Consider the following 55,509-nt stretch of genomic DNA (forward strand, 5'->3'; position numbering starts at 1 on the left):
CATTGAAGTGTCCTGCCCGTCGAAATATGGCCCGTAGACCGGCATCGGACTACCATGGCTAACCAACGGGTCGCGCCCGTCAATCCGCGCAACGACACGGGCTGTTGGAAACACCCCATCCTCTCCGGCCAGTTTGGTAAGGTCTGGTGGCTGAATGACCAGCACGCCCGCCATCGGGCCATGCCCGGTTGCATCAGTTCCGTGGCAGGTCGCGCAGTAATGTTGAAACAGCTCGGCCCCAGTTGCCACATCCTGCGCTGCGGCCGGTGAGGTCGCCGCGAGCAGCCCGATTGATATTGCCGTCATTAGCGGTCTGGTCATCGCATCCTCCTGTCACGATTGACATTTGCAGGCTTGCCCGGCGGGCGGCTTGGCGCAATGATCCAGATCAACGAAGCAGGAGGATACGGGCAATGACACAATACGCAGCCATCATGCTGGCCGCCGGGATTGGCGTTCCGATCCTTGCAGCATTGAATGCCGCCCTTGGAAAACTGATCGGGTCTCCGACCGCAGCCGCTGTCGTCCTGTTTGCCATCGCGTTCGGTGCATCCGCACTGGTGATGCTGGTTTTCCCCGGAATGGACGCGCTGGCCAAGGTCGCACAAGCCCCCAAGCACCTTTTGCTTGCGGGTGTTTTGATTGCCTTCTACGTGCTGTCGATTACCCATGTGGCGCCGCATTTCGGCGTCGGCAACGCAGTGTTCTTTGTGCTGCTGGGTCAGCTGATCAGCACCGCAGCCATTGACCATTTCGGCCTGTTCGGCGCGCAGGTCACACCCCTGACATGGGTACGCGCGGGTGGTATTGCGGTCATGGCGGCGGGTGTCGCCATCACTCAACTGGCTTGAGCACTCCGCCTTCAAGCCGCAGCTTGCGATCCATCCGCGCTGCCAGGTCCATGTTATGCGTGGCGATCAACGCCGAGAGCCCTTCTTCGCGCACCAAAGCCATCAAGGCGTCAAACACCTGATCCGAGGTCTCGGGGTCCAGATTGCCTGTAGGCTCATCCGCCAGCAGAATACGCGGCTTGTTGGCAAGCGCCCGGCAAAAAGCAACCCTCTGTTGTTCGCCCCCTGATAGTGCTGCTGGGCGGTGATCCGCGCGCGCGGCAACACCGACGCGTTCCAGCAAAGACATCGCCCGTGCCTGCGCCGTCTTCTCGGACACCCCGTTGGCCAGTTGCGGCAGGGTGATGTTTTCCAGCGCCGTGAACTCGGGCAGCAAGTGATGGAACTGATAGACAAACCCCACGTCCTGTCGTCGCAGGGTGGTGCGGGATCGATCGCCCTTGCCCTTGACAGCCTGGCCCGCGATTTCGACCGACCCGCCGTCAGGTGTGTCTAACAACCCCGCAATATGCAGAAGGGTCGATTTGCCCGCCCCTGAGGGCGCGACCAGTGCCACCGCTTCGCCCGCGCGCAGTTCAAGATCGGCACCGCGCAGCACCTGCACCTCGCCCGGCGTGCCTTTCAGATAGGTTTTGGTCAGACCGTTCAGCCGCATCGTCACATCATTCATAGCGCAGCGCCTCAACCGGGTTCAGCCGCGCCGCGCGGCGGGCGGGGAAATAGGTAACAAAGAAAGACAAACCCAATGACAACCCAATCGCCTTGAGCACATCCGACAAGTGCAACTCGGCAGGCAGCGCATAGATGCCTCGAATTGAGGGGTCCCAGACACCGCCGCCCATGATGTAATTCACGAACGAAAAGATCGGGTCGATATAGATTGCGAAGAGGCAGCCCAGAACGACGCCCATCGCCGTACCAATAATTCCCGTGAACGCACCGCAGATGAAGAAGACCCGCAGAACCGAACCTTCGCTCAGCCCGATTGTTCGCAGGATGCCGATATCGCGGCCCTTGTTCTTTACCAACATGATCAAGCCCGAAACGATGTTCATTGCGGCGATCAGAACGAGGATCGACAGGATGATGAACATCACGTTGTCTTCGACCTCAAGCGCACGCAGGAACCCGCCCGAGGCGTCCTGCCAAGTCCAGATCTGGCTGCGCTCGCCTGCCGCCTCAAGGATCGGGATCAGGATCGGGGTCAGCTCTTCGGGGCGTTCGACCATCACCTCGATCTCATCCGCCACACCCTCGCGGTTGAAAAAGCTCTGTGCCTGCTCGAACGGCATATAGACGCGGGTGCGGTCGATATCATAGCGTCCAGCTGAGAACACATAGACCACGCGATAGGCATTCACACGCGGCGAGGTACCAAACGCCGTTTTCACCCCGTTTGGCGAGGTCAATTTGACCGTATCCCCAACGGTCGCACCGATGCTGCGCGCTACGCCGGACCCGATGGCAATGACGTCTTCTCCATTCTGGAACTGAGACAGGTCTCCCACGGCCTGCTCGCTTTCGGCCACACCGGGCAGGTCCAACAGGTCATCGGGTTGGATACCGAATACCTCAACCCCGCTGCTACGCTCGCGGTTGGTGATCAGCACCTGCCCTTTGACCAGAGGCGCGGCCCGCTCAACCCCCGGCACCTGAGCAATACGGTCGGCGACACTGTCGTAGTCTTCAATGGTGCGATCCAGATTGCCTTGCGCATCGAAATTGCCCGCCGAATAAACCGTGACATGCGCGTTGGCCCCCAGAATGGTGCCCACGAATTCCGACCGGAAACCAGACCGCACGGCCAACGTTGCGATCAGGGCAAACACCGCCAGTGTTATCCCGATCAGCGATATCCAAGTCATCACGCTGACGCCGCCCTCAGCCCGGCGTGCGCGCAGGTATCGCCAAGCGATCTTCCATTCAAAAGGGGCAAAGGGCGGGGGCGTCTTGGCCATGTCTGCTCCGGGTATTTTAGTTTGGCGCGACCCTTTCGGCATTTCACCAAATGGTCAAGCTGGTTATGCCCGCCCCGCATCACGATAGGCAACTCTGCGACTATTCAGAGGTGCAGTTCCACGCGAATCACTTCCAAAGCCGGAAAGGTCACTCTGGCAAAAGGAGACAAAGGGGATGGTGGCTACCCCCTTGGTTGTGAATCATTTCACAGACATACCCCTAATGTTTCAGTTATGAAGTCAATTGGCACATTGCGTGAGCAACTGAACTGAATATGCCACATCAATTAAGCAGCTTTATTTCGCCTTTTGCTTATTTTGGGAAATTTTGTCACCATAGAGCTGAGGGGGACACCATTTTAAGAGCGGGAGTCGCTCATGTTTGTAAAGAGTAAGACGGAATTATTGGGCCCGATTTTAGTCCGAAATTCTTCAACAGAACTTGATTGTGAAACTGCGGCGCTTTTACGTGCAACCATTCGCCCCGTCTTTGACACAGCGGCAAGCTGGGCGAGCCTGACAGACATCCTAAAAGACAAAGGGTACCGCCTTGTGTTTCGTCAGGGGCGGTTGTGCATTACGGATCGCAAAACTGGTCAAAGGGTCTGCGGGATACGTTTTCTAGGGTTCGAACTAAGGGATCTGGTCAAACGTCTGGGGCGTCCGATCGTCGTGGCGCGCGGCAACAGTGCCGATGGCGATATCTTGGCTGAACGCCCGGAGCCCAAACGGCCCCAATAGATCCACCTGGACCGAACCTTGCAGCGCAGGGTTTTAGTCCGGCTAAAAAGCCGGACCCGGACGATGGTTGCTGCAACGAAGATTTGAGCAAATTGCCCCGGAGATCCGAGTTTCGCAATCAGTCGTGAGTGCCACAGCAGAATTGACTGCACCGATCCACATGTGTGACGGGCGATCCACGTAAAACTAAATACAGTTTAATGTGGCGAGGATGATATCGCCACACCGGGCTTAGCCTGTTCCCGTTTTACTGCGACCGCCGAGGAAAACAGCCGATGTCCCTGTTCAAACTGTTCGCTCGTAAATTTCAGCAACTTTCGTCACGGCGGCTTCGGGGCTCAGCTCCTCACTTTCGCCGGTGCGGCGGCAGGTCAGTTCGACCACACCGTTTTTCAGGCCGCGCGGCCCAACGGTAATGCGCCAGGGCAAGCCGATCAGGTCCATGGTAGCGAACTTGCCACCTGCCCGTTCATTACGGTCGTCATACAGCGGCTCAAGCCCCAAAGCCGTCAACGCGCTATAGATTTTGTCGCATGCGGCGTCGGCCTCATCATCACCTTGCTTGAGGTTGACTATGCCGCAATGGAACGGAGTCACTCCTTCGGGCCAGATGATGCCCTTGTCGTCGTGGCTGGCTTCGATGATCGCGCCGATCAGGCGGCTGACGCCGATACCATGGCTGCCCATATGGACTGGAACCGGTTTGCCATCAGGGCCTTGCACTGTCGCGCCCATCGCCTCGGAATACTTTGTGCCGAAATAGAAGATCTGGCCGACCTCAATCCCGCGTGCCACGCGGCGCCGTTCTTCGGGGATTTCGTTGAAGAGTGCCTCGTCGTGGGTCTCGTCTGTGCGGGCGTATTTCGAGGTGAACTCTTCAAGGATCGCCTGACACTGCTCGCGGTTGTCATAGTCGATCTGCCGGTCACCAAAGGTCAGGTCGGTGACGGCGCTGTCATAGAATACTTCTGACTCACCGGTTTCAGCCAGAACCAGGAATTCGTGCGTGTCATCGCCACCGATGGGGCCGGAATCGGCGCGCATCGGGATGGCTTGAAGGCCCATGCGTTCATAGGTGCGCAGATAGCTGACCAAGTGACGGTTGTAAGCGTGCAATGCGTCTTCTTTGTTCAGGTCAAAGTTATAGCCGTCCTTCATATAGAACTCGCGCCCGCGCATCACGCCGAAACGCGGACGGATCTCGTCGCGGAATTTCCACTGGATCTGGTACAGGGTCAGCGGCAGGTCCTTGTAGCTGCTGACATGGCCGCGGAAGATATCGGTCACCAATTCCTCGGCGGTCGGCGTATAAAGCATGTCGCGGCCGTGACGGTCCTGCATCCGCAGCATTTCCTGACCGTAGTCGTCGTAACGGCCGGACTCGCGCCACAGGTCAGCCGATTGCAGGATCGGCATCTGAATCGCGATGTGACCTGCGCGCGCCTGCTCCTCATGCACGATGTTTTCCAGCTTGCGCAGGACTTTGAAACCCAGCGGCAACCAGGAATAAATTCCGGCGGCAGCCTGCTTGATCATCCCGGCGCGCAGCATCAGCCGGTGGCTGACGATCTGAGCCTCGGACGGGTTTTCCTTGAGAACGGGCAGAAAGTAACGGCTGAGGCGCATTTTGAACCTTTAAAGGTGAATTTGGACTTCAAAGGTCATTATTCCAAAGCCCCGCCGGGGGCAATCGGCCATTGGTGATTTTGCGACCCGAAGCCGGTCGGTTTTCTGATTGACCCACCAGTTAGGGTTTTCGATGGTATCGACAGTGTAAAACCCATGAGGCACCAATGCAGACCATTCAGGAACCCGCCCGTCAGATCCCTGTTGTTCATAAAACTGACGTTCTGGTCGTAGGTTCAGGCCCCGCTGGATTGTCCGCAGCGCTGGCCGCAGCACGCGCAGGGGCCGAAGTGTCTCTGGTCGACCGGTTCGGCTGCATGGGCGGAAACATCACCGCTGTTGGCGTCGAGGGCTTCGCTTGGTACCGCCATGAGCAGACCGTCGAGGCCGGTGGTATTGGCCTGGAGTTCGAAACCCGCGCCAAAGAGATGGGTGCGGCGGTGCCGGAAAGCCAGTCGCTCAGCTATGAGCTGGACAGCGAAGGTTTTAAGCTGGTGGCCGACAAACTGGTCGAAGAGTCTGGCGTGCATCCGATGCTGCACCGGCAATTTGTTGCTCCGATAATGGAAGGCGACCGGATCACCGGCATCATCACCGAATCCAAGGCCGGGCGCGAAGCAATTCTGGCCCGCGTTGTGATTGACGCCACGGGTGACGCCGATGTCGCCCATCGCGCGGGCGCGCCAACCTACAAGACCGCGCCTGAGGAAATGATGGCGGCCTCGGTCATGTTCCATCTGGCCGGCGTCGACAAGCGCGCCTTCATGGAGGGCGTCAAGGCCGATCCGCAGACCTACAAGGATTGGGGTGGCGGCGGTGAGTGGAACATCGAAACATCTGGCAAAGAGGACGACATGTTCTCGCCCTTCGTCAAGAAACCGTTCCAGCAGGCCATCGAACAAGGTCTGATCCCGCCGCATCTGAACACCATCGCGGGCACATGGGGTGCGGTGCACGATACCGGTGAGCTGACTTACATGAACCTGATCCATATGGATGGGATAGACGGCACCGATCCTGACAGCCTGACCCGTGGCGAAATCGAAGGCCGCCGTCAGTCGATGCTGGCCATCGAGGCCCTGCGCCGTTTCATGCCCGGCTGCGAAAACGCGCGTTTGCGGAATTTTGGGATGACGATCGGCATCCGCGACACCCGCAAGATCGATGCGGTCTACAACATGACCGAGGACGACGCCCGCCATCAGGGCCGGTTCGAGGACACGATCGGCATCTACCCTGAATTCATCGACGGATACGGCATCCTGATTTTGCCCACGACGGGACGGTATATGCAGATCCCGTACCGCTCGATGCTGCCAAAAGGGATCAAGGGCCTATTGGTCGCGGGCCGGTCACACGGGGCGGACCGGGTTGCCCATGCCGCCACCCGCAATATGTCCTGCTGTGCAGTCATGGGCCAAGGTGCAGGTATTGCGGCTGCTCTGTCATTGAAAAGCAATCAGGATCTGCATGAATTGAACCTTGCACCGGTCCATGCCGAGCTAAACCGGCAAGGCGTAAGGATCCATTGATGGATCGTATCCCCACAATCGACATAACTCCGCTGCACGGCGGGACGCATCCGCAATACGATCAAGCCGTTCAGGAGGTCATGAAGGCTTGTACCGAGATCGGTTTCTTGTCGATCACTGGCACAGGTATTTCGCAAGAAACGGTCGCAGGCGTCCGGTCCAAGGTTCGTGCCATCTTTGCCATTGAAGAAAGCGCCAAATGGGATCAGGCGATAACCCGAGAGAACTATCGCGGGTTCATCCCCATGGGGTTCTTCACGCCGAACGACGGTTCAGGTAAGGCCGATAAATACGAAGGTTACAAGCTGCATTACGATGTGGCCGAAGATGCACCCATTCGCAAAGAATGTGCGCTGTACGGCCCAAATGTCTGGCCGCCGCAGGTGCCAGAGGCGCGCGGCACCATACTTGATTATTGGTCTCAACTGGATCACGTGGCCGACATGCTTTTGGGCGCACTCGAAACCGGGTTGGGGTTGGAGCAGCGCCAATTGCGTGATGCCTTCCGGCATCCGATGACCAACATGACACTGCTGCACTATCCGCCTCAGAAACCGGATGAGGGTGGCTATGGCATCCATCCCCACAAAGACACCGACGCCCTAACCATCATCGCCCCTGATCCCGTTGGCGGGCTTGAGGTACAGACCCGCGACGGAGGTTGGATCACGCCTGATTGCCCGCCGGGCGGGTTCATCGTCAACATCGGCGACATGCTGGAACTGTGGTCGGGCGGGAGATTGAAATCCACGCCTCATCGGGTAGTCAACCGCTCAGGCCAGGAACGCTATTCCTTCCCTTATTTTGCGGTGCCGCGCCACGATGTCGTGGTTGCCCCCCTCTTGCCGCCCCTACCCGGCTTTGACCGCCCGACCGTCCATTGCGGTCACTGGTCTGCGGAAATCTGGCGCACCAACTGGCCGGATGAAACCACGCATGACGACACGCCCGAACTGGGTACACTTCATGACTGACGCGCCGACCACGTAGCGCTTGCATCACAGGGCTGCATGCGCCAAGAACACCTGCAAGAGCCGACAACAAGAGGACAGCCATGGCTTTGCCGGTGAAGGATCAGCTCAAGTACTGGGGGATTGCTGCGGCGATATTTGTGCTGCTGCTGTGGGCACTTGGCGATGTTCTGCTGCCCTTTGTGATCGGCGGAGCCATAGCCTATTTCCTTGACCCCATTGCCGACCGGTTAGAGGCGGCAGGGCTGTCTCGGGTGGCGGCGACAGGCGTTATCACGATTGTCGGGATTCTGGGCTTTGTCCTCGTCATTCTGATGATCGTACCTGCCCTTATCACGCAGCTGATTGATCTGGTCGAAGTGCTGCCAAGCCTCTTCAAGGAGCTGCGCGGTTTTATTGAAAGACAGTTCCCATCTCTGCTGGACAGCGAATCCAGCACACATCAGGCGCTGGTTTCCTTGGGCGAAACTCTGCAATCGAAAACCGGCGACGTGCTGCAATCGGTCGTGGCGTCGCTTGGTTCGGCGATTAACGTCGTAGTTTTGCTGGTCATCGTTCCGGTGGTTGCCGTTTACCTGCTGCTGGACTGGGACCGCATGATCGCCCGGATAGGAGAGCTGCTGCCTCGCGATCACGCCCCTACGATCAAGCGTTTGGCGGGTGAGATTGACGACGTTCTGGCCTCGTTCGTGCGCGGCATGGGAACCGTGTGCCTTATCCTGGGTACCTACTATGCAGTTGCGCTGATGATCGTCGGCCTGCAATTCGGCCTGATCGTAGGCTTCATTGCCGGGCTGGTCACTTTCATCCCCTATCTTGGTGCCTTGATCGGTGGCACGCTTGCCATTGGTCTGGCGCTGTTTCAGTTTTGGGGTGACTGGGTTCATATTGGTCTGGTTGCTGGCATCTTTGCTTTGGGTCAGGTGACCGAAGGCAATTTCCTGACCCCAAAACTGGTTGGCCACTCAGTCGGGCTGCACCCGGTCTGGCTGTTGCTGGCCCTGTCTGTCTTTGGTGCCTTGTTCGGTTTTGTGGGCATGCTGGTCGCGGTACCCGTTGCTGCCGCGCTGGGTGTAGTGGCACGGTTCCTGACCTCGGTTTATCTGGAGAGCCGCCTCTTTACCGGTCTCGACGGACTGAATGGCGGCGTCGACATGCCGAAGCAGGAAGACGAATAAATGCCCCAACAACTCAGCTTTGATCTTCCGGCCAAAACCGCTCTGGGCCGCGAGGATTTCTTTGTCTCGCCAGCCAATGCGCTGGCCGTTGCGATGATCTCGGCCAACTCATGGCCAGGAAACAAGCTGGTGCTTAGCGGCCCTGCCGGGGCAGGTAAGACACATCTGGCTCATGTCTGGGCCGCTGAAACTGGCGGGCGGATCATTCAGGCCCGCGACGTACAATACGAGGATGTACCCGAATTCGCCCGAACCCCGATTGCGGTCGAAGATGTTCCAATGGTCGCGGATGACCTCGAACAGCAGAAAACATTGTTCCACCTGCACAATCTGGTGTTGGCGGAAGGCCATGCACTTTTGATGACCGGACGACTGGCGCCAAAGTTGTGGGAACTGCCTCTACCCGACCTGCAAAGCCGGATTGAGGGTGCTCATCACGTGGCGCTCGACCCGCCTGATGACGCTCTTTTGGGGGCGGTTCTGGCCAAACTGTTCGTTGACCGTCAGTTGAACCCTGGACCGGACGTGATCGCCTATCTGGTCAAGCATATGGACCGCCGTTTTGAAACTGCAGCCGATGTCGTGGCGCGGCTAGATCACCTGGCGCTGTCGGAAAAGCGGGAAATCACTCGCGCTCTGGCCATCAGAGTTTTGAACGCGGACATGACAGATGTCGCATCCGACAATTGACCCACACCCGGCGATTTCGCATTCTGGCGCTGGAATATCTGGAAAAGACATGGATCAGATCGCAGCAACCGACATCCCGGACTGGGGGCCTTTCGGAAAACCGTTGTTCGACAACCCTGAGGCACGCGCCTTATCGCGGGTGGGTGTGGTCGATGTCGGCTCAAACTCGGTCCGGATGGTGATCTTTGACGGGGCCGCGCGGTCTCCGGCCTATTTTTTCAATGAAAAAGTTATGTGCGAGTTGGGCGCGGGGCTTTCGGAAACCGGGCGATTGAATCCGCGCGGACGTGTACGCGCGTTGGCCGCACTCCGACGGTTCCGGCGGCTGGCCGATGATCTGGGGTTGCCGGGCCTGCATGTTGTTGCCACCGCAGCCGTGCGCGAAGCCAAGGACGGCCCGGATTTCTGTGCAGAGGTCAAATCGGAAACCGGTCTGACCGTTCAGATCATCGACGGAGGAGAAGAGGCGCGACTGTCCGCGCAAGGCGTATTGCTGGGCTGGCCGGGTGCCTATGGCCTGATCTGCGACATTGGCGGCTCGTCCATGGAACTGGCCGAAATCGGTGACGGCAATGTCGGACGCCGACTGACTTCGGCACTGGGTCCACTGAAACTGCGTGATATCAAAGGCGGGCGACGCGCCCGCAAGGCGCATATCAAAGCGACAATGGAAGAACTGCGCGATCAATTGGGACCGCAGCGGGATCGTCTGTTCCTTGTAGGCGGCAGTTGGCGCGCGTTCGCACGTCTTGACATGCTGCGTCAGGGATATCCATTGAACGTGCTACATGAATATCGCATGACCAGAAAGCAGGTACATCAGACCATCAAGTTCATCGAGAAATCCGACCCCGACGACCTGCGCGGCCCTGCGGGCGTCTCAAGTTCCCGTATGGCTCTGATCCCTTATGCGATGGACGTATTGGCGCGGCTGATCCGCACGTTCAAACCCAAAGACATCGCGATCTCAAGCTATGGAATCCGTGAAGGGTTGCTGTATGAACAAATGTCGCAAAATCTGCGCGACTGCGATCCGCTGATCGAGGCCAGCCGCTTTTCCGAAGCCAAGGATGCTCGCCTGCCCGGTTTTGGAAAACACCTGTACGACTTTGTCATGCCGCTGTTCAAATCGGCTCCTGAAACGCGCGTCCGCTTGATCAAAGCGGCCTGTTTGCTGCACGACGTCAGTTGGCGCGCGCATCCCGATTATCGCGCTGAGGTCTGTTTTGACTACGTTACCCGCGCCAATCTGAGCGGGCTGAAACATTCCGAACGGGTCTTTATCGGCCTCGCCCTGCAGCACCGGTATCGCAACAAGCGTGAGGGTAACCGGTTCGAACCTCTGTATAAATTGCTGGATGAGAAAGACCAGAAACAGGCCGAGATTCTGGGCAAAGCCATGCGCTTCGGTGCCATGCTTTGGATGCAGAGCGACGCCACCATGGGCACCCTGCGGTTCTACCCGAAAAAGCGCAAGCTCGAGCTGTTGCTGCCCAAGGCCGGTAGTCTCTTGTTCAACGAAGTGGCAGAATCGCGCCTCAACTCGCTGGCAAATGCCCTGAAATCCGAAACCCACGTGATCGTTCGGGACTGACAGTCAGATTTCTGTCGCACCATCCTCATCTTCGGGTTGCTCTGGCGTTTCCTGCTGATCCTGAGGCGGCTTTTTGCGGATGATGATGTCGCCATTAGGCAGCATCTCGGGCACCTCATAAGCGCTCCAATCCTCGATCTCACCAGCCATTTCAGCCAGAGCTGGTCCCATTTCTTCAAAAAACGACTGCATCGCCGGGCCGAATTGGCTGACCAGCCCTTGCAGATCCTCAAGCGCGGGCTCCATTTCCTGACGCAGACCTTCAAAAAACAGTTCGGCCCCCTGCTCCATCAGGGATTTGCCAGTGTCTTCTTCGGCATGGGCGGGCAGTGCCACTAAGATCGAGAGCGCACAAATCGGAAAAAGGTGTTTCATGGCCCGAATATAGGCAGTGTCATCTATTGATGAAAGGCTACAGATCGATATCCAGTGTCACCGGGAAATGATCCGAGGCCGTCAGCAGGGCTTGCTGCAGGTCCGGCGAAGACAGACATCCAGAATCTTTGAACGGATGCCAGATTCTCCAGGCCGGGCGCCGTGCACGCAAGGTTTCACTCACCATGATATAATCTAGCAAAGCCTCAAGATACTGCCCGTCCTCGCGGGCAAACCGAGCCGTTGATGGCGCTGCGTCTGTCCTTGTGGCGTTTGGATCAAACAAGCCGGTACGCAGCAGAATCTCAACTGATGAGCGCCCGAACAGGTTTTCAAACTCGTCCAGCCCCGGCCCATCGTTCAGATCGCCCAGCAGGATAACCTTATCATCGGCCTCGATATGCCCTTGCACACGCCGAGACAGCCATACCGCCTGAGCCAGTTGCTTGCGGCGGTTCGCAATAGAAATGCGGATCGCCTCGTCCCGAGATCCTGCACCGTGCGGCGCTTTGGATTTCAGATGTGCGCCGATCAAACGAAAATGCGCCCCATTTCGGGTCTCCACTGTCAATTCCATTGGCGGCTTGGAAAACTGTACGCGATCTTCGGTCGCGTCGATATCGAGGTCGATATGAAACACGTCGTCAAAACGTGGGGCCGCCGCGTCACCCGCGATCGGATCATGCCGCACTTTCAGCGCATCGGGATCGTACAGTAAAGCCAGTTCCTGATGGGTATCGTTGGCAAACCCCATAACCGCATGAGAGGTGCGAAGGGCAAATGCCTCGGCAAATTTCTGCAGCGCGCGTATGGTGTTTTGCGTTTTCCCGGTATTCGGCGCCTCGACGATCAGGATCGCGTCCGCGTCGAGCGCTGTCAGAACCTTGGCGATAGCCTCAACCTGTTGTGCCTTGGTGACATTGTGGCGACCGGACCAGCTATCGTCGACGACCAGATTATCTTTGCGGTCAAATAGGTTAGCGAACCATTCAATGTTATAGGTCGCCAGCCGCATGCAGATTAAGCCCGCGCGCCGTTGATCTCATCCCAGGCGCGATTGATGTCAATCATCTTCTTTTCGGCTAGACGGACGGCTTCCTCGGGCACACCGCGCGCCATCATAGCGTCGGGGTGCGTTTCGCGCACCAATTGACGCCAAACCTTGCGAATATCAGGCAGAGGCATGTCATGCGGCACACCCAGCACCGTATATGGATCTTTGGGAGCATCCGGTACGAAACGTTCGCGCAGGGCCATGAATTGCGCTTCGGTCTGGCCGAAAATGCGGCTGACCTCCTCCAGAAATTCATTCTCGTTCGGGTGATAGAACCCATCGGCCATGGCAATGTGGAACAACCCTTCCATCAAATCGCACAAGGTTGTGCTGTCATCGGCGAACATCCGGGCGATCTTGCGGGCATAGTCCTGGTATCCTGCAACATCGGTCCGAGCCATATCGAAGACGCGGGCCGCTCCGGCCTCATCGTCGCGCGCGATCTGGAAAACGTCGCGAAAGGCCGTGACCTCATCCCGCGTTACTTGTCCGTCGGCCTTGGCCATCTTTGCGCCCAACGCAATCACGGCAATTGCAAACGCGACCGAGCGTTCAGGCGGCGTACGCAGTTTCTCAAATACAGCCGTCAGGCTTTCACCTTGGGCCAGCGCGCTAAGCGCATCGGATATACGGGTCCAGATCGACATGAGGGCACCCTAGCGCCCCAAATCGCAACTGTCAGGTGCGACAGATCACTCCACAGAAAGAATTTTTTGCATCAGCACAAGATCCAGCCTTCTACCCCATTTGAACCCGACTTCGGGCATGTAGCCAACCTGCACAAACCCAAGCGCGGAATGAAAAGCTATTGCACCCGAATTGGCCGACGAAATCCCGGCCACCAAGACATGCACTCCGTCAGCACGCGCTGCCGTTTCGAGCGCTTCCATCAAAGCCCGTCCGGCCCCCTGCCCTCGAACTTGAGGGGCCAGTTGGATTGTGTGTTCGCGGCAATGGGCATAGCCCGGGCCCGTACGGAATCGCCCATAAGTGGCGAAGCCCATAACCTGCGCGGCATCTTCAACGACCACATACGCGGGTCCGCGCGCCTCAATATCAGCGGCTATGCTTTCTATACTGCGCTCATCTGTGGTGAAAGTAACCTGCGTGTCACGGATAATTGCATTGGTGATCGCTGCGATCGCCTCGGCGTCCGCGACCTGAGCCTGCCGGATGATCATTCCAGCACGCGCGGGCCATGGGGCGTTTCGAACTCAGCCCGCAGCGCGGCTGGCCCGGTGTCGAACACCACCTTTTCCAGATTGCCCAGTAACCGGGCCAGTTCCAACGCTTCGGGGTGATAAACAACCAAGCGTTGCAAGCTGCAACCACTATCCTGCAACATCTGCGCTGGGTGCAAATCACCATGCCATTGAATGAGCGCCGGAAACAGGTTGTCAAACGGCAACCTTCCATCCGGAGGGACCGCCATTTGCCACTTCAGCGCACCTCGGGTCAGTTCAATAGGCTGGCCCACATCATCACGGAAAGCGGACAGCGTAGCCTCGATATCGGAAACCCGGCAGATCCAGTTGGTCAGGCGGGCTGATCCAGCAAACTGGTCGAGGTCGAACCACCGGCTGCGTTCCACCTTTTGCGCCTTTGGATCTATTGCGATGGCCTCTAGATACAACCCATCCCGCAGCCCCAAAAGCCTGTTGTGTGTACCGAAAGCATCGTGTTTGCCGCCATCCTGCAGCGGCACTCCCAAGGCTTGTTCGATATGGGCGGAAGCTTCCTCCAATGTCTCGCCAGCAACGGCCAGATGATCCAGTAGCACGCGCGCCCTCCCCAAAAAATTTGACCAGACCCCGAAGGATCTGGTCGCATGTTTTCGCCAAAGGCACAAAATCACAAGATTTTTCGTTGCGAAACTTTGGCTGATATCAGCTTTTGGCTTCGCCAATCAGACGCAGAATGTCCTGCGCCGCCTCGGGGATATTGGTGCCCGGACCGAAGATTGCCTTCACGCCGTGGTCATAGAGGAACTGGTAATCCTGCTGAGGAATGACGCCACCACAGATCACGATGATGTCTTCGGCCCCGGCCTTCTTGAGTTCCTCAACCAGTTGCGGCGCCAGTGTCTTGTGCCCCGCGGCCTGGGACGAGATGCCAACCACGTGTACATCGTTGTCCACTGCATCCTGTGCAGCCTCAGCCGGTGTCTGGAACAGCGGCCCGACATCCACGTCAAAACCGATATCCGCAAATGCCGTGGCGATCACTTTCGCGCCCCGGTCGTGCCCGTCCTGCCCCATCTTGACGACCAGCAGACGCGGGCGGCGGCCCTCGGCTTCGGCGAAATCTTCGATGGACTTCTGAATCGCGGCAAAGCCTTCGTCACCTTCGTAGGCGGCACCATAAACACCAGCCAACGTTTTCACTTCGGCACGATGACGGCCAAATTCTTTCTCCATTGCCATGCTGATCTCTCCTACGGATGCGCGGGCACGGGCGGCTTCAACTGCAGCCGCCAGCAGGTTTCCGCCCTCTTTGGCGGTCTTGGTCAGGACATCAAGTGCAGCCTGACATGCTGCTTCGTCGCGCGTCGCGCGGATACGTTCCAGACGCGCGACCTGAGCTTCACGCACGGCGACGTTGTCGACGTCCAGAATGTCGATCGGGTCTTCCTGTTCCTTGCGGTACTTGTTGACGCCGACGATCACCTCATCACCCCGGTCGATCATGGCCTGACGACGAGCTGCGCTTTCTTCGATGCGCAGCTTAGGCATGCCCGAGGCGACGGCCTTGGTCATGCCGCCCATCTCTTCGACCTCTTCCATCAAGGCCCAGGCCTTTTCGACCAGCTCATTGGTCAGGCTTTCGACGTAGTAAGACCCGGCCAGCGGATCGACCACATCTGTCACGCCGGTCTCTTCCTGCAACACCAGCTGCGTGTTGCGCGCAATGCGGGCTGAGAAATCGGTAGGCAACGCAATCGCCTCGTCCAAGGCATTGGTGTGCAGCGACTGAGTACCGCCCAGAACCGCGCTCATCGCTTCATAGGCGGTGCGGATCACGTTGTTATAGGGGTCCTGTTCCTGAAGCGACACGCCCGAGGTCTGGCAGTGGGTCCGCAGCATCTTCGACCGCTCGGATTTCGCGCCGAAATCTGTCATCACACGGTGCCACAGCGTGCGCGCAGCGCGCAGCTTGGCAATCTCCATGAAGAAGTTCATGCCAATGGCAAAAAAGAAGGACAAACGGCCCGCGAATTTATCCACGTCCATCCCGGCCTCGGTCGCAGCGCGAACGTATTCGCGGCCGTCGGCCAGCGTATAGGCCAGTTCCTGAACAAGGTTCGCCCCGGCCTCTTGCATGTGATAGCCCGAGATCGAGATCGAGTTGAACTTGGGCATTTCGTTCGAGGTATAGTCTATGATATCCGAGATGATCTTCATCGAAGGTTCAGGCGGATAGATATAGGTGTTGCGCACCATGAACTCTTTCAGAATGTCATTCTGAATGGTGCCGGACAGAACCGATTTGTCATGCCCCTGCTCTTCTCCAGCCACGATAAAGTTCGCCAGAATCGGGACCACCGCGCCATTCATGGTCATCGAGACCGAGACCTTGTCCAGCGGGATACCGTCGAACAGGATCTTCATGTCCTCGACGCTGTCGATGGCCACGCCAGCCTTGCCTACGTCACCGACAACACGCGGGTGGTCGCTGTCATAGCCACGGTGAGTCGCCAGATCGAAGGCAACCGAAACACCCTGCTGGCCCGCAGCCAGATTGCGGCGGTAGAAGGCATTCGATTCCTCGGCGGTCGAGAAACCGGCATATTGGCGGATCGTCCACGGACGGCCCGCATACATTGTGGCCTTAACCCCACGCGTGAACGGCCCAAAGCCAGGCAGCGTACCCATATGGGGCAGATCGGCTGTGTCTTCCTGCGTGTAAAGCGGTTTGACGTCGATGCCTTCCAGAGTTTCCTTGGTTAGGTCGTCCAGCGGACGCCCACGCAGCTCTTTCTCGGCCAGCGCCTGCCAGTCTTTCGTATCGGTCATGGCGATATCCTTTTCTTAATTCGGGTCGCGCCGGGGCGTCGCCCGCGCGATGTGATGTTCAGAAGGGCCGTCTCCGACCCGGTCAAACGCAAGTTTTTGAACGTGCCGGGCAAATCGCCGGTCGCATTCATCGGCACAGGGGCTATATTCGAATGAACAGGAGGCCCTATGACACGAACGCTTGCCTTTGTTTTCTCGGCACTATTCCCGTTGGCCGCATTGGCCGCCGACGGGTCCGCGCCTGCGGATGACGAATATGTTCGGCCCGTCGGCGACAGCGAACTCAGTGAGTTTTTATGGGTCAAACGGCCCATCGTCGTCTTTGCCGACACACCCGCCGACCCGCGATTCCAACAGCAGATCGACATGCTGATCGAAGGCGAAGCAGCCATGCGTGACCGCGATGTGATCGTGCTAACCGACACCGACCCGTCGGCCCGATCCCCGATTCGATCGCAATTGCGTCCGCGTGGATTCCAGATGGTGTTCGTCGATAAGGACGGCGTTGTGAAACTGCGTAAACCGTCCCCGTGGAGCGTGCGCGAAATTGGCCGCTCCATCGACAAGACTCCGTTACGCGAACGTGAGATTCGCGATCGGCGCGAGGGCGGCTGAGCGTTTCCGCCACGACCCAGATACCCGGCGCAAGACGCCGGGACTGTTGGGGTATATGGCGAAAACGCGGTCATGATCACTCGAACTCGATGATCACATCATCCACAGCGAGGCTGTCGCCAGGGCCTGCGTTGATCTTGGCTACGGTGCCCTTCTTCTCGGCGCGCAGGATGTTTTCCATCTTCATCGCCTCGACGGTGCACAGCGCCTGACCTTCCTGCACCTCTTGCCCCACTTCGACGTCGATCTTCACGATCAAACCCGGCATTGGGCAAAGCAGCATTTTCGAGGTATCCGGCGGCAGTTTTTCCGGCATTAGACGGGCCAGTTCGGCCTGATGCGGGCGACGTACATGCACTTTCAAGTCGGCACCCCGGTTACGAATACGGAACCCGCCCGAGATTTTGTCGACCTTCAGAACCAGCGGACTGTCATTCACATCCAACACCGCCAATTGGTCACCTGGCGTCCACTCAGAAGCGACGCGCAAAGTTTCGCCATCCGCGAATTGGACGGTCGCACCCTCTTTGTCAGCCTCGATCGTTACGTCAAACTCCTGCCCCTGCAGCGCGACATTCCAGCGTTTGCCGACCTTGCGCTCGTGGTTGTCCATTCGGCCAGAGACACGAGTGCGGCGGATTTCAGCGACGCGGTACATGGCAGCACAGGACGCCGCGATGCGACGCAGGTCGGTTTCGGGCAGCTCAACACCTTCGAACCCCTCAGGGTATTCCTCGGCGATGAAAGCGGTTGTCATGTCGCCGCTGATGAATTTCGGATGATCCATCACTGCCGACAGGAACGGCAGGTTGTGGCCGATGCCTTCGACTTCAAAGCTGTCCAGCGCCACGCGCATCGCCTCAATCGCCGCCTCGCGGGTCGGAGCCCAGGTGCAGAGCTTGGCGATCATCGGGTCATAATACATGCTGATCTCGCCGCCTTCATAGACGCCGGTGTCGTTGCGGACGGCGGCCTCGCCTTCGGGCGCATCACCTTGCCATTTTCCGTTTACCAGCAACGGGCCAGCCGCTGTTTCCTGCGGTGGACGATAGCGAGACAAGCGACCGATCGACGGCAGAAAGCCACGATACGGATCTTCGGCATAGAGACGATTTTCAATGGCCCAGCCGGTGAGCGTCACGTCATCCTGAGTGATCGTAAGTTTCTCACCAGCCGCGACGCGGATCATCTGTTCGACCAGGTCGACACCAGTGATCAGTTCGGTGACGGGGTGTTCCACCTGAAGACGGGTGTTCATTTCAAGAAAGTAGAAATTCTTTTCGCCATCGACGATGAACTCGACCGTACCCGCGCTGGCATATCCCACGGCCTTGGCTAGGGCCACTGCCTGTTCCCCCATCGCCTTGCGGGTTTCAGGATCAAGGAAAGGCGATGGCGCCTCTTCCACCACTTTCTGGTTCCGGCGCTGGATCGAACATTCGCGCTCGCCCAGATAAATCCCGTTGCCGTGGCTGTCGCACAAAACCTGAATCTCGATATGGCGCGGTTGGGTCACGAATTTCTCGATGAAAATCCGGTCGTCGCCGAACGAGTTTGCCGCCTCATTCTTGGATGACTGAAAGCCCTCGCGTGCTTCCTCGTCATTCCACGCGATCCGCATGCCTTTACCGCCGCCCCCGGCGCTGGCCTTGATCATGACGGGATAGCCGATCTCATTCGAGATTTTCACCGCCTCATCGGCGTCTTCGATCAACCCCATATAGCCGGGAACAGTCGATACGCCGGCTTCCTGAGCGATTTTCTTCGACGTGATCTTATCGCCCATCGCTTCAATCGCGCCCTTCGGTGGGCCGACAAAGGCGACACCTTCAGCCTCTAGTGCTTCGGCAAATTTGGAGTTCTCAGACAGAAAGCCATAACCAGGGTGCACAGCCTGCGCGCCGCTTTGGCGAATGGCGTCCATCACCTTATCGATTACGATATAAGACTGGTTCGCGGGCGGAGGGCCGATATGCACGGCCTCGTCTGCCATCGACACGTGCAACGCCTGTCGGTCTGCGTCCGAATATATGGCAACCGTGCCGATACCCATCTTACGCGCAGTCTTGATAACCCGGCAGGCGATCTCGCCCCGGTTTGCAATCAGGATCTTGTTGAACATGGAACGTCCTTTGTCTTGGTATTCAGTAGAAACGAAACGCTGTTACGGGGCCCAAGCCCTGTAACAGCGTTTCGCACGATGACAGCTGGGGCGAGGGGCGCCCCGGAATTTAGGTTAGTAGCAGTTCTTCTGGGTCTTGCAGTATAGCACGTTGCCCGCGGCACCAACCGCAGCCCCGACGAACGGGTCAGCGCTGAGTACCGCCGCGCCCAAGGCCCCCGCGCCGCCGCCAAGCAACGCCTGTTCGCCCAAAGAGTCGCCGCAAGCGGCAAGGCCTGCGCAGGTTGCCGCGACCAGGAAGAATTTAGAGATTCGCATGATTTCTGCCCCTTCTGGAATTTTACCCGCAGATTTAGTCTAGAACGGCTGTTTTTCAACAACCGATACTTCACATCCGCGTTGTGCGCAAATTCATGCCACGGAACCGGCAACTTACGCGAAACGAAAAACGCGGGCAGGATTTTGTGTATTTCACAAACCTGCCCGCGGAAGGAAGGGGTACGGAATAGTAGGTGCTTGTGCGGCGCAGGCAAAGTAGAGCCGCACGGCCCTTTCACATTGCCGTGTAGAATGCGGGCCGCAAACCACTCTTTGTACCCAACGAGATTTCCGGCTGAAACCTGCCCATCCAATAGAATTCCGCGCGAATTGGTGCCGACGAGCACCCTGACAATCCTGGCTGATCCGCTCAGCATCATTGTCACATTACTGTTAAATTTCGTGTTCATGCGGTGATCCGAAGCGTCACCGTCTTCACAGAAGATATTAACATCGTGATAAGAAATTCCCCATCCAGACAGGGGCTTATGGCCATCAATCACTGTGCTGTGATATTGCAAGCGCTTGCTTACACGTTTGCTTGAGAACTTACCTCGATTTCCTCTCGACTTGGTGATTTCCCTCACAGCCCCTTGCGTGAAAAGTTGGCGGCGCACACTCGCACACAAGGAACTAATCCCATGAAAATAAAGGCTAAAACAGCCAGCCTGCTTGCTGCCAGCACGCTTTCCGTGACCGGTATGCAAGCCTTGGCGCAAGATGCACAAACACAAGCCGAGCTTGATGCTCTGCGCGCCCGGGTCGAAGCTCTGGAGTCCGTGGGGCCGGGCTCTACACCCGGAGAATTCAAAATCGGAAGCACCGCGCTGGACGTCTATGGCTACGTCAAAGCTGACTTCTTCTATGATTTCGATTTTGAACTGGGCGACACGGCGGACACCTCGAACATTGGTGATCCCGATGCTGCCACCAGCGGTACTTTCGGATCGACCGTTCGTCAGTCGCGGATTGGCCTGCTTTCCAGCACGCAAACCGGAATTGGCGAAGTCGGCGGACAGCTGGAATTCGACCTGTTTGGAAGCGGCGGCACTGCCGAACTGCGCGTGCGTCATGCCAACATCACAATCGGCGACAACTGGCTGATCGGTCAGTACTGGACCAACTTCCAGCCGCTGGACAGCTACCCGACTTCGGTTGAATTCGACGGCCCCGTGGGTATCCCCTTTGCCCGCGTTCCGCAGGTCCGCTACACCAACAGCTTCGGCCTCGACAACACGGCATTCGCCCTGTCGATCGAAGAAAATGTCGGCGGTTCCGACTCGCGCGATCCGGTTTTCGTCGGCTCGGCTGAATATAACGACGGCACATTCCTGGCCCGCGCTTCCGCACTGTACGGTAAAGCCGAGAGTGGCGGTGTAGAAGTCGACCAGACCGGCTTTACCCTGTCCGGTTCTGTCCGCCCATGGGAAGGTGGCCTGTTCCAGGTCAACTATGTCGACGGCGAAGCGCTTGGCCCGTACCTGATCGGTGCCGGTGACGCCATTGTTAACGGTGAAGCTAACGATGTTGACGGGTTCACCGTCGAACTTCGTCAGGACATCGGCGAAAAATGGAACGTAGGTATCGCCTATGGTGAAGTTGACTATGATCTGCCGACGGCCGATGGTGCACTGGCCTTTACTGACATCGAGACCGTTCACTTCAACGTATTCTACAAAGCGACGGACAACCTGACATTCAGCGCCGAATACTTCTATGGTGAGCGCAACGATGTGAATTCGGGTACCACCTTCGACGCAGACCGTATTCAGCTGGCGGCGCAGCTGAACTTCTGAGGCACGATACCGGTCCCGCCCTTCATTGGGCGGGGTCACACCACTAAGAGGTGTCCGGCTCTTATATTTGCCCACACCGAACATTGTCAGTGCGATCCGTCAAATATATCGGGAAACGACTGACGCGCGATATCCAGGTTGATAACCAGCAAAGCTTCATAGCTTTCGGGATCGAACGGATCTTCGACCGCAACGACTTCACGTTCGAACAACCAACTCAGGCGGCCAGCGTCCAGATTGCCCCGTTCGAAAGGCTGATCCCCGAAATGTTGCCACAGTGCTTCCATAAAGGCAGCATCCGCGCGGCGATCAGCAGGTTTTCGATCCCGAAACCGCTCTCGGCGCGTGATAGGTGTGACGCCTTTGGGGTTGGCCCGCCTGATAGTGAATTGAAAGTCAGTTCCCGGCAAACGTCCGGGAAAGCCGCGGTGCTTCAGCATGCCGGCACCTCTTTCTTCGTCGTTTTCCGAAAAGAGAATTCATTCCCAAGAGCAAACGGGATCATGTTGCGCACCTCCAAAGCCGCATTGGTTTTCAGAAATGCTCTGAGGTCGTGAATGTGTTTCATTGTCAGAGCCCCTCCCAGATACACCGGGACTCTTCCAGCCGGTAGGATTCAAAGAACTGAGTTGCGTCAGGCTTGGATTGCCCGAATTCGGTGGGCCGATCCGACAATGAAATGACTACCCGCGCTGGCTTAAGTTCATATTTCGCCACATAGGCGATTGCGAGGGTCTGGCACAGGTGCTCCATATCCGCCGAGGCCACATCATATCCAATCCGGCCGACGGTATATCCGATCTTGGGTGCGACGAAACGAAACCTGACCCACAATTCACCGGGATTGTCGTCCAGCAAAACATTGCTCAGATGCACAGGCTGCCCCGATGGAACAGGCAGAAGGTTGTCAGATTGGGCAACTGCTATTGACGACCATGCCAGAAAGGCCAGAAAAAAGGCGCGACCCCAGACCTGCGAGACGCAGGCTCCTCTCTCTGGAATCGCGCGCGCATGGCTTTTGGCCCGCGCTTTTTTATATCTGGCAAGGCAAGTCATTTATCAGCTTTGGTCTCAAAGTCAAACATACCGTCTGCCCCTCTTGCGTTAGCCGCCATCAGAAACTCTTCTGGCGGCTACGCGGTTCAGTGTGTTCCCCTTACAGTGGGATATTGTCGTGCTTTTTCCACGGGTTCTTCAGCTTCTTGTTACGAAGGCTGGCGAACGCGCGCGACACGCGGCGGCGGGTGGAATGCGGCATGATTACCTCATCGATGAAGCCACGCTCAGCGGCGACAAACGGGTTGGCAAACCGGTCCTCATAATCCTGCGTGTGCTGCGCGATCTTTTCGGCGTCGCCCAAATCTGCACGGTGGATAATCTCGGTCGCACCCTTAGCGCCCATCACAGCGATCTCGGCGGTCGGCCACGCATAGTTGAAATCGCCGCGCAGGTGTTTCGACGCCATAACGTCATACGCACCACCATAGGCCTTGCGGGTGATCACGGTGACTTTTGGCACTGTCGCTTCACCATAGGCGAACAACAGCTTGGCACCGTGTTTGATAACTCCGCCATATTCCTGCGAAGTACCCGGCAGAAAGCCCGGCACATCAACCAGCGTCAGGATCGGAATCTCGAAACAATCGCAGAACCGCACGAACCGTGCCGCCTTGCGCGAGCTGTCGATATCCAGACAGCCAGCCAGAACCATCGGCTGGTTGGCGACAACACCAACGGTCTGCCCCTCCAGACGGATGAAGCCGGTGATGATGTTCTTGGCGTAGTCTTCCTGAATCTCGTAGAAATCGCCTTCATCCGCCACTTTGGTGATGAGTTCCTTCATGTCATAAGGCGTATTCGGGTTGTCCGGAATCAGCGTATCCAGCGAGGCCTCAACCCGCTCGGGGCTGTCAAAGAACGGGCGCACCGGAGGTTTCTCGCGGTTGTTCAGCGGCAAGAAATCGACCAGACGACGCACTTCGGCCAGCGCCTCGACATCGTTTTCGAACGCTCCGTCGGCGACCGAGGATTTCTTGGTGTGGGTCGACGCCCCGCCCAATTCTTCGGCGGTGACGACCTCGTTGGTAACGGTCTTCACAACGTCGGGGCCAGTCACGAACATGTACGAGGTGTCTTTGACCATGAAGATGAAGTCGGTCATCGCCGGGCTGTAAACTGCACCACCCGCACACGGGCCCATAATCACGCTGATCTGCGGCACCACGCCCGAGGCCATGATGTTGCGCTGGAAAACTTCGGCGTACCCCGCCAGCGATGCCACGCCTTCTTGGATTCGCGCCCCGCCCGAGTCGTTGATCCCAATCACCGGCGCGCCATTCTGGATCGCCATATCCATGATCTTGCAGATCTTCTGCGCATGGGTTTCCGACAGCGAGCCGCCAAACACGGTGAAATCCTGGCTAAACACATAAACCATCCGGCCGTTGATCGTGCCCCAGCCGGTGACCACGCCATCGCCTGCAGTCTTTTGATTTTCCATCCCGAAATCGGTGCAGCGGTGGCTGACGAACATGTCGAACTCTTCAAAGCTGCCTTCGTCCAGCAGCAGTTCGATCCGCTCGCGCGCGGTCAGCTTGCCGCGGCCGTGTTGTGCGTCGATACGCTTTTGCCCACCGCCAAGCCGGGCGTCGTTGCGGCGGTCTTCAAGCTCGGTCAGGATGTCTTTCATGGCGCTAGTCCCCTGTGAAATTTCGCGCGACACTATACGCAGATGCGCCGAGACCAAAGCATCTTTCGGCAAATTTGCAAATCACTGGCAACAAAGTTGCGGAAAACTGTAAATTTGCTAAGTATCAGCTTGATAGACGTTCTTTGATAGCATTCCCTGAAGCTGTGGCTATACATGTGAACCATGCAGTTCAGTTCCCCCACGACGCGCCGGTCGCCACCCAATATCTCGACGCTAGTTTTGCTGTCCGGGCTGTCAGCCCTTAGCCTGAACCTCTTCCTGCCCAGCCTGCCAAATATGGCGCTGCATTTTCAGGCCGACTACAAAGTCATGCAGCTGTCAATCGCGCTGTATCTTCTGGTCAATGCCGTACTGCAAATCCTGATCGGCCCGGTTGCAGATAAGGCCGGGCGCCGCCCCGTTCTTCTATGGGGGTTGACGCTGTTCCTGATCGCTACACTGGGCTGCATCTACGCCCCTACGATCGAAGTCTTTCTGGCCTTCCGCATGTGTCAGGCCATCGTGGTTGTGGGTATGGTGCTCAGCCGGGCCGCGGTGCGTGATATGTATGATCAGGATCAAGCAGCCTCGATGATCGGTTATGTCACGATGGGCATGGCCGTCGTTCCGATGATCGGTCCAGCCATCGGCGGCCTGCTGGAAGAGAACTTCGGCTGGAAAGCCAATTTCTGGCTGCCCTTCGCTCTAGGTGTCATGACACTGGCCCTTACATTTACCGACTTTGGTGAAACCTCCTCCAAAAGCGGGAAGTCGTTGGTACAGCAATTTCGTGAATATCCGGAACTGATATGTTCACCGCGGTTCTGGGGCTATTCACTCTCCTCTGCGTTATCCTCGGGTGCTTTCTTTGCCTATCTGGGTGGGGCACCCTTCATCGGCACTGAACTGTTCGGCCTCAGCGCGGCACAGGTTGGCATCTATTTTGGCGCTCCTGCAGTTGGATATTTCTGCGGCAACTTCCTAAGCGGTCGGTATTCGGTTCGCTTCGGCGTGAACCGAATGGTACTTTGGGGGTGCTGGCTGAATACTGCTGGCGTCGCCTTGTCGGCCGCCCTCTTTCTGGCGGGCTTTGGAACTGCACTCAGCTTTTTCGGGCTTATGACCTTTGTGGGCCTCGGAAACGGCATGACCATCCCCAACGCCACCTCTGGCGCCCTGTCGGTTCGCCCACATTTGGCCGCCACCGCCTCTGGCCTGAGCGGCGCCATCATGTTGGGCGGCGGCGCAGGGCTCAGCGCCCTTGCCGGAACCCTACTGACCCATGAAACCGGCGCGATGCCTTTATTGTGGTTGATGCTGGCGACTTCGGCGTTGGCCATATGCGCCATCGCCTCAGTTATTCGGCGCGAAAGGCAACTCGGCTTGTAACACGGGTTGCGCCGAAAGGTTTGCAAAGTTAACCTTTAAAAATCGAATAATTGCAAAGGCGACTCATGGCGACCCAAAAGCTCTATGCCGGTGCAAAACTGCGCGAAATGCGCACGCGCCTGGCCCTGACGCAAAAGGAATTCGCGACAAAGCTCGGCGTTTCCTTACCCTACCTGAACCAAATGGAAAACAACAACCGGCCGATCTCCACCACGGTTATTCTGGCATTGGCGCAGGAATTCGGCATGGACGTGACCGAACTGAGCACCGGCGACAGCGAACGTTTGGTATCAGATATGCGAGAGGCATTGGCCGATCCGGTTTTCGACGACGCCATGCCACCCTTGGCTGACCTTCGCCTGACGGCTTCAAACGCACCTGCACTCGCCCGAGCCTTCATCGCGCTACACCGCACGTATCGACAAACCCACGAAAGGCTGGCCTCTCTGGACGAAGCTTTGGGCCGTGAAGACGCGCAGATACAAGCCAGCCCATGGGAGGAAGTGCGCGACTTCTTCCACTATTGCGACAATTATATTGATGCAGTCGACCGCGCCGCCGAGCGGTTCTCGAACCGAGCGGAAGAATCCGGCGGAATCCGAGCAGCAGCCATCGAAAGCCTTGGCGAACGAGAAATTCGGGTGCAATTCGCCGACATCCCTGAAACGCGAAAATACGACCCCGACAGCAAAACATTGCAACTGTCGTCCCGCATTGCCCCTCAGACGCAAGTGTTCCAACTCCTGCTTCAGCTGGCGCTCATCAGTCAGGACAAACTGCTCGAGGCCACCCTGGACTTCGCCAAATTCCAAAGCGAAGAGGCACGCGCCATCGCAAAGATCGGCCTTGCCAATTATTTCGCCGGCGCTTCTCTGATGCCCTACGATAAATTCTTGACAGCAGCGCAAGACTATCGGCACGATCTGGAACTACTCAGCAATCGGTTTGGCGCCTCCATCGAACAAATCGCGCACCGCCTGTCGACACTGCAACGTCCCGGTGCCAAAGGTATTCCCTTTTTCTTCGTTCGCGTCGATCAGGCCGGAACAATCACCAAGCGCCACTCGGCCACGCGCCTGCAATTTGCCCGGTTCGGCGGTGCCTGCCCCTTGTGGAACGTCCACCGTGCTTTTGAAACTCCAGGCCATTTCCTGCGGCAATTGGCGGAAACACCGGATGGCGTCCGCTATATCTCACTGGCTCGGGATGTGTCTAAATCAGGTGGTTCTTTCGGCGCGCCCGTGCGCCGTTATGCCATAGCCCTAGGTTGCGAGGTTCGCCATGCCGAGGCCCTGGTCTATGCCGACAATCTCGATATCAACAACGCCAGCGCCTACGAACCAATCGGCATTTCGTGCCGTATTTGCGAGCGGCAAACTTGCCACCAACGTTCGGTCCCGCCGCTGGAACGACGCCTGTCAATCGACGCCCACACCCGCGGCACCCTGCCTTACGAAGTCACCTGATCTTCACCTGGCCTGAAAATATCCCGGGGGAGTCGCGGCCTGCCGCGACGGGGGCAGAGCCCCCGCCCTAGGCTTCATGCTTTCGTCAAGATCGCCCAAATCTCATCCTTGAGTGCCGCGCGCTTCTTGCGCAGTTCGCCTTCGGCCAGATCTTCCATCGGTTCAATATTGGTTTCCGCCCGATGAACGACGCGGTTGATCTCGTGATACTCATCCGCCAGCCGGGCGAAATGCGCATCTGATTGCTTGAGCTGGCTCATGAGTTCAACTTTTTCCGGAAACTCTTCGGCCAGTTCATGCGGGGTGTGTGACATTCCTGTTCGCTCCTCAAATATGTCGTTGCGATTCACGTCTAAACGTATTTGCCACACCCCGCTTTGACGCGGATCAAATCACCGCTGCGCTGTCGCCCATGCAGGGTGAATCCACGGGCGGTCATTGGCTTTTGGCAGTGACTCCTTGCCCAACAGGTGATCCGATATCTTCTCCCCTACCATGATCGACGGCGCGTTGAGGTTGCCGTTGGTGATCTGAGGGAAAATCGAGCTGTCGGCAACACGCAAGCCCTCAACACCGATCACGCGGCCCTCAGGGTCTACCACCGCGTTTTCGTCATCTGCGCGGCCCATGCGGCAGGTGCCGCAGGGGTGATAGGCGCTTTCTGCATGTTCAGCGATAAACCCATTCAGTTCCTCGTCCGTCTGCACATCAGCACCCGGTTGGATTTCCTTGCCCGCATAGGGTTTGAACGCGTCCTGACCGAAAATCTCGCGGGTCAGACGGATACATTTGCGGAAATCCTCCCAATCTTTTTCGTGGCTCATATAGTTGAACCGGATCACCGGCGCATCCTCGGGCTGGTCCGAGCGCAGTGTGACCGCACCACGCGAGGGCGAGCGCATCGGCCCCACATGCGCCTGGAAGCCATGCCCTTCGGCCGCGGCCTGCCCATCGTAACGCACGGCGATCGGCAGGAAGTGATACTGGATATCCGGGTATTCCACCCCCGGATTGGACCGAATGAATGCCGCGCTTTCGAACTGGTTCGATGCACCAAGCCCGGTTTTGGTAAACAACCATTGCGCCCCGATCAGGCCCTTGCTGAACAGATTCCAGTGCTTATACAGCGTGATCGGCTGCAGCGAAGCCTGCTGGATATACAGTTCCAGATGGTCCTGTAGGTTTGCACCCACGCCGGGGCGGTCAGCAACAACCTCAATTCCATGCTCTGCCAGATGAGCCGCCGGACCGATCCCCGACAACATCAGCAACTTGGGAGAGTTGATCGAGGACGCGGCAAGCACCACCTCGCGTCGAGCGCGGATGATCTCCTTGTTACCGCCACGGATCAGCTCAACGCCGGTCGCACGGCCGTTTTCCATGACCACGCGCGACGCCAGACCACGCACGATATCGCAATTGTCGCGCTTTAGCGCAGGTTTCAGGTAAGCATTCGCTGCAGACCAGCGCCGCCCTTTCCAGACGGTCTGCTCCATCGGGCCGAAGCCTTCCTGTTTTTCGCCGTTGTAGTCGCCTGTAACTTCGTAACCCGCCTGCTGCCCAGCATCGACAAAGGCTTGGAACAGAGGATTCTCACGTGGGCCGCGCGACACATGCAGCGGTCCGTCTTTACCTCGCCACTCTGCATCACCGCCATGACCGCCATCGTGCCATGTTTCCATGCGTTTGAAATAGGGCAGCACGTCCGAGTATGACCATCCATCGGCGCCCATCTCGGCCCAAGTATCAAAGTCACGCGCATGGCCGCGCACATAAACCATGCCGTTGATTGAGGACGACCCGCCAATCACTTTGCCGCGTGGGCAGGCCAGTTGGCGATTGTTCAGGTGTGGCTCGGGCTCGGACCGGTAACCCCAGTCATACATCGGCATGTTCATCGGATAGCTCAGCGCCGCGGGCATCTGGATGAACGGCCCGGCGTCGGTGCCGCCATGTTCGATTACCAATACCGAAGCTCCGGCTTCGCTTAGGCGATAGGCCATTGCACAACCGGCGGATCCGGCGCCAACAATGACGAAATCTGCTTCCATTTTCAGGTCTCCATGACCCGCCGAGCCTGTTTAAGGCGCCTCCGGCGGGAGTATTTTCAAAAAGGTGAAGAGGCTATTCGCCACGTGGAAAACGGGCGTTTTCCTCAACGACATTCAGATCCATGTGATTGCGCATGTACCGCTCGGATGCTTTCTGCAGCGGCTGGTAATCCCATGGGTAATAACCACCCTGCCGTAGCGCCTCATAGACAACCCAGCGACGAGCCTGACTGGCGCGCACATCCGCGTCGAATTGATCCAAATCCCAGCGAGCCTCGGATTTCGCGCGAAGGGTTTGCAGAGTTCCGGCATGAGCGGGATCACCAGCAAGGTTGATCTGTTCGTGCGGGTCAGCCTCAAGATCGAACAGTTGATCCGGGTCCAAGGCGCAGCGGTTGTATTTCCATTTGCCATAGCGCAGCGAAACCAATGGGGCATAAGACGCTTCAGCCGCGTATTCCATGGCCACCGGTGCGGTACGCTCATCCCCCTTCGCCAAAGGCACAAGGTCTTCACCATCTGTCCAAGGTGCGATTTCGGCCATATCGACACCCGCCAATGCGCCCAGTGTCGGGGTCACATCAATTGTCGAAACCGGAGTATCGATCCGGCCCGCAGGCAGATCCGGGGCCGAGATCATCAGCGGCACGCGCGCCGAGCCTTCATAAAAGTTCATTTTGAACCATAGGCCCCGTTCCCCCAGCATATCTCCGTGGTCCGAGACAAAGAGGATGATCGCCTCTTGCCGCGTTGTTTCCAGCACTTCCAGAATCTCACCAATCTTGTCATCCAGATACGAGATATTCGAGAAATAGGCGCGGCGAGACTTGCGGATATCTTCTTCGGTAATGTCAAAGCTGCGCCAATCATTGGCGTCGAAGATACGCTTGGAATGCGGGTCCTGGTTGTCATAGCCAAGGTCTGCGACTTCGGGCAAAAGGTGTCCGCAGTCTTCATACAAGTCCCAATATTTCCGACGCGCCACATAGGGGTCGTGCGGATGGGTGAAGCTGACGGTCACGCACCACGGGCGGTCGTCCTTGCCGCGCGCCAGATCGTAAAGCTTGACCTTCGCGTTGTAGGCGACCTCGTCATCATACTCCATCTGGTTGGAAATCTCGGCCACACCCGCGCCCGTTACCGAGCCCATATTGTGATACCACCAGTCGATACGATCGCCCGGCTTGCGATAGTCCGGCGTCCAGCCGAAATCAGCGGGATAGATGTCGGTGGTCAGGCGATCCTCGAACCCGTGCAACTGATCGGGACCGACAAAATGCATCTTACCGGACAGACATGTGTAATACCCGGCGCGACGCAGATGATGCGCATAGGTGGGAATGTCGCTGCGGAACTCGGCCGCGTTATCATAGACCCCGGTTCGCGAAGGTAGCTGGCCCGACATAAAGCTCGCCCGCCCCGGTGCACAGAGTGGCGAGGCTGTATAGGCGTTGGCAAACCGGGTCGACCGTTCCGCCAGTTTCTTCAGGTTGGGCGCATGCAGCCAGCCCGCGGGACCGTCAGGAAAGAGGGTTCCGTTAAGCTGATCCACCATCAGGATCAGAATGTTCGGCTTTGTCATTTTTCAGCCTCGAGCAGAGTGTTGAGGACACGCATTGCGTGGTTCACCGCCAGTTGCGGTTCTTCCGGGGCGCTCAGCGCAGCGCGGATATAAAGACCGTCGATCAGGGCGATCATGTTCTCGGCGGCCTCAACCGGATCGCGCATCAACGGGCGCAGAGCGTCGACCAGGTTGGATCGGATACGCGCCTGATAGATCTGCCACAGACGCAAGGCGTCATCGTTGGTCTGGGCCAGGACGTAAAACGTCATCCATGCCGCGATCACATCGGGCGTAAAACAGGACGGCGCAAAACAGGCCCGGATGACGGCCTGGGCCCTCTGTTTCGGGGCAGATGCTCTCAATTCTCCCCGCGCTTCATTCCCGAAATCGGAAAGGATGCGGCGCATGGCCGCCAGAAAGATCTGATCCTTGCCGCCGAAATAGTGATGCGCCAATGCGCTGGACATTCCTGCCCGCTTGGCAATCTGGCTGACGGTCACATCGAGGGACTTTTTCGAGCCAAGCTCGGCAATCGTCGCCCTGACGATCGCGTCACGGCGGATCGGTTCCATTCCGAGTTTCGGCATAGCTGTCCCCTTCCTGCGGCTTGATAGGAAGAACGCTACGAAGTTTTTATTGACCCGTCAATCAATAACCGTATGTACGCGCTGAAAGTCGCTAGAGCTTGGGCGCGATGCTTGGCGTCGTCAGGTTACTGCGATTTAGAACCGCCTCTCGCCAAGCGATAAAACTTACGGCGGACAGGATCAGCGTACCCCCCGCAACGACCCATATGTCAACACTTTCGTGGAAGACCAAAGCACCCAACAACGTGGCCCAAATCAATTGCAAAAATGTTACCGGCTGCGTGACCGCCACCGGGGCTGCCTGCAACGCCAGCGTCATAAAGTAGTGACCAGCGGTGGCGAAACTCGCGACCAGAAACAACACTCCAATGTCGCGCCAACTGGGCGGCTCCCAAACAGCGATGGCAAAGGGTATCAACCCCAGCGTTACCCAAATCGACAGATGCGCGACGACAACTGCGGGCGGGATATCACGCACCAGCAGTTTGGCCAGCAGGTAAGACCCGCCCAGCATCAGTGCAGTACCCAGCATGGCCAGATGGCCGGTCGAAACCTCGCGAAAACCAGGCCGCAGGATGATCAGAACTCCGATCAGAGCCACCAAAATCGCGGCGACCCGGCGAAAAGCCAGTTTTTCGCCGAGAAACAACGCCGCCCCCAGCGTGACATAGACCGGTGTCATGTAGTTCATGGCCGTAACCTCGGCCAAGGGGATCTGTGTCATCGCGTAGAACCACAACATCACGGCAACCGCGTGAATAATCCCGCGCACGCCGAACAGGGTCACGAGCCGGGGCGTCAGGCGCGTTGTCAGGATTGCACGCAACGCTGGCAGCAGGAAAACAAGCCCTAGAACATATCGCAAAAATGCCGCCTGGATTGGATTCATGGTCGTTCCCAGCGATTTGACCAGGGCCGTCATCACCACAAAGGATATCCCGGCTGAGAACATCCAGAACATGCCCGCAAGGGGGCGGTAAGAGGCGGCAAGCTGTGTCATGCCGAAATCTGAACACTGAAATCCGGGCGGGAACAACCCTTCACATGGCAACAAGTTTCAGAGCAATACTCAGCATGACGAAGCCGATCACTACATCCAGAACCTGCCAAGCGCGCGACCGGGCAAAGACGGGGGACAAGACCCCTGCCCCGTAACCCAGTGAAAAAAAGAACACGAAACTGGACAGCATCGCACCCGCGGCAAAGGCCATACGGTCGTCATACTGAGCCGAGATCGAGCCGATCAGAACAACCGTGTCCAAATAAACGTGCGGATTCAGCCATGTAAAAGCCAACACGGTCAACAGAACCGACCGCAAGCTGGCACGCTGACCTTTACCCACATCCATCGCAGCCCCTCCGCGCCAGGCCGATTGCAGGCTGCGCAGCCCGTACCACGTCAGAAAGATGGCTCCGCCGTAGCGCATTGCCGTTTCAAACCATGGCGCCGCCTCTGCCAAGGCACCGAACCCCGCGACACCCGCAGCGATCAGAATAGCGTCGGACACGGCACAGGTCAGGCACAGTGGAAACACATGCTCGCGCCGCACACCCTGCCGCAATACGAATGCGTTTTGCGCACCAATGGCAAGGATCAGGCTGAAGCCCAGCGCGAAGCCAGCGAAAAGAGATGGGGACATGCGACCTCCTGCGTTCTGATGCGTTGACTACGGGCATTGGGTCCATCTATCAAATTAAAGATGCTAACCCCAATTAAGTTTAACTAATGCTTCTTGATCCCATTCACCTGTCGGCTTTGTCCTCGATCCTGCGCCACGGCAGCTTTGACGCCGCCGCCGCCGAGCTTGCAGTAACACCGTCTGCCATCTCGCAGCGGATCAAAGCGTTAGAAGACCGTGTCGGCGCTGCCCTGATCAACCGAGGGACACCTTGCACCGGCACCCCGGCCGGACTGCGCATCGCGCAGCATGCCGAAGACATTGGGCTGCTCGAGTCCCAGCTGGCCCAGGAACTGACGCTGAAGCAGGCGACCGGTCCGGCACGTGTTCGAATAGCCATACCCGCCGACGTTCTGGCCACCTGGTTCATAGACGCCATGGCTTTGGTTGATGGGCTGTTGTTCGACCTTGTTCTTGACGATCAGGACCATTCGGCAGAATGGCTGAAGCGTGGTGAGGTTAGCGCCGCCATAACCGTGGGCGGCCAACCCGTTTCCGGCTGTGACAGCTTTGCCCTCGGCAATCTGAGATATATCGCAACCGCCGGCCCGGATTTCATGCGGCAATGGTTTTCCACCGGCGTTAACGAGCACACGCTGGCCCACGCGCCCTGCCTGACCTTTAATCGCAAAGACAGCCTGCAAAGATCGTGGATTGCCGCACAGACTGGACGCCGGATCACACCGCCCTCACATTACCTGCCCTCATCGCAAGGTTTTGTGGACGCGGCGATCGCCGGTTTGGGCTGGGGGATGAACCCTGTTGGACTGATGCGGCCCGCGCTGGAGGACGGGCGTTTGTGTCCGCTAATGCCGAACGCGCCGCTGGACGTACCTTTGACATGGCAGGTCGGTCGCGTCCTTGCCCCGGCGTTGGCTCCTCTGACTGCTGCAGTCCGGAAAGTGGCAAGGGATGCCCTTTTGCCAGAACAATCGTAACATCTTCCTACGGGTCAGAGCCCGTGTGACGACCGTGCCCCGCGCGTTCTTGCTATTGCCCCCCATGTGCTAGTGGCTGTAGCACTGACCCCGCAAGCGGCACACTTTCGGAGCAACCACATGTTTTCGCGCGACTCTCTTAGTTACGACCCAATCCCCCTGCCGAACCGCAGCACATTCACCGACGACGAGATGAAAGGCGCGGCACTCGCGTTTTACAATAGGATGCGTCAGCGACATACGGTAAGGGATTTTGTGGACCGACCGGTTGCGCGAGAAGTGATCAAAACCTGCATTCGCACTGCAGGTACCGCGCCTTCAGGGGCCAATCATCAGCCCTGGCATTTCGCAGCAATTTCGGATGCCGCGCTGAAGCTGCGAATTCGCGAAGAGGCCGAAGAGGAAGAACGTCGGTTTTACGCCGGTGGTGCCGGAGATGAATGGATCAAGGCGCTGGAACCCATCGGCACGGATGCGGTCAAGGAACATCTGACGGTGGCCCCGTGGCTGATCGTGGTCTTTGCCCAGCGCTGGGGGCAGTTCGAGGACGGAACGCGGTACAAAAACTACTACGTGCCGGAAAGCGTGAACATCGCCACGGGCTTTCTGCTGGCAGCGTTGCATCACGCCGGGCTGTGCACCCTGACTCACACGCCTAACCCTATGCGGTTTCTGAATGACGCGCTGAACCGGCCCGCGTCTGAAAAACCGACAATGATTATTGCAGTTGGGCACCCGTCGGAAACTGCGACAGTTCCCAGTGTCGCCAAGCTGAAGAAACCGCTGGACGAGATTTCGTCTTTTTTCTGATCTCTGCCTTACCCGCAAAAAACATGCTTTTGCCCAAAGCCGCGGCAACCGACGGCTGACACAAAAAAACCCGGCCAGATGGCCGGGTTCCAAAAGTCGGTCTTAGTCCGGCTTAAAGCTGGGCCATGACCTCATCCGTCGCTTCGAAGTTGGTTGTGACGCGCTGCACGTCATCGTCATCTTCCAGCGCATCGACCAGCTTCATTAGTTTTTGCATATCTTCCAAACCCAGCTCGGTCGTGGTGGTGGGCTTCCACACCAGCTTGGTCGATTCCGACTCGCCCAGAGCGGTTTCCAGCGCGTTCGACACATCGTTCAGATCGGTATCGGCACACCAGATAATATGTCCATCTTCCGAGCTTTCGACGTCTTCTGCCCCGGCTTCGATCGCGGCTTCGAAAATGGTATCCGCGTCGCCGGCGTCCGCCTGATAGACAACCTCACCTTTGCGGTCGAACATGAACCCGACCGAGCCGGTCTCACCCAGATTGCCGCCATTCTTCGAAAACGTCGAGCGCACGGTGGATGCGGTCCGGTTGCGGTTGTCGGTCATCGTCTCGACGATCACCGCGACGCCGTTCGGGCCATAGCCCTCGTACCGGATTTCTTCGTAATCGTCGCCTTCGCCCGCAACCGATTTCTTGATCGCGCGGTCGATCACGTCCTTGGGGACCGAGTTCGACTTGGCCTCTTTCACCGCCAGACGCAGGCGCGGGTTCTTGTCGGGATCGGGGTCGCCCATTTTTGCAGCGACAGTGATCTCTTTCGACAGCTTGGAAAACAGCTTGGACCGTGCGGCGTCCTGACGACCCTTGCGGTGCTGGATATTGGCCCATTTTGAATGGCCTGCCATGGTGCGTCCTCGTGATAGTGATTGCGTATTCGGCGCTCATATAGACGTTTGCGGGGGGCAGGATCAAGAGAGCGGCTTGCGAGACGCCCCCTTGTGGGTATGGTGACCCAATGACGACAGATCAGATTATTCTTTTTGCCCTTTTCGCCACTGTTTTCGGAATGCTTCTGTGGGGGCGATTTCGGTATGATCTTGTGGCGTTTTCCGCATTGCTGATCGGGGTTGTTTTGGGCGTGGTGCCCGTGGATGACGCTTTTGCAGGATTTGGCCACCCGGCCACCATCATTGTCGCGCTTGTTCTGGTGGTATCAGCCGGATTGGTCCGCTCGGGGGCGGTGTTCCTGATCACGCGCACCTTGGTCGACGCATCGCGCGGGTTGGGTGCCCATATCGCGCTGATGGGCGGAATCGGTGCTGTTCTGTCGGCATTCATGAACAATGTGGCCGCGCTGGCCCTGCTGATGCCCGTCGACATCCAGACCGCGCGCAAGGCCGGACGATCTGTGGGTCTGACCCTTATGCCGCTGAGCTTTGCCACCATTCTCGGCGGTATGGCCACGCTGATCGGGACACCGCCAAACATCATTATCGCCTCGATCCGGCAAGAAACACTGGGTGAGCCGTTTCAGATGTTCGACTTCGCCCCTGTCGGAGGGGTAGCCGCCATTGCCGGACTGGCCTTTGTGTCGCTGATCGGCTGGCGGCTGATCCCGAACCGTGGCCCGCAGGAGGAAACGTCCGAGGCGCTGGCCGAATACATCGCTGAACTAACCATCCCTCCGGACTCCGCACATATAGGCAAGCGGGTCAGCCAACTATACGAAGCAGCCGAGAAATCCGACGTCGCCATCATCGGCCTGATCCGTGACGGCAAGCGGCGCTATGGGCGATCCGCCCATGCGACATTGAAAGAAGGCGACGCACTAGTGCTGGAAGCCCGCCCCGAGGCATTGGATGAATTCCGCGCCGCGCTGAACCTAGATTTCTCGGATACGCGACGTCAGGAGTTGCTGACCGCCGAGGGCGACGGCTTGGAGGTGATCGAAGTCGTCGTCACCGAAAGCGCGCGCATCACCGGACGCACCGCGCAGGGGCTAGGGCTGGCTTGGCGGCAGAGTACCGTGCTGATGGGCATCTCGCGTCAGGGCCGCCGGATCACTGAACAGGTCCGCAAGACCGAGGTCGAGGCGGGTGACATTCTGCTGCTGCTCTGCCCTCGCGACCGCAGTGCCGATGTGACCGAATGGTTGGGCTGCCTGCCGTTGGCCGAGCGTGGGCTGAACGTCACCGCCAATGACAAAGCATCGCTGGCCATCGGCCTGTTCGCTGCCGCCGTGCTGGCGGCCAGCGTCGGGCTGATCTATCTGCCAATTGCGCTGGGGTTGGTTGTGGTGGCCTATGTGCTGACCAAGATCATGCCGATTGCCGATCTCTACAATCATATCGAATGGCCTGTGGTCGTGCTTCTGGGCTCCATGATCCCTCTGGGCAGCGCCTTGGAGACTTCGGGCGGCACTGAACTGATCGCCAATGCGCTGGTGCAACTGACCGACGGCCTGCCCGCTTGGGCGATTCTGACCGTACTGATGATCGTTACCATGACCCTGTCGGACGTGCTGAACAACACCGCCACGGCAATCGTTGCTGCCCCTGTCGGCATTCAGATGGCGCGCACGCTTGAGGTGTCGCCCGACCCGTTTCTGATGACGGTCGCCGTTGCGGCGTCCGCCGCGTTTCTCACCCCAATCGGGCACAAAAATAACACTCTGGTGCTTGGACCCGGCGGTTATCACTTTGGGGATTATTGGCGCATGGGGCTGCCTCTGGAAATCCTCATTGTCGCGGTTTCCGTCCCCGCCATCCTTGTCTTCTGGCCGCTTTGACGGGTAAGGGCAACGCATGAAACGATTTCTTATCCTGCAACTGCGCCCGGAAACCGAGGCATCGGACGCCGAATATGCCTCGATCCTAGATAAAACCGGTCTATCACCGGAACAGACGCACCGCATCCGACTGGATTGCGAGGATCTGCCCAACGGGCTGAACGTGACCGACTATGCCGGTGTTATCGTCGGTGGCGGGCCTGGCTGCGTCAGTGATGATCCGACGACAAAATCCGAGGTCGACGCGCGGGTTGAAGCGTCCATCATGGGCCTGATGCCGCAGATCACCGCAAATGATCATCCATTTATGGGCTGCTGCTATGGGCTTGGTATTCTGGCCGCACATCTGGGCGGGGATGTCAGCAAAGACCAGTTCGGAGAACCCGTTGGCCCATCAACCTGTCACCTGACAGATGAGGGCGCGCGCGATCCACTGACTGCCGGGCTGGGCGACAGATTCGACGCATTTGTCGGCCATAAGGAGGCCGTTCAGGCCCTGCCCGATGGCTGCGTGCATCTGCTGGCCTCTGATCCCTGCCCCTTTCAGATGATCCGCTGGGGCCAAAACGTCTATGCCACGCAGTTCCACCCCGAGGCTGACGCACGGGATTTCGAACAGCGCATCAATATCTACAAGAATTTTGGCTATTTCCCGCCCGAGGATGCCCAGCGCCTGATTGATATCTGCCACTCAGCGGATGTTACCAAGCCCGGCGAAATCCTGCGCCGCTTCGCCCAGCGCTACATGTGACCTAACGGCGCTGTTGCCTGCGCCATGAACCCTCGCTTAGGCTGATCCGAATGGCTTTGGGAGGAGTTGTACTTGGATTTGCTTATAAATGTCGGCCTACCGCTTTCGCTGGCCATTATCATGCTGTCTCTGGGCGTCGGTCTGCACGTCGATGATTTCAAGCGCGTACTAAGCCGAGGTTACCCCTTTGCTATTGGCGCGCTGAGCCAAGTCGTACTGCTGCCCATTGCGGCCTTTGTCATCGTCAAACTGTACGCCCTGCCACCTGAAATCGCGGTGGGCTTCATGCTGCTCAGCTTTTGCCCCGGTGGTGTTACAAGCAACATCCTGTCAAAACTGGCGAGGGGCGATGTTGCACTTTCCGTTAGCCTGACGGCGGTGATCAGCCTGCTGTCCATGATTACAGTCCCTGTGCTAGCCGCTTGGTCGATCGCCCATTTCATGGGTGAAGACGCCCCTGAGGTTTCAATCACCGGACTGGCCATCGCCATGTTCCTTATCACCACCCTGCCCGTGGCCATTGGCGTCAGTCTCAGACACTTCGCAACAGGATTTGCGCGAAAGATCGAAGGTCCGTTGTCGAAGGCTGCCACCGGTCTGTTTGTCCTGATCGTTCTGGCCGCCGTGACTGGAAATTGGCAACTGCTTGTCGACAACCTTGGGATTATGGGGGCTGGGCTGATATCCCTATGCGTTTCCCTGTTGCTGATTGGGTTGGGGCTGGCTCGTTTGGCAAAACTGTCATGGGATGAAAGCAAGACGATCTCAATCGAAACTGGAATCCAGAACTCGACATTGGGGATCACGCTGGCAGCCTTGATCACGGGCACTGAAAGCGGGTTCAGCCCACTGGCCCTGCCCTCGGCTGTTTACGGGATCATGATGTATGTCGTGGCCCTGCCTTATATCGCTTGGCTTCGTAGCCGCTGAAAGGACGCGACATGACCAACAACACTGCTGACGCCATCGTTGTCGGGGCGGGTCTGGCCGGTCTGGCGGCTGCGGCCGAGCTGGGCGATCGCGGCAAAAAAGTAATTGTGCTGGATCAAGAGCCCGAGCATTTTCTGGGCGGGCAAGCGCATTGGAGCCTTGGCGGCCTTTTCATGGTCGACACACCGGAACAACGGCGCATGGGCATCAAGGACAGCCACGAGCTGGCCTTGCGCGACTGGATGGGTAGCGCGCAGTTCGATCGTGACGAAGACGCCTGGCCCCGCAAATGGGCCGAAGCCTATGTGGAATTCGCCGCCGGTGAGATGCGCCCTTGGCTGCATGAGATGGGCTTACGCTGGTTCCCCATTGTTGGTTGGGCCGAGCGTGGCGGGTCTTATGCGGATGGTCATGGCAACTCTGTGCCTCGGTTTCACATCACCTGGGGCACGGGTCCGGGTGTTCTAAAGAACTTCGTTCGCCGGGTGCGCGAACACGTCAGCGCCGGGTTGATCGAGCTGAAGTTTCGCCATCAGGTCAGCCACATCATCATGCAGAACGGCTGCGCCAAGGGTGTCTCGGGCGAGGTTCTGGCAGACGACAAAGCATCCCACGGCGCCAAGACCAATCGTGATGAGGTTGGCGAGTTCGAGGTCTATGCCCCTTCGGTCATCGTCACCTCGGGCGGGATCGGCGGCAATTTCGAGATGGTGCGCAAGAACTGGCCGCGTGATCGGTTGGGCGAACCGCCCAAAGATATGGTGGCTGGCGTCCCTTTCCACGTCGATGGCCGCATGATCGGCATAAGTGAAAAGGCGGGCGGGCATGTGATCAACGGCGACCGGATGTGGCATTACACTGAGGGCGTACGCAACTGGAACCCGATCTGGCCGTCGCATGGCATCCGTATCCTGCCCGGCCCCAGTTCGATGTGGTTCGACGCCCGAGGCAATCGGCTAAAGCCGCCCTGCATGCCGGGGTTCGACACGTTGGGAACGCTGCAGGAAATCCTGAAAACCGGCTATGAATACAGTTGGTTCGTGTTGACCCAGAAGGTGATCAAGAAAGAATTCGCCCTGTCCGGCTCGGAACAGAACCCCGACATGACAGAGGGCGGCTGGCGCGAGGTGCTGTTTCAGCGCGTGCTAACCGGTTCAAAAGCCACTGCGCCGGTCGAAGCATTTAAGGAGCATGGCGAAGATTTCATCGTCGCCAATACCCTGACCGAGCTGGTCAGCGGCATGAACCAGCTTGGCGGCGGGTTGATCGACGAGGCCCATCTGCGCGCCCAGATCGAGGCGCGGGATTCACAGGTCGACAATCCATTTACCAAGGACGCGCAAATGGCCGCCATTCTGGCCGCGCGAAACTACCGGGGGGACAAGCTAATCCGAACCGCCAAACCGCATAAGTTCCTTGACCCGGCAAATGGCCCCCTGATCGCCGTGAAGCTGCATGTGCTGACGCGTAAGACCCTGGGTGGGCTACAAACCAATCTGGACAGCCAGATGATCGGTGCGGATGGTCAAGTCGTCCCCGGCCTGTTCGCAGCCGGAGAGGTCGCCGGCTTCGGCGGCGGCGGTTACCACGGCTACAACGCGCTAGAAGGCTCGTTCTTAGGCGGCTGCATCTTCTCGGGCCGAAATGCCGGACGATCAAGGGCCGTCGCGTGACGGCCCCACCCTATTGAGTGCGGCCAAACTTAATGACCGGTTCACCCGCTGCATTGAGAAACGCCAATGCGTCGCCTTCCATCGCATAGGTGGTAACGCCCTGCAGGGTCTTGAAGAACTGCCGTTCGACCTCCTCCAGCTCCGGAGGGCAGGCCATTAGCGTGGCAGCCATATTGTCGGGAAATGAGATAGACGCGCCTGAAATTTCGGCCTGACCGTTAAACCGGTTGCACCCACCGCTACCCGAAAAGGCACCACCCATTGCAAATGAAATCTCGGGGCGGCGTTCAGTCTCAATTGGTGCGCCATTCAGAACAGCGGCGGTCCATTTCGTATCCTCAAGCATGGCGCTCCCCTGAACCTGTACCAGCGTCAGATCGGCAGAGTTCCCCGCCCCATCAGTCAAAACCGGATAGGCCGTGTCCGTCGCAAACAACAGATCCTGCCCCTGATTGATCGTAGCGCGCACGACGTAGCGGTGGCCGTCCTTGATCAGAGCGTCATCAAACGTCAACTCGAACTGCGCCGGAACACCCGTCATGGCAAAGCGTTTCGCGGCAAGTGGAACTGCAGGAGCGTCGGCCAGCGACACGTCTTGAAGCTCAACATACAACGTCGCGTCCGGTGGCACAGCGATCCGCTCGCGGTAAGTGGCGGTTCCAGACACTGTTCCGGCATGACCTTGGCTGCCCAAAATAGTCAGCGCAAACGCACTGACGACTATAACCTGACCGAGCTTTGGAAATGGCATGACACAATCCTTTTTTCGCTTACGTAAAAGATTGTGGCCGGGCCCTTATTTACAAGACCGACCAGTTCAGATCGGCAATTCCATGCCTGCTTTACAATGGCCAGATCAGCGGGATCAGCAGCGAGGCCAATAAGCCAACGGTTAAATTCAGCGGAACGCCGACCTTCAAAAAATCAACGAACCGATACCCGCCAGGACCATACACCATCATGTTGGTCTGATAGCCGATTGGCGTCGCAAACGAGGCCGAAGCAGCCACCATCACGGCCACCACCAGCGGACGTGGATCGATACCCACCGCCTGCGCCAACCCTATGGCGATCGGCGTCACAACCACGGCCACCGCGTTGTTCGACACCAACTCGGTCAGTACCGAAGTCAGCAGGTAAACTGCCCAAATGATCAGGAAGGGCGGCAACGCGCTGAGACCGGGGGCAATCGCTTCGACAATCAGAGAAACGGCCCCGGATTTATCCAATGCTGCACCTATGGCGAGCATGGCAAAGATCAGTGCCAACAAACGGCCTTCCACAAAAGAGAACGCCTCATCCGCGTCGATGCAACGGGTCAGCAATACTACAGCAACCGCCAGAATTGACAAAAGCAGGATTGGCGCCACTCCCAAAGCGGCCAGCGCGACGATCCCTACAAGCGAACCAATCGCGATCGGCGCGTGGCTGCGCCGGAACGCACGCGCCGAGGGCTGCGTGACGTCCACCATATCCATGTCGGCCGCCAGTTTCTGAATATCTGCCGGGGCGCCTTCCAACAGCAACGTATCACCGACCCGCACCACCAGATCGTCAAGCTGACGACCGATATTCTGGTTCCGTCGATGCACCGCCAGTACATATACACCATAGCGGCGACGCAGACGCAGCGTGCCCAGCGTACGCCCCACCATGCGGCAGCCCGGAGTAATCAGCACCTCAACCGTCTTGGTTTCAACCGCGGAAACCTGATCGACGCGCTTTAACTCCTTATTGCTTTGCAAGCTCAGCAATTCTGTCATCTCGGTTCGCAGGACAACGCGGTCGCCAACCTTTAGCTCAACACCTTTCAGGTTGCGCCGCAACGAGTCGTCGCCACGAACAACGTCAATCAGACGAACACCGGGTCGTTTGAACAGCTGAACACCGGTGACTTCGCGCCCGATCAGGTTGCTATCAGGGGGAATGACAGCTTCGGTGAAAAACTTCATCTTGGAACGGTCAGACAGAAGTGAGGCCATACTGTCCCGCTCTGGCAGCAGGCGCGGCGCGATGAAACGCAGGTAGAGCATGCCGTAGATTACCAGCGCAATGCCCAGCGGCGTGACCTCAAATATCGTGAACGCCGTCATGCCCTGCGACCGGGCCACACCATCCACCAGCAGGTTGGTCGACGTACCGATCAGGGTCAGGGTTCCACCCAATATGGCCGCGTAGCTGAGTGGAATGAGCAGTTTCGATGCCGGAACGTTCAGCGTGCGTGCGATCTGCACGAACACGGGGATCATCACCACCACCACTGGCGTGTTCGATACCACGGCCGAGGCCAAGACAACAAAGGCCATCAACAGCCCAATGGCGAAACGCGGGTTTACCTGTGCCTGATTTTGCGCCGTCTTGGTAAACGCGTCCAACGCCCCTGTACGCACCAAGGCTCCCATGATGATGAACATCGCCGCAATGGTCCAAGGCGCCGGGTTTGACAGAACCGCCAGCGCGCTTTGATACGGCAATATGCCGGTCACCAGCATGATGGCGACGCCGCCTATGGCAACAACCTCGGTCGGGTATACTTCGCGAAGGAACAGGACAAACATGCCCGCGACCACCAAGAGCGCCAGTATCGCGCTGCCTGTTTCTGTCAGTTGAAGGAATTGCATTCTTGGTTTTCTGTCCGAACCCTGGCTTGGCTTATGCGCCCGTCGGCCAGTTTCACGCATTGCGGGCGACAGAGCAAGCCTGACATGACCTTATTGCGGCCCGGCTTGCTGCAATCGCCCGCCAATGCGCACCATTTGCACAGATTTCGCCTGCCCGTCACGGTCATCGGTTTCGACAAACACGCCGCTTAGCGTTGCTTCACCATTGGCGGGAGTAAATCTGGCCTTTGGCATGCCGGTGATAAACCGGCGCATCGGCTCGATTTTATCCATCCCGATCACTGAGTCATAATCCCCGCACATACCCGCGTCGGTCAGATAAGCTGTGCCACCCGGCAAAACCTGCGCGTCTGCCGTCGGCACATGGGTATGCGTACCCACCACAAGACTGGCGCGTTTGTCGCAGTAGTGCCCCATGGCCATCTTTTCGGACGTCGCCTCACAATGCATATCCACGATAATCGCCTGTGCCTGGCCGCCGCGAGGGTGCGATTTCAAAATCGGTTCAATGGCCGAAAATGGGTCATCAAAGGGCCGTTTCATGAAGACCTGTCCCAGCACCTGCACCACCAGCACTTTGCGCCCGCCAGGCGCGGTATACAGGCGATGCCCGCGCCCCGGAGCGCCCTTGGCGAAGTTCACCGGACGCACGATGCGCGGTTCATTCTCGATGAATTGCAGCATGTCCTTCTGGTCGAACGCATGATCACCCAACGTCAGACAGTCTACGCCAGCATCCAGCAGCAGCTTGGCGTGATCCCCGGTCAGTCCCATACCGTTCGAGGCGTTCTCGCCATTGACCACGACGAAATCCAACCGCCATTCGTCTCGCAGACGCGGCAGATGTTGCTGAATGGCCGTGCGTCCCGCACGACCCATGACGTCACCCAGAAAAAGTATTCTCATCCAATCTGTCCTAAGTGTGGTCATTGCCGAGCACAAGCGGTTAAGCTGCCACCATAATCTGCCAAAGCTCTTTAATCAGGAGATTTCGATGACTCGCACCCTAATGGCCATCTTTGGCCTGACCGCACTCGCAGCATGTGATCAGGCCACTGACAGCGATTCCCCCGCTCAACTGGCAAACCCGGCGGCGACTTTTTGCGTCGATAGCGGTGCAACGTACGAAATACGCAACGGTGAAAGCGGCCAGACCGGTGTCTGCATTTTACCGGACGGGCGTGAAGTTGATGCCTGGGACTATTTCCGCGAAAACCATCAGGGCTGAGGCGGTCATCCCGAAAAAGTAAGCACCCGGCTTTCGGTGATCACCATATCCAGAGGCTGATCTGTCGACTCCAACGGAAGCCCTTCGGCCTCTTGCGCGTCAAAGGCGAAACCGATGGCCAGCGTCGGGCGCTTGGCGCGCAACCCTTCCAGCGTTCGGTCATAGAAGCCACCGCCATACCCCAAGCGCCCGCCTTGCGCATCGAAAGCGACCAGCGGCACGACCAGTATTTCGGGGTCAAAATAATCGTCGACCTCGGGCACTTTGGCCCCGAAAGGCCCGTCTTTTAGCGCGCCTTCGGGCGTCCAGCGGGAAAACTTCAAAGGTTGACCAGCCGCCTGAATCACTGGCACACCGACCGGGCCGTAGGCCGAGGCTTCGGCCATTGCCGCCAACGGGTCAATTTCGGTCCGGATCGGCATGTAGCCCGACAGGGGTACACCGCGATGGCCCGCCAACACCTCGGACAAACGCCCAGCCGCGCCGGGCAAGCGCGCATCAAAAGCAGCCTTGCGGCGTGCAAATGCCGCCTTGCGTGCCTCGGCTTTAATTTCGGTCAGATCGGTCACAGTAGTACCACGCTGGCGAGCCCCAGAAAGATGAAGAACCCCATGACATCCGTCGTGGTCGTCACAAACGTTCCGGACGCCAGCGCCGGGTCTACGCCCAGACGGTCCAGCACCACCGGTACTACCGTACCTGCAAAGCCCGCGATCACCATGTTCACGACCAAGGCCGAGCCGATCACGACACCCAGCAAGGGAGAATCGAACCACATCATCCCCACCGTCCCCAGCACAATGGCAAAACACAGACCATTAAGCATCCCGACCAGCAATTCCCGACGTATCACGCGCATTACATTCGACCCGGTCAGGTCGCGTGTTGCCAGCGCCCGCACGGCCACCGTCAGAGACTGCGTCCCCGCATTGCCACCCATCGAGGCCACAATCGGCATCAGGATCGCCAGCGCGACCAATTGATCAATCGCAGCCTCAAACTGAGAAATCACCAATGAAGCACAGATCGCCGTACACAGGTTCACTGCCAGCCACGGCAAGCGTCTTTTACTGGTCGCCGCCACGCTGTCCGAGATCGAGCTTTCGTCGCTAACCCCAGCCAGACGCAGGATATCTTCTTCATGCTCTTCATCCAGAACCACCATGGCATCGTCTATGGTGATTACCCCCACAAGCCGCCCGTCTGCATCAACGACCGGGGACGAGATCAGGTGATACTGGTTGAAGGCATATGCCACGTCCTCCTCGTCCTGATCGACGGGGATTGTGTGGAATTCTTCTTCGGCGATGTCATTCAGCGGCACTTCACGCCGCGTCGCCATCAATTTGCCCAGCGTGACCTGAGCCACTGGCTTCAGCCGCGGATCGACCAGTACGATATGATAGAATTGCTCGGGCAGATCGTCATTGGCGCGCATAAAGTCGATGGCCTGCCCCACGGTCCAGTGCTCGGGCGCCATGACAACCTCGCGCTGCATAAGGCGACCGGCCGAGTTTTCGGGGTAGGACAGCGCCTGCTCGGCTGCGATCCGTTCGGAATCCTCCAGCGCATCAAGGATGGCCTCTTGCTGAGGTTCTTCGAGGTCTTCCAGCAGGTCGACGACATCGTCGCTTTCCATGTCACGCACGGCGTCAGCCAGAACATCCGGTCGCAGCACATCGATGATCTCTTCGCGAACGGCTTCATCCAGTTCAGACAGAATGTCGCCATCAAATTCCTTGTCGTAGAGACGGATCAGGTGGACGCGCTCTTGGGGGCTAATCTGTTCCAGAAGGTCAGCAATATCCGCGGCATGCAGCGGATCCATCAGCTCGATCAGCTTGTCGCGATCGTCTACCTCAACCGCATCCAATATGTCCGCGACGGTCTTGCGATCCAGCGCATAGACGTCTTCGTCACTTGTGGACTCGGTCACGGGTTCATCAAAGCCTGTCGTCATTTCTGCCCCCGTTTTTTCAGTCATTGACCCCTAATTAGAAGAAGCAGCTACCGGAAAACAATGACAATGCGCCGATTTACCCACAAGTTTTGCCCGCTTATGCTGTTTCACAGTCCCAGACAGGCGGAGATAAATGAAAATGGCGCAAAAAACGCTGCTGAAAGGGCGCGTCCTGAGTTTCACAGGCTCCCCATTTGAGGGCGAACCGACCGAAGCCGTCAAGATCAGCGAGGCGGTTCTGATCGAAGACGGTCGCATTTCCGCCATGGCGGATGCCGACAGCCTACGCGAAGCCCATCCAGACGCCAGCATTGTGGATCATGGTCAGCATGTGATCATGGCAGGGTTCGTGGATGCACATGTGCACTATCCGCAGACCGCCATGATTGCCAGTTGGGGCAAACGCCTGATCGACTGGCTGAACACCTACACCTTTCCCGAAGAGATGAAGTTCGGCGACCCCAACTATGCGTCCGAGATCGCCAACCGGTATCTGGATCTGACCACGGCGCATGGCACTACGACCATGTGCAGCTTTTGCACCATTCACCCCGAAAGCGTCGATGCGTTCTTCACGGCCGCACAACAGCGAAATCAACGCGTGGTCGCAGGTAAAACCTGCATGGATCGCAACGCGCCTGAGGGGCTGAGGGACACGGCGCAAACGGCTTACGACCAATCCGAAGCGCTTCTTGAAAAGTGGCATGGTGTTGACCGCCTATCCTATGCGATCACGCCGCGCTTCTCCCCCACCTCGACGCCCGAACAACTTGAGGCGATGGGCGCATTGTGGGCCGAACATCCACATTGCCTGATGCAAACCCACCTGAGCGAACAGACGGACGAAATCGCTTGGGTCCGCGAGCTCTTCCCCGATGCGCGCGACTATTTGGACACTTACGAAAAATTTGGCCTGTTAGGGTCACACGGTGTTTACGGCCACGTCATTCACCTCGAACCGCGCGAGCGTGATCGCTTGCGCGAGGTCGACGCGTCGCTGATTCACTGCCCGACTTCGAACACCTTTATCGGTTCCGGCTTGTTCGACATGGACGGGCTGATGCGGGATAGGCACCGTGTCGGTCTCGCGACGGATACCGGCGGCGGGTCCAGTTTCTCGATGTTGCACACAATGGCATCGGCTTATGAGATCGGGCAACTGCGCGGGTCGCCATTGCACGCCGCACAATTATTGTGGCTCGGCACCGTCGGGTCGGCTCGTTCTTTGCGGTTGGACGACAGCATCGGCAACGTCGCGCCGGGTATGGAGGCCGATCTGATTGTGCTCGACCTCGCGTCTACTCCGGCCATCGCCCAGCGCGAGGCCTGTGCCGAAGACTTGTGGGAGGCCATCTTCCCCACAATCATGATGGGCGACGACCGGGCGATTGCCGAAGTCTGGATCGCCGGTCGGCGCGTCACCTCCTAGGCCTGCAAAGCGCGGGCTAACTGGTTCTGCCGTTCAATCACGCGGGGCATATCCAATGTGGTGACATGCCCATCGCGCACGATTTGGCGCCCCTCTACAAACAGATGTTTGACTTTCATCGGCCCGGCCAGCAGCAGCGCTGCCGGATCCCAACTGCCCGCGCTTTCGATGCAGCGCGTATCCCAGATAGCAATGTCTGCGCGTTTACCCGATTCCAGTCGCCCGCAATCTGTGCGGTTCAGGACATCGGCCCCGCCGCGCGTGGCGATTTCAAGCGCTTCCCTCGACGACATTGCATCCGCACCATAGGCAACCCGCTGCAGCAGCATGGACTGTCGCGCCTCAAGGATCAGGCTGCCGTTGTCATTGCTGGCGGATCCATCTGCCCCTAACCCAACCGGCACGCCCTGATCTCGCATGGCACGGATCGGCGCAATTCCAGACCCCAGCCGGCAATTTGAACAAGGACAATGCGCGACGCCAGTCTGTGTTCTGGCAAATAGATCAATCTCGGCCCCGTCCAGCTTGACGCAATGGGCGTGCCAGACATCGGAACCGGTCCATCCCAATTCCTCGGCGTATTGGCCGGGACGGCACCCGAACTGCGCCTGCGAATAGGCAATATCCTCATCGTTTTCGGCCAGGTGAGTGTGCAGCATCACGCCCTTGTCCCGTGCCAGAACCGCAGCATCGCGCATCAGGTCGCGACTGACCGAAAATGGGGAACACGGCGCCAAACCGACGCGGCACATCGCACCCTCGGACGGGTCGTGGAATGCGTCGACGACACGGATCATATCTTCAAGGATCGCGTCTTCACGCTCGACCAGCGAATCCGGAGGCAGGCCCTCATCGCTTTCGCCGATGCTCATCGCGCCACGCGTGGGTTGAAACCGCAGACCAATCTCGACCGCCGCTGCAATCGTATCGTCCAACCGCGATCCGTTCGGGTACAGGTACAGATGATCAGAGCTGAGCGTACAGCCAGACAAAGCCAGCTCTGCCAAACCAATCTGGGCTGACACGAACATCTCTTCCGGTCCAAAACAGGACCAGATCGGATAGAGCGTTTTGAGCCAGCCGAACAACAGCGCGTCCTGCCCGCCGGGCACCGCGCGAGTCAGAGTTTGATAGAGGTGGTGATGGGTGTTCACCAAGCCCGGCGTCACGATGCAGCCGGTGGCATCGTGTACCTCTCCGCTTGTTTGCAGATCGTAGCCGATCTGTTCAATCTGCCCACCGCGAATCAGCATATCCGCGCCGGAAAGTTCACGGCGCGAGTCGTCCATCGTCAGGATCGTATCTGCACTCTTGATCAGGATTTCAGTCATTTCGCCCTCCTTGCATCAGCCCGTTTCATGCAAGAAGTGCCTAGGCTGGCGGAAAACGGACACAAGAACCAGCCAAGTTGAATCTACCCGACCAGCCATGCCTGAACAACTGATATTAGAAGTTACGCAAAAGCTCCAAAGCCGCCGCATGCATATCTGCGTTCGCTGCGGCCAATACCCGCCCGCCCTCATGAGCCGGGCCGCCTTGCCAATTGGTAACGATACCTCCAGCGGCTTCAATCACCGCAATCGGCGCCTGAATATCGTAGGCGTTCAGGCCCGCTTCTATCACCAGATCAATCTGCCCTGCAGCCAGCAAAGCATATGCGTAGCAGTCCATGCCATAGCGGGTCAGGCGGACATTCCGGGCCACAACCTCGAACCCGGCTCGTTCTTCAGCGCTGCCAACTTCGGGAAAGGTAGTAAACAAAAGCGCCTGATCCAGACTTGAGGTCGACCGGGTCTTTAGCTGCGTCGTACCGTTCGGGCCAGTCGACAGCGCGACCTCTGCCGAGCCCACAAACCGTTCGTTGATGTAAGGTTGGTCGATAACACCCAGGAACGGGCCATCCTGATTGCCCAAAGCTATCAAAACGCCCCAAGTGGGTGTCCCACTAATAAAGCCGCGTGTGCCATCAATCGGGTCCAGCACCCATGTTCGACCGCTGCTCCCCGAAACCTGACCGAATTCTTCGCCAAAAATTCCGTCATCAGGACGATATTTTGCCAAAACCTCTCGCATCGCTTTTTCGGCATTCCGGTCAGCCACGGTCACCGGATCGAAACCATCATCCAGTTTGTTGGATGTCTCAAGATTCGACTGCCTGAAAAACGGAAGAATGGCCGCACGCGCCGCGTCGGCCATTTCTTCGGCTACTTCCAGATCGCTTAAAGACGTCTTTTGCATGCGCTACCCGTGCGGTTCACACGCACCAGAGTCAACCCGGTTCGTTCAGGCCACGTCACTCAGAACGCGAGCAAGCTCAAACAGACGGCGGCGCTGGTTTTCCGGAATTGCATAATAAGACCGAACCAAATCCAGCGCTTCTTTGTCCCCCATCAAATCGGCAGGCACCGATTTCTTGCCAGTCGCTTCCTTCTCGGCCTCTTCCAAGCCCTCAAAGAAAAAGCTGACGGGTACGTCCAATGCCTCGGCAATATCCCAAAGGCGCGACGCACTGATTCTGTTGGCCCCAGTTTCGTATTTTTGAATCTGTTGAAACTTTATACCAACCTGTTGCGCCAACTGCTGTTGGGTCATGCCAATCAGCCAGCGGCGATGTCTGACGCGCTTTCCCACATGGACATCGACGTGATGGGTCATTGGTATTCTCCTCTACTACACACAACCAATTCGGGTGTGCGATGCATTAACTCTACCGCAACACTAGCGAGACGCCCTTAACCACTCCCTAAGCAGGACGAAACCCCCAAATCAGCACCGCTGCCAATATCGCGCTTTTTTGGATTTTTTTCAAGAAGGTTGAATCTGTTTTATCTGACGAATGGCTCCGGTTGTGCCCTATTAATCCGGTACACGTGGTTACCGTTGGGTAAATCTAGCACGCCGATTTCAACGCCTGTCCGGGACAAAAAGGTAATAGATTGACAATCTTCAAACAGCGAGAACTTATGCGGCAAACTACCGGAGGGCGACTATGCTGGCCTATAGAATTCAAGCCAAGGGCGCAGCCGCCCAGATTTGCGACATTGACGTTCCCCATCCGCAAGAAGGTCAGGTGCGCGTTGCCATAAAAGCCTGCGGTTTGAATTTCGCCGATCTACTGATGCAGAAAGGGACGTATCAGGACACCCCCCCTGCCCCGTTCACACAAGGCATGGAAATTGCAGGGGTAGTCGATGAGGTTGGGCCGGGTGTTTCGCACTTGGCACCGGGTGACCGGATTGCTGTATATTCGGGTCAGGGCGGTTTGGCCGAGTATGGAGTGTTTGACGCCGAGCGTGCGATTCCACTGCCAGATTCAGTCAGCTTCGAAGACGCTGCTGCAATTCAGATCGCCTATGGCACCAGTCACATCGCGCTCGACCATCGTGCTCGCCTGCAACCCGGCGAGACCCTTCTGGTCACCGGGGCGGCGGGTGGCGTTGGCCTGACGGCGGTTGAGATCGGCAAGTTGATGGGCGCAACCGTAATTGCCCATGCCCGGGGCGCGGAAAAACTGGCCGTCGCCAAAGCCGCAGGTGCGGACCACCTGATTGACGCGTCCGAAGATCTGCGGACACGCGTCAAGGAACTGGGCGGGGCGGACGTCGTGTATGACGCGATTGGCGGCGAGGTGTTCAAAGCGGCCTTCCGCGCCACCAACCCCGAGGGGCGATTGCTTCCTATTGGCTTTGCTGGCGGTGATGTGCCTCAGATTCCCGCCAACCACCTGCTGGTCAAAAACCTGACCGTCATCGGCTTTTATATCGGCGGTTACCTGAGCTTTCGCCCTCAAATCGTGCAGGACAGTTTTGACACGTTGTTCCGTTGGTGCGCCGAGGGGCGGATCAAGCCGCATATAAGCCATACACTGCCCCTGACGGAGGCTGAGCAAGGTCTACAACTGCTTCGAAATCGCACCGCGACCGGTAAGGTTGTGATAACGCCTTAACCAGCCACTGCCTTCAGCGGCGCACTGCCGAGCATGCGGAAATTCTGGCGAACCAAAGCCGCCAGCGCTTCGACCAAGGGACCTCGACCAGCCTCGCCGCCGTAAAGGTTAATCATGTGCGCGGGCAGATCGGGCAGCACGCCGCCATCGTCGATCTGCACCAGATGCGCAGCCTCGGTACCATCCAGCATCGCATGAATGGCAAGGTCGGCGGACACGGTCGCTTCGATTGTGCGGTCATTTTCGGTTTCAACCAGCAGCTCCCATGGAAGCCCTGCCTCATCCAGTGCCGCTATCATCTGTGGACGGAACATGCAGCGGCGACCCACCGCAATGGGAATCGGGCGCTTGCGCCAGGCCGATCCGCCAGATGCACCGATCCAACGCAGCGGTAGTTCGGCGACGGTTTCGGAACCCTCGCTCCCGCTGGCCTCGGTCGTTAGGATCAGGTCGCATTCACCGCGCTTGAACATTTCTTTCAGCTGCAGGGAATATGAAGAGATCAACTGCACCCGCACCCGTGGGAAATCCACGTTAAACCGCTGCAAGACACGTGGGATCGCCGGGTAAACGATATCGTGCGGCACACCCAGAACGACCTCACCCTCAAATGCCTGATCGGTCAGCTTCGAGATGACCTCATCATTTAGCACAATCATGCGACGGGCATAGGCCAGCAACTGTTCGCCAGATGCTGTTAGCGCAATGGTCCGACCGCTCCGGTCCAAAAGTTCGAGGCCCAACAGCTCCTCAAGACGCTTCAACTGCATTGAAACGGCTGATTGCGTCAGGTGGAGGAAACCGGCAGCCCGCGTTACGCCGCCCTGATCCGCCACCGCCACGAACGACCGCAAAGTCGTAATGTCCAAATTGCGCATCTTCACGAATCCTTATGCATCACTTCAAAAATATTCATTTTTAAAATGTGTCATATCGCGCCATATAAATCAAGGAACTTGATGGGACGCATCGAAATCATCAAACTCCGTGAAAGGATAATTATTATGACCCAAATTGCAATTCATAGACCCTGCCCGCCCCGTCGCCGCTTTGGCCTGACCTTGTTATGGAACGTGCTGTCACTGCACCGCCAGCGCCGCGCTCTGGCGCGACTGGATGCTCGCGCGCTGGAAGATATCGGAATCACCCGTGAACAGGCCGAAGCCGAAGCCAGCCGCCCGGTGTGGGATGCACCGGAATTCTGGCAAAAGTAACTTTGCAACGAAACTTTCCCTACAGAATGGCGATCCGCTGCCGCAGGTCGCCATTTTGTTGCGAGTTTTAACCGGTTTCCGGCGCTAAAGCCTTGAAACACGACCCACAGTTGCCGATATTTGCGGGGAACGGGGCCTGAATATCAGGTCACGAGAAGAATAATGCAAAGGGAGACCCTTTAATGGCACAATTTGACACGATCCGGACGGCGACCGGCGCGCGCGCTGCCCAGATTGACGAGGGCCTACGCGCCCACATGAACAAAGTCTACGGCACAATGTCCGTGGGCATGCTGATCACGGCGCTTGCCGCATGGGCAATTGCCGGTCTTGCTGTAACCTCCGATCCGACCAACGCGGTGGCCCAGATTGGCGCTGACCGTTACCTGACCAGCCTGGGTGGTGCACTGTTCCTGTCGCCGCTGAAATGGATTGTGATCTTTTCACCGCTGGCCTTCGTGATGTTTGGCTGGGGTGCGCTGATGCGGCGCGCATCGGCTGCGGGTGTACAACTGGGCTTTTTCGTCTTCGCCGCCGTAATGGGCGTGTCGATGAGCTCGGTGTTCATGATCTACACCCCCTATTCGATCGCACAGACATTCATCGTGACCTCGATTGCCTTTGCCGGTCTTAGCCTCTTTGGCTACACCACCAAGCGCAACCTGAGCGGCATGGGTACGTTCCTGATGATGGGCGTGATCGGTCTGCTGGTGGCGATGGTCATCAACATCTTCCTGCAATCGCCCGCAATGATGTTCGCCATCTCGGCCATCGGCGTGCTGATCTTTGCTGGCCTGACCGCATTCTACACCCAGGATATCAAGAACACCTATGTTGCACACGCAACCCATGGTGATCAGGAATGGCTGGACAAAGCCGCGATTGACGGCGCACTGAGCCTGTACATCTCGTTCCTGAACATGTTCCAGTTCCTGCTGATGTTCATGGGGCAGCAAGAATAACGCTGCGCGGCTAGCATCCAATGACACAGGGCGGGTCTACAGTGACCCGCCCTTTTCTTTTTGCAGCAACAACAGGGTGACTAACGCGCGCGCCCCTCAGGACGTAAAGTGCTCTAAAATAGAAAAGGCCCCGTCCGAATGGCGGGGCCTAAGAAAATCAAAAGTTTGAAGCCTTAGCTGCAATTCAGCGCAACAGCAAACCCCGAGCTTCGCTGGGAAGAGCCTTTGCGGTAGACGTCACCCGCAGGCAGGCAGCCAGTAAACTGCTCTGCGTTCTGACCAAATCTCGCGCCGACTGAGTTGTCGACCTTTGTACTGCTATTTTCGGTCTGTAGAACACCAAACAAGGTACCGTTAACCGCTACCGTGCTCAGGAACATGTTCGTATCGGACCCAGTCAGAACAACCGCATTGGTATCGCTGCGCCCTCCGTTATCGATTGCAACCCGCGCAACCTTTTCAGGGTCTGTCGCGTCCGTCGTGACCTGAATAGCAGGCAACACAGCCAGTTCCGCCGGGACGTTCGTTGCAGGAGGAAGAACGCCTACAGCCCCCGGCACATCAGAAATGCTGCGGGGTTCACCATCGATCCCCGTAAATCCGACACCGGAGCGGTTATAAGGGTCTTCACAGGCCGCAAGGGCCAATACAGCTATTGTGGGTAACAAGATTTTTTTCATGATGGCCAACATTTTGGAACGGTTTGTTGAAGCGTAGAGGCAAGCCATTCAAAAAAGCAACCCGTCGCAAACTCGATTACGCTTCCCTCTGATGCTTCGTTGCAACGGCCCAACGGCCTGTACGCGGCCTCCTACCGCAACCAACGCGCAACAAAAAAGGGTCCTGCCATGGCAGAACCCTTTGAACTTGTCCAAGTAGGACGGCAGATTACTTGATCTTGCCTTCCTTGTACTCGACATGCTTCCGAACGACCGGATCGTATTTACGAATGGTCATTTTCTCGGTCATGGTGCGTGCATTTTTCTTGGTCACGTAGAAGTGGCCCGTGCCCGCGGTCGAGTTCAGACGGATCTTGATTGTCGTCGGCTTCGCCATGGTTATCTCCTGCGTCCGGAAAGGCAGGGGCCTTTCGGTTGAATTCCTATGAGCGTGCGCTTTTACCCGGTCGCGCCGCCGAGTCAACCAGATTCCGTGCACAACATACATAAAACCTGTGTTTGGACCCTGCCCCAGTTTGGTGTGCTCACGGTTCTGTGATAAGGTCGTCCAATTACACCCAACAAAGAAGCCAGTATCAGGCTCGCATCCCGAGGCATCAGGAACAGGCGGAACCCTCTGTCAGCAGAGTATTAGAACATGTCTTTGGGGGGCTATCATGACCGAATGGAAACTTCAGGCCGAAGAATTGGCCAATTGCAATTGCAACTTTGGATGTCCGTGCCAGTTCAGTGTTCTGCCGACCCATGGCAACTGCGAGGCGGTCGCCGTGTT

55 protein-coding genes (2 of these 55 running past the window's edge) are annotated in these 55,509 nt (G+C 57.8%); 22 read left to right on the plus strand and 33 right to left on the minus strand.

Going from position 1 to position 55,509, the window contains the following annotated elements:
* Positions 1 to 321, minus strand: partial view of a c-type cytochrome gene (locus tag ACR0D7_RS03665; RefSeq protein WP_480677777.1) — the 5' portion only. Its footprint begins 84 nt before the window's first position; 321 of the gene's 405 nt are visible here — the first part of the coding sequence; its start codon is at positions 319 to 321; the stop codon falls past the left edge of the window.
* Positions 322 to 413: 92 nt separating this feature from the next.
* Between ACR0D7_RS03665 and ACR0D7_RS03670 the strand changes: the two genes are divergently transcribed.
* On the plus strand, positions 414 to 851 hold the full coding sequence (locus ACR0D7_RS03670; RefSeq protein WP_480677778.1) for a DMT family transporter: 438 nt from the start codon (positions 414 to 416) through the stop codon (positions 849 to 851).
* Here the strand turns inward: ACR0D7_RS03670 and ACR0D7_RS03675 are convergent.
* The 3 genes from ACR0D7_RS03675 to proS all read right to left on the minus strand — a co-directional run bounded on the left by ACR0D7_RS03675 (position 835) and on the right by proS (position 5,176).
* Positions 835 to 1,521: an ABC transporter ATP-binding protein gene (locus ACR0D7_RS03675; RefSeq protein WP_480677779.1), complete on the minus strand. Its 687-nt coding sequence runs from the start codon at positions 1,519 to 1,521 to the stop codon at positions 835 to 837. The two genes, ACR0D7_RS03670 and ACR0D7_RS03675, sit on opposite strands and share 17 nt — an antisense overlap.
* On the minus strand, positions 1,514 to 2,809 hold the full coding sequence (locus ACR0D7_RS03680) for a lipoprotein-releasing ABC transporter permease subunit (protein ID WP_480677780.1): 1,296 nt from the start codon (positions 2,807 to 2,809) through the stop codon (positions 1,514 to 1,516). The genes ACR0D7_RS03675 and ACR0D7_RS03680 overlap by 8 nt, the downstream gene beginning before the upstream one ends.
* A 1,026-nt stretch (positions 2,810 to 3,835) precedes the next feature.
* Positions 3,836 to 5,176: a proline--tRNA ligase gene (gene proS / locus ACR0D7_RS03685; RefSeq protein WP_480677781.1), complete on the minus strand. Its 1,341-nt coding sequence runs from the start codon at positions 5,174 to 5,176 to the stop codon at positions 3,836 to 3,838.
* 167 nt (positions 5,177 to 5,343) lie between these two features.
* Between proS and ACR0D7_RS03690 the strand changes: the two genes are divergently transcribed.
* The 5 genes from ACR0D7_RS03690 to ACR0D7_RS03710 all read left to right on the plus strand — a co-directional run bounded on the left by ACR0D7_RS03690 (position 5,344) and on the right by ACR0D7_RS03710 (position 11,141).
* Positions 5,344 to 6,708, plus strand: coding sequence for an FAD-dependent oxidoreductase (locus tag ACR0D7_RS03690; RefSeq protein WP_480677782.1), 1,365 nt, complete (start codon positions 5,344 to 5,346; stop codon positions 6,706 to 6,708).
* A complete protein-coding gene (locus ACR0D7_RS03695; RefSeq protein ID WP_480677783.1) occupies positions 6,708 to 7,682 on the plus strand; it encodes an isopenicillin N synthase family dioxygenase in 975 nt (324 codons plus the stop codon). The genes ACR0D7_RS03690 and ACR0D7_RS03695 overlap by 1 nt, the downstream gene beginning before the upstream one ends.
* An 80-nt stretch (positions 7,683 to 7,762) precedes the next feature.
* Positions 7,763 to 8,857 (plus strand): AI-2E family transporter, encoded by a 1,095-nt coding sequence (locus ACR0D7_RS03700; protein ID WP_480677784.1) that lies wholly within the window; start codon positions 7,763 to 7,765, stop codon positions 8,855 to 8,857.
* Complete coding sequence (locus ACR0D7_RS03705; protein ID WP_480677785.1) at positions 8,858 to 9,547, plus strand: P-loop NTPase family protein; 690 nt, start codon at positions 8,858 to 8,860, stop codon at positions 9,545 to 9,547.
* A 49-nt stretch (positions 9,548 to 9,596) separates the two neighbouring features.
* A complete protein-coding gene (locus ACR0D7_RS03710; protein ID WP_480678002.1) occupies positions 9,597 to 11,141 on the plus strand; it encodes a Ppx/GppA family phosphatase in 1,545 nt (514 codons plus the stop codon).
* A 3-nt stretch (positions 11,142 to 11,144) separates the two neighbouring features.
* On the opposite strand, the gene ACR0D7_RS03715 is transcribed toward ACR0D7_RS03710, so the two are convergent.
* From ACR0D7_RS03715 to scpA, 6 genes are all read right to left on the minus strand, one after another.
* Entirely contained in the window at positions 11,145 to 11,516 is a 372-nt protein-coding gene (locus ACR0D7_RS03715; protein ID WP_480677786.1) for a hypothetical protein, read from the minus strand.
* A 37-nt stretch (positions 11,517 to 11,553) separates the two neighbouring features.
* Positions 11,554 to 12,531 (minus strand): endonuclease/exonuclease/phosphatase family protein, encoded by a 978-nt coding sequence (locus ACR0D7_RS03720; protein WP_480677787.1) that lies wholly within the window; start codon positions 12,529 to 12,531, stop codon positions 11,554 to 11,556.
* A 5-nt stretch (positions 12,532 to 12,536) separates the two neighbouring features.
* Positions 12,537 to 13,217 (minus strand): TerB family tellurite resistance protein, encoded by a 681-nt coding sequence (locus tag ACR0D7_RS03725; protein WP_480677788.1) that lies wholly within the window; start codon positions 13,215 to 13,217, stop codon positions 12,537 to 12,539.
* A 45-nt stretch (positions 13,218 to 13,262) separates the two neighbouring features.
* Positions 13,263 to 13,751, minus strand: coding sequence for an N-acetyltransferase family protein (locus ACR0D7_RS03730; RefSeq protein ID WP_480677789.1), 489 nt, complete (start codon positions 13,749 to 13,751; stop codon positions 13,263 to 13,265).
* Positions 13,748 to 14,350, minus strand: a complete 603-nt coding sequence (locus tag ACR0D7_RS03735; protein WP_480677790.1) for a VOC family protein — start codon at positions 14,348 to 14,350, stop codon at positions 13,748 to 13,750. Before ACR0D7_RS03735 ends, ACR0D7_RS03730 begins: the two co-directional genes overlap by 4 nt.
* A 106-nt stretch (positions 14,351 to 14,456) precedes the next feature.
* A complete protein-coding gene (scpA, locus tag ACR0D7_RS03740; protein ID WP_480677791.1) occupies positions 14,457 to 16,583 on the minus strand; it encodes a methylmalonyl-CoA mutase in 2,127 nt (708 codons plus the stop codon).
* 168 nt (positions 16,584 to 16,751) lie between these two features.
* Here scpA and ACR0D7_RS03745 point away from each other — a divergent pair, with 168 nt between their 5' ends.
* Positions 16,752 to 17,198, plus strand: a complete 447-nt coding sequence (locus tag ACR0D7_RS03745) for a DUF4174 domain-containing protein (protein ID WP_480677792.1) — start codon at positions 16,752 to 16,754, stop codon at positions 17,196 to 17,198.
* A gap of 76 nt (positions 17,199 to 17,274) precedes the next feature.
* Here the strand turns inward: ACR0D7_RS03745 and ACR0D7_RS03750 are convergent, their stop codons facing one another.
* Together ACR0D7_RS03750 and ACR0D7_RS03755 are read right to left on the minus strand one after the other, a co-directional pair.
* Entirely contained in the window at positions 17,275 to 19,320 is a 2,046-nt protein-coding gene (locus tag ACR0D7_RS03750; protein WP_480677793.1) for an ATP-binding protein, read from the minus strand.
* Between the two features lie 114 nt (positions 19,321 to 19,434).
* Complete coding sequence (locus ACR0D7_RS03755) at positions 19,435 to 19,638, minus strand: hypothetical protein (RefSeq protein ID WP_480677794.1); 204 nt, start codon at positions 19,636 to 19,638, stop codon at positions 19,435 to 19,437.
* A 641-nt stretch (positions 19,639 to 20,279) separates the two neighbouring features.
* On the opposite strand from ACR0D7_RS03755, the gene ACR0D7_RS03760 reads away from it, so the two are divergent.
* Positions 20,280 to 21,434 carry a DcaP family trimeric outer membrane transporter gene (locus ACR0D7_RS03760; RefSeq protein WP_480677795.1) on the plus strand — a complete coding sequence of 385 codons (1,155 nt, stop codon included), beginning with the start codon at positions 20,280 to 20,282 and terminating at the stop codon, positions 21,432 to 21,434.
* Between the two features lie 86 nt (positions 21,435 to 21,520).
* Here the strand turns inward: ACR0D7_RS03760 and ACR0D7_RS03765 are convergent, their stop codons facing one another.
* The 3 genes from ACR0D7_RS03765 to ACR0D7_RS03775 form a co-directional block, all read right to left on the minus strand.
* Positions 21,521 to 21,874, minus strand: coding sequence for a hypothetical protein (locus ACR0D7_RS03765; protein WP_480677796.1), 354 nt, complete (start codon positions 21,872 to 21,874; stop codon positions 21,521 to 21,523).
* A gap of 130 nt (positions 21,875 to 22,004) precedes the next feature.
* Positions 22,005 to 22,385, minus strand: a complete 381-nt coding sequence (locus tag ACR0D7_RS03770; protein ID WP_480678003.1) for a DUF6497 family protein — start codon at positions 22,383 to 22,385, stop codon at positions 22,005 to 22,007.
* A 205-nt stretch (positions 22,386 to 22,590) separates the two neighbouring features.
* Entirely contained in the window at positions 22,591 to 24,123 is a 1,533-nt protein-coding gene (locus tag ACR0D7_RS03775) for an acyl-CoA carboxylase subunit beta (protein WP_480677797.1), read from the minus strand.
* Between the two features lie 183 nt (positions 24,124 to 24,306).
* Between ACR0D7_RS03775 and ACR0D7_RS03780 the strand changes: the two genes are divergently transcribed.
* Both ACR0D7_RS03780 and ACR0D7_RS03785 read left to right on the plus strand, forming a co-directional pair.
* Complete coding sequence (locus ACR0D7_RS03780; protein ID WP_480677798.1) at positions 24,307 to 25,512, plus strand: multidrug effflux MFS transporter; 1,206 nt, start codon at positions 24,307 to 24,309, stop codon at positions 25,510 to 25,512.
* 65 nt (positions 25,513 to 25,577) lie between these two features.
* Positions 25,578 to 26,978: a helix-turn-helix domain-containing protein gene (locus ACR0D7_RS03785; RefSeq protein WP_480677799.1), complete on the plus strand. Its 1,401-nt coding sequence runs from the start codon at positions 25,578 to 25,580 to the stop codon at positions 26,976 to 26,978.
* Between the two features lie 74 nt (positions 26,979 to 27,052).
* On the opposite strand, the gene ACR0D7_RS03790 is transcribed toward ACR0D7_RS03785, so the two are convergent.
* The 6 genes from ACR0D7_RS03790 to ACR0D7_RS03815 form a co-directional block, all read right to left on the minus strand.
* Positions 27,053 to 27,292, minus strand: coding sequence for an HP1242/YdcH family protein (locus ACR0D7_RS03790; protein ID WP_170383306.1), 240 nt, complete (start codon positions 27,290 to 27,292; stop codon positions 27,053 to 27,055).
* A 78-nt stretch (positions 27,293 to 27,370) separates the two neighbouring features.
* A complete protein-coding gene (gene betA, locus ACR0D7_RS03795) occupies positions 27,371 to 29,029 on the minus strand; it encodes a choline dehydrogenase (protein ID WP_480677800.1) in 1,659 nt (552 codons plus the stop codon).
* A gap of 73 nt (positions 29,030 to 29,102) precedes the next feature.
* Positions 29,103 to 30,611, minus strand: coding sequence for a choline-sulfatase (betC, locus tag ACR0D7_RS03800; protein WP_480677801.1), 1,509 nt, complete (start codon positions 30,609 to 30,611; stop codon positions 29,103 to 29,105).
* Entirely contained in the window at positions 30,608 to 31,180 is a 573-nt protein-coding gene (betI, locus tag ACR0D7_RS03805; protein ID WP_480677802.1) for a choline-binding transcriptional repressor BetI, read from the minus strand. Before betI ends, betC begins: the two co-directional genes overlap by 4 nt.
* 91 nt (positions 31,181 to 31,271) lie before the next feature.
* A complete protein-coding gene (locus ACR0D7_RS03810) occupies positions 31,272 to 32,180 on the minus strand; it encodes a DMT family transporter (protein WP_480677803.1) in 909 nt (302 codons plus the stop codon).
* 40 nt (positions 32,181 to 32,220) lie between these two features.
* The gene (locus ACR0D7_RS03815) at positions 32,221 to 32,820 is read right to left on the minus strand and encodes a LysE/ArgO family amino acid transporter (RefSeq protein WP_480677804.1); all 600 of its coding nucleotides are present in this window, start codon (positions 32,818 to 32,820) and stop codon (positions 32,221 to 32,223) included.
* 86 nt (positions 32,821 to 32,906) lie between these two features.
* Between ACR0D7_RS03815 and ACR0D7_RS03820 the strand changes: the two genes are divergently transcribed.
* Both ACR0D7_RS03820 and ACR0D7_RS03825 read left to right on the plus strand, forming a co-directional pair.
* Positions 32,907 to 33,797: a LysR family transcriptional regulator ArgP gene (locus ACR0D7_RS03820; protein ID WP_480677805.1), complete on the plus strand. Its 891-nt coding sequence runs from the start codon at positions 32,907 to 32,909 to the stop codon at positions 33,795 to 33,797.
* Between the two features lie 120 nt (positions 33,798 to 33,917).
* The gene (locus tag ACR0D7_RS03825; RefSeq protein WP_480677806.1) at positions 33,918 to 34,607 is read left to right on the plus strand and encodes a nitroreductase family protein; all 690 of its coding nucleotides are present in this window, start codon (positions 33,918 to 33,920) and stop codon (positions 34,605 to 34,607) included.
* 112 nt (positions 34,608 to 34,719) lie between these two features.
* Here ACR0D7_RS03825 and ACR0D7_RS03830 read toward each other — a convergent pair whose 3' ends face one another.
* Complete coding sequence (locus ACR0D7_RS03830) at positions 34,720 to 35,460, minus strand: YebC/PmpR family DNA-binding transcriptional regulator (protein ID WP_170383321.1); 741 nt, start codon at positions 35,458 to 35,460, stop codon at positions 34,720 to 34,722.
* A gap of 110 nt (positions 35,461 to 35,570) precedes the next feature.
* Here ACR0D7_RS03830 and ACR0D7_RS03835 point away from each other — a divergent pair, with 110 nt between their 5' ends.
* From ACR0D7_RS03835 to ACR0D7_RS03850, 4 genes are all read left to right on the plus strand, one after another.
* Entirely contained in the window at positions 35,571 to 37,343 is a 1,773-nt protein-coding gene (locus tag ACR0D7_RS03835) for an SLC13 family permease (protein WP_480677807.1), read from the plus strand.
* A 16-nt stretch (positions 37,344 to 37,359) separates the two neighbouring features.
* Positions 37,360 to 38,094 (plus strand): glutamine amidotransferase, encoded by a 735-nt coding sequence (locus tag ACR0D7_RS03840; RefSeq protein ID WP_480677808.1) that lies wholly within the window; start codon positions 37,360 to 37,362, stop codon positions 38,092 to 38,094.
* A gap of 72 nt (positions 38,095 to 38,166) precedes the next feature.
* Positions 38,167 to 39,024 (plus strand): bile acid:sodium symporter family protein, encoded by an 858-nt coding sequence (locus tag ACR0D7_RS03845; protein WP_480677809.1) that lies wholly within the window; start codon positions 38,167 to 38,169, stop codon positions 39,022 to 39,024.
* A gap of 11 nt (positions 39,025 to 39,035) precedes the next feature.
* Entirely contained in the window at positions 39,036 to 40,697 is a 1,662-nt protein-coding gene (locus tag ACR0D7_RS03850; protein WP_480677810.1) for an FAD-binding dehydrogenase, read from the plus strand.
* 10 nt (positions 40,698 to 40,707) lie between these two features.
* Here ACR0D7_RS03850 and ACR0D7_RS03855 read toward each other — a convergent pair whose 3' ends face one another.
* From ACR0D7_RS03855 to ACR0D7_RS03865, 3 genes are all read right to left on the minus strand, one after another.
* Complete coding sequence (locus ACR0D7_RS03855) at positions 40,708 to 41,448, minus strand: YbaY family lipoprotein (RefSeq protein WP_480677811.1); 741 nt, start codon at positions 41,446 to 41,448, stop codon at positions 40,708 to 40,710.
* A gap of 91 nt (positions 41,449 to 41,539) precedes the next feature.
* The gene (locus ACR0D7_RS03860) at positions 41,540 to 43,318 is read right to left on the minus strand and encodes an SLC13 family permease (RefSeq protein WP_170383331.1); all 1,779 of its coding nucleotides are present in this window, start codon (positions 43,316 to 43,318) and stop codon (positions 41,540 to 41,542) included.
* A 90-nt stretch (positions 43,319 to 43,408) separates the two neighbouring features.
* The gene (locus tag ACR0D7_RS03865) at positions 43,409 to 44,224 is read right to left on the minus strand and encodes a TIGR00282 family metallophosphoesterase (protein ID WP_480677812.1); all 816 of its coding nucleotides are present in this window, start codon (positions 44,222 to 44,224) and stop codon (positions 43,409 to 43,411) included.
* A gap of 88 nt (positions 44,225 to 44,312) precedes the next feature.
* On the opposite strand from ACR0D7_RS03865, the gene ACR0D7_RS03870 reads away from it, so the two are divergent.
* Positions 44,313 to 44,546 (plus strand): putative hemolysin, encoded by a 234-nt coding sequence (locus ACR0D7_RS03870; RefSeq protein WP_480677813.1) that lies wholly within the window; start codon positions 44,313 to 44,315, stop codon positions 44,544 to 44,546.
* Positions 44,547 to 44,551: 5 nt separating this feature from the next.
* On the opposite strand, the gene ACR0D7_RS03875 is transcribed toward ACR0D7_RS03870, so the two are convergent.
* Together ACR0D7_RS03875 and mgtE are read right to left on the minus strand one after the other, a co-directional pair.
* The gene (locus ACR0D7_RS03875; protein WP_480677814.1) at positions 44,552 to 45,115 is read right to left on the minus strand and encodes a 5-formyltetrahydrofolate cyclo-ligase; all 564 of its coding nucleotides are present in this window, start codon (positions 45,113 to 45,115) and stop codon (positions 44,552 to 44,554) included.
* Positions 45,112 to 46,506 carry a magnesium transporter gene (mgtE, locus tag ACR0D7_RS03880; RefSeq protein WP_480677815.1) on the minus strand — a complete coding sequence of 465 codons (1,395 nt, stop codon included), beginning with the start codon at positions 46,504 to 46,506 and terminating at the stop codon, positions 45,112 to 45,114. The genes ACR0D7_RS03875 and mgtE overlap by 4 nt, the downstream gene beginning before the upstream one ends.
* Positions 46,507 to 46,645: 139 nt before the next feature.
* Here mgtE and guaD point away from each other — a divergent pair, with 139 nt between their 5' ends.
* Positions 46,646 to 47,935: a guanine deaminase gene (gene guaD / locus ACR0D7_RS03885; protein WP_480677816.1), complete on the plus strand. Its 1,290-nt coding sequence runs from the start codon at positions 46,646 to 46,648 to the stop codon at positions 47,933 to 47,935.
* Here the strand turns inward: guaD and ACR0D7_RS03890 are convergent.
* The 3 genes from ACR0D7_RS03890 to ACR0D7_RS03900 form a co-directional block, all read right to left on the minus strand.
* Positions 47,932 to 49,266: an 8-oxoguanine deaminase gene (locus tag ACR0D7_RS03890; RefSeq protein ID WP_480677817.1), complete on the minus strand. Its 1,335-nt coding sequence runs from the start codon at positions 49,264 to 49,266 to the stop codon at positions 47,932 to 47,934. The genes guaD and ACR0D7_RS03890 overlap by 4 nt on opposite strands.
* A 115-nt stretch (positions 49,267 to 49,381) precedes the next feature.
* A complete protein-coding gene (hisN, locus tag ACR0D7_RS03895; protein ID WP_480677818.1) occupies positions 49,382 to 50,173 on the minus strand; it encodes a histidinol-phosphatase in 792 nt (263 codons plus the stop codon).
* Between the two features lie 45 nt (positions 50,174 to 50,218).
* Positions 50,219 to 50,590, minus strand: coding sequence for a helix-turn-helix domain-containing protein (locus ACR0D7_RS03900; RefSeq protein ID WP_058280151.1), 372 nt, complete (start codon positions 50,588 to 50,590; stop codon positions 50,219 to 50,221).
* 334 nt (positions 50,591 to 50,924) lie between these two features.
* On the opposite strand from ACR0D7_RS03900, the gene ACR0D7_RS03905 reads away from it, so the two are divergent.
* Positions 50,925 to 51,881: an NADPH:quinone oxidoreductase family protein gene (locus ACR0D7_RS03905; RefSeq protein WP_480677819.1), complete on the plus strand. Its 957-nt coding sequence runs from the start codon at positions 50,925 to 50,927 to the stop codon at positions 51,879 to 51,881.
* On the opposite strand, the gene ACR0D7_RS03910 is transcribed toward ACR0D7_RS03905, so the two are convergent.
* Positions 51,878 to 52,759 (minus strand): LysR family transcriptional regulator, encoded by an 882-nt coding sequence (locus ACR0D7_RS03910; protein ID WP_170383348.1) that lies wholly within the window; start codon positions 52,757 to 52,759, stop codon positions 51,878 to 51,880. The genes ACR0D7_RS03905 and ACR0D7_RS03910 overlap by 4 nt on opposite strands.
* 126 nt (positions 52,760 to 52,885) lie before the next feature.
* Here ACR0D7_RS03910 and ACR0D7_RS03915 point away from each other — a divergent pair, with 126 nt between their 5' ends.
* Together ACR0D7_RS03915 and ACR0D7_RS03920 are read left to right on the plus strand one after the other, a co-directional pair.
* Positions 52,886 to 53,095, plus strand: coding sequence for a DUF1127 domain-containing protein (locus ACR0D7_RS03915; protein ID WP_170383350.1), 210 nt, complete (start codon positions 52,886 to 52,888; stop codon positions 53,093 to 53,095).
* Positions 53,096 to 53,277: 182 nt separating this feature from the next.
* Positions 53,278 to 54,057, plus strand: coding sequence for a Bax inhibitor-1/YccA family protein (locus tag ACR0D7_RS03920; protein ID WP_170383352.1), 780 nt, complete (start codon positions 53,278 to 53,280; stop codon positions 54,055 to 54,057).
* A 173-nt stretch (positions 54,058 to 54,230) separates the two neighbouring features.
* Here the strand turns inward: ACR0D7_RS03920 and ACR0D7_RS03925 are convergent, their stop codons facing one another.
* On the minus strand, positions 54,231 to 54,737 hold the full coding sequence (locus ACR0D7_RS03925) for a membrane lipoprotein lipid attachment site-containing protein (RefSeq protein ID WP_170383354.1): 507 nt from the start codon (positions 54,735 to 54,737) through the stop codon (positions 54,231 to 54,233).
* A gap of 208 nt (positions 54,738 to 54,945) precedes the next feature.
* Positions 54,946 to 55,113, minus strand: a complete 168-nt coding sequence (gene rpmG, locus ACR0D7_RS03930) for a 50S ribosomal protein L33 (RefSeq protein ID WP_037309480.1) — start codon at positions 55,111 to 55,113, stop codon at positions 54,946 to 54,948.
* Positions 55,114 to 55,393: 280 nt separating this feature from the next.
* Between rpmG and ACR0D7_RS03935 the strand changes: the two genes are divergently transcribed.
* Positions 55,394 to 55,509 carry the start of a DUF1326 domain-containing protein gene (locus ACR0D7_RS03935; protein ID WP_170573241.1) on the plus strand. 520 nt of this gene lie beyond the right edge of the window, so the window shows 116 of its 636 coding nt (coding positions 1-116); it begins with the start codon at positions 55,394 to 55,396; its stop codon lies off the right edge, out of view.

The sequence above is a fragment of the Ruegeria sp. BB7 genome, assembly GCF_056539365.1.

What these genes read in the sequence shown, in the direction of transcription:
- ACR0D7_RS03695 (WP_480677783.1), top strand. Translation starts at nt 6,708, where the DNA reads ATGGATCGTATCCCCACAATCGACATAACTCCGCTGCACGGCGGGACG.
- rpmG (WP_037309480.1), bottom strand. Translation starts at nt 55,113, where the DNA reads ATGGCGAAGCCGACGACAATCAAGATCCGTCTGAACTCGACCGCGGGC.
- ACR0D7_RS03825 (WP_480677806.1), top strand. Translation starts at nt 33,918, where the DNA reads ATGTTTTCGCGCGACTCTCTTAGTTACGACCCAATCCCCCTGCCGAAC.
- ACR0D7_RS03745 (WP_480677792.1), top strand. Translation starts at nt 16,752, where the DNA reads ATGACACGAACGCTTGCCTTTGTTTTCTCGGCACTATTCCCGTTGGCC.
- ACR0D7_RS03790 (WP_170383306.1), bottom strand. Translation starts at nt 27,292, where the DNA reads ATGTCACACACCCCGCATGAACTGGCCGAAGAGTTTCCGGAAAAAGTT.
- ACR0D7_RS03920 (WP_170383352.1), top strand. Translation starts at nt 53,278, where the DNA reads ATGGCACAATTTGACACGATCCGGACGGCGACCGGCGCGCGCGCTGCC.
- ACR0D7_RS03855 (WP_480677811.1), bottom strand. Translation starts at nt 41,448, where the DNA reads ATGCCATTTCCAAAGCTCGGTCAGGTTATAGTCGTCAGTGCGTTTGCG.
- ACR0D7_RS03705 (WP_480677785.1), top strand. Translation starts at nt 8,858, where the DNA reads ATGCCCCAACAACTCAGCTTTGATCTTCCGGCCAAAACCGCTCTGGGC.
- ACR0D7_RS03820 (WP_480677805.1), top strand. Translation starts at nt 32,907, where the DNA reads ATGCTTCTTGATCCCATTCACCTGTCGGCTTTGTCCTCGATCCTGCGC.
- proS (WP_480677781.1), bottom strand. Translation starts at nt 5,176, where the DNA reads ATGCGCCTCAGCCGTTACTTTCTGCCCGTTCTCAAGGAAAACCCGTCC.
- betC (WP_480677801.1), bottom strand. Translation starts at nt 30,611, where the DNA reads ATGACAAAGCCGAACATTCTGATCCTGATGGTGGATCAGCTTAACGGA.
- ACR0D7_RS03925 (WP_170383354.1), bottom strand. Translation starts at nt 54,737, where the DNA reads ATGAAAAAAATCTTGTTACCCACAATAGCTGTATTGGCCCTTGCGGCC.
- ACR0D7_RS03815 (WP_480677804.1), bottom strand. Translation starts at nt 32,820, where the DNA reads ATGTCCCCATCTCTTTTCGCTGGCTTCGCGCTGGGCTTCAGCCTGATC.
- ACR0D7_RS03725 (WP_480677788.1), bottom strand. Translation starts at nt 13,217, where the DNA reads ATGTCGATCTGGACCCGTATATCCGATGCGCTTAGCGCGCTGGCCCAA.
- ACR0D7_RS03870 (WP_480677813.1), top strand. Translation starts at nt 44,313, where the DNA reads ATGACTCGCACCCTAATGGCCATCTTTGGCCTGACCGCACTCGCAGCA.
- ACR0D7_RS03890 (WP_480677817.1), bottom strand. Translation starts at nt 49,266, where the DNA reads ATGACTGAAATCCTGATCAAGAGTGCAGATACGATCCTGACGATGGAC.
- ACR0D7_RS03675 (WP_480677779.1), bottom strand. Translation starts at nt 1,521, where the DNA reads ATGAATGATGTGACGATGCGGCTGAACGGTCTGACCAAAACCTATCTG.
- ACR0D7_RS03840 (WP_480677808.1), top strand. Translation starts at nt 37,360, where the DNA reads ATGAAACGATTTCTTATCCTGCAACTGCGCCCGGAAACCGAGGCATCG.
- ACR0D7_RS03850 (WP_480677810.1), top strand. Translation starts at nt 39,036, where the DNA reads ATGACCAACAACACTGCTGACGCCATCGTTGTCGGGGCGGGTCTGGCC.
- ACR0D7_RS03780 (WP_480677798.1), top strand. Translation starts at nt 24,307, where the DNA reads ATGCAGTTCAGTTCCCCCACGACGCGCCGGTCGCCACCCAATATCTCG.
- ACR0D7_RS03835 (WP_480677807.1), top strand. Translation starts at nt 35,571, where the DNA reads ATGACGACAGATCAGATTATTCTTTTTGCCCTTTTCGCCACTGTTTTC.
- ACR0D7_RS03915 (WP_170383350.1), top strand. Translation starts at nt 52,886, where the DNA reads ATGACCCAAATTGCAATTCATAGACCCTGCCCGCCCCGTCGCCGCTTT.
- ACR0D7_RS03910 (WP_170383348.1), bottom strand. Translation starts at nt 52,759, where the DNA reads ATGCGCAATTTGGACATTACGACTTTGCGGTCGTTCGTGGCGGTGGCG.
- ACR0D7_RS03765 (WP_480677796.1), bottom strand. Translation starts at nt 21,874, where the DNA reads ATGCTGAAGCACCGCGGCTTTCCCGGACGTTTGCCGGGAACTGACTTT.
- ACR0D7_RS03680 (WP_480677780.1), bottom strand. Translation starts at nt 2,809, where the DNA reads ATGGCCAAGACGCCCCCGCCCTTTGCCCCTTTTGAATGGAAGATCGCT.
- ACR0D7_RS03700 (WP_480677784.1), top strand. Translation starts at nt 7,763, where the DNA reads ATGGCTTTGCCGGTGAAGGATCAGCTCAAGTACTGGGGGATTGCTGCG.
- ACR0D7_RS03810 (WP_480677803.1), bottom strand. Translation starts at nt 32,180, where the DNA reads ATGACACAGCTTGCCGCCTCTTACCGCCCCCTTGCGGGCATGTTCTGG.
- guaD (WP_480677816.1), top strand. Translation starts at nt 46,646, where the DNA reads ATGGCGCAAAAAACGCTGCTGAAAGGGCGCGTCCTGAGTTTCACAGGC.
- ACR0D7_RS03710 (WP_480678002.1), top strand. Translation starts at nt 9,597, where the DNA reads ATGGATCAGATCGCAGCAACCGACATCCCGGACTGGGGGCCTTTCGGA.
- ACR0D7_RS03760 (WP_480677795.1), top strand. Translation starts at nt 20,280, where the DNA reads ATGAAAATAAAGGCTAAAACAGCCAGCCTGCTTGCTGCCAGCACGCTT.
- ACR0D7_RS03750 (WP_480677793.1), bottom strand. Translation starts at nt 19,320, where the DNA reads ATGTTCAACAAGATCCTGATTGCAAACCGGGGCGAGATCGCCTGCCGG.
- ACR0D7_RS03865 (WP_480677812.1), bottom strand. Translation starts at nt 44,224, where the DNA reads ATGAGAATACTTTTTCTGGGTGACGTCATGGGTCGTGCGGGACGCACG.
- ACR0D7_RS03690 (WP_480677782.1), top strand. Translation starts at nt 5,344, where the DNA reads ATGCAGACCATTCAGGAACCCGCCCGTCAGATCCCTGTTGTTCATAAA.
- ACR0D7_RS03785 (WP_480677799.1), top strand. Translation starts at nt 25,578, where the DNA reads ATGGCGACCCAAAAGCTCTATGCCGGTGCAAAACTGCGCGAAATGCGC.
- hisN (WP_480677818.1), bottom strand. Translation starts at nt 50,173, where the DNA reads ATGCAAAAGACGTCTTTAAGCGATCTGGAAGTAGCCGAAGAAATGGCC.
- ACR0D7_RS03905 (WP_480677819.1), top strand. Translation starts at nt 50,925, where the DNA reads ATGCTGGCCTATAGAATTCAAGCCAAGGGCGCAGCCGCCCAGATTTGC.
- ACR0D7_RS03755 (WP_480677794.1), bottom strand. Translation starts at nt 19,638, where the DNA reads ATGCGAATCTCTAAATTCTTCCTGGTCGCGGCAACCTGCGCAGGCCTT.
- ACR0D7_RS03670 (WP_480677778.1), top strand. Translation starts at nt 414, where the DNA reads ATGACACAATACGCAGCCATCATGCTGGCCGCCGGGATTGGCGTTCCG.
- mgtE (WP_480677815.1), bottom strand. Translation starts at nt 46,506, where the DNA reads ATGACGACAGGCTTTGATGAACCCGTGACCGAGTCCACAAGTGACGAA.
- ACR0D7_RS03715 (WP_480677786.1), bottom strand. Translation starts at nt 11,516, where the DNA reads ATGAAACACCTTTTTCCGATTTGTGCGCTCTCGATCTTAGTGGCACTG.
- scpA (WP_480677791.1), bottom strand. Translation starts at nt 16,583, where the DNA reads ATGACCGATACGAAAGACTGGCAGGCGCTGGCCGAGAAAGAGCTGCGT.
- ACR0D7_RS03830 (WP_170383321.1), bottom strand. Translation starts at nt 35,460, where the DNA reads ATGGCAGGCCATTCAAAATGGGCCAATATCCAGCACCGCAAGGGTCGT.
- ACR0D7_RS03775 (WP_480677797.1), bottom strand. Translation starts at nt 24,123, where the DNA reads ATGAAAGACATCCTGACCGAGCTTGAAGACCGCCGCAACGACGCCCGG.
- ACR0D7_RS03860 (WP_170383331.1), bottom strand. Translation starts at nt 43,318, where the DNA reads ATGCAATTCCTTCAACTGACAGAAACAGGCAGCGCGATACTGGCGCTC.
- betA (WP_480677800.1), bottom strand. Translation starts at nt 29,029, where the DNA reads ATGGAAGCAGATTTCGTCATTGTTGGCGCCGGATCCGCCGGTTGTGCA.
- ACR0D7_RS03900 (WP_058280151.1), bottom strand. Translation starts at nt 50,590, where the DNA reads ATGACCCATCACGTCGATGTCCATGTGGGAAAGCGCGTCAGACATCGC.
- ACR0D7_RS03730 (WP_480677789.1), bottom strand. Translation starts at nt 13,751, where the DNA reads ATGATCATCCGGCAGGCTCAGGTCGCGGACGCCGAGGCGATCGCAGCG.
- ACR0D7_RS03720 (WP_480677787.1), bottom strand. Translation starts at nt 12,531, where the DNA reads ATGCGGCTGGCGACCTATAACATTGAATGGTTCGCTAACCTATTTGAC.
- betI (WP_480677802.1), bottom strand. Translation starts at nt 31,180, where the DNA reads ATGCCGAAACTCGGAATGGAACCGATCCGCCGTGACGCGATCGTCAGG.